Genomic DNA, 41233 nt, shown 5'->3' with positions numbered 1-41233 from the left:
AATACAAAGTGGATGGGATCTCAACTGGAAAAATATTGAACAAACCATAACAGAACGATCATTTCATACTCTATGTTTCCATTAGCTTGACGGCTATGGAGGCTCACCGCCCGCCCCGCGGAAAGCGAGCATCCTGCAGCGGAAATCAAACGCTATACAGTAAAAGCAACAATGTCTACGAAAAGAGCCTTTTATTTTCACTAAATTAGTCATTATAGGTTCACATTAGCATAAATTTTTTGAGACTATTTCATATTAGGACTTGTGTCCGTTCTACTTCCTATCTACTATTAAGGTATGGCAATTGTCATAACCATAAAGAATTGGAAGGGGAACATTAATGTACAATATTTTACTACAGTCTCATGCGGGGTCATGGGCGATTCTTGTTCTACTATTAGTTATCAGTTATTTTGCCCCTAATCAAAAAATCACGCCGATGATTCAGCGTTTATTCTACCTGATTATGATTATTACTGGGGTTAGTATGTTAGTGATGATCGGTTTCCCACTGCTCTATGTATTCAAGGGTATCCTAGCAATTGTCCTAATTGGATTTATGGAAGTCGTTGTAGGGAGAAGAAAGCGTTCAGAATCAACAAAAGTTTACTGGATCGCGGTTATTGTACTTCTTCTAATTATTCTTTCAATCGGATACGACATAATCTAGTAAGTAACAGGATATGAAAAAAACGAACAAAAGCGACGGCCGATTATGGCCGTCGCTTTTGTATCATCTAGCTGCAGTGCCCAGCCTCTCGACCGTTTCACCATACAAAATGAATACAAAAGGCGTGTTCTTTTTGTATGGTTCCAACGCTTGTCGAGGCTAAACGGGCACTTCCGCTTTTGTATCGTCTAGCTGCAGTGCCCAGCTTCTCGATCGTTTCACCATTTAAAATGAACACAAAGAGCGTGTTCTTTTTAAATGGCTCCAACGCTTGTCGAAGCTAAACGGGCACTTCCGCTTTTGTTATTCCCAGGGTTTTTGGGTGGTTAGGAGGCCGGCTAGTTCTTTACTTGCTTGACGGTGTTCACGGCGTTTTTGGGCACGGGCTGGTGCAGTTTCGTGAAGGTTCTTTTCTTCTTCTGTTTCAGGTATTACTTTTGGAACGCTAAGTGGGTTTTTATTTTCATCAAGGGAAACGAATGTAAGGAAAGCTGTAGCTCCAATCTTTCGTTCGCCAGATAAAAGATGCTCTGCGATTACTTTTACAAACACTTCCATCGAAGATTTACCGGTAAACGTAACATATGCTTCAAGACAAACAGAGTCGTCTGGAGTAATTGGATAGAGGAAATCAACTGAATCAGTTGAGGCCGTTACGACTTCACTCCGGCAATGACGCATGGCTGCTATTGATGCGATGTCATCGATGTCCCTCATGAGCTGGCCGCCGAAAAGAGTTTTGTGATTGTTCGTTGCTTCAGGGAATACGTGGCTTGTTTTGACAACACGTGATTCGCGAATATATTTGTTTTCCATGGTTGTCTCTCCTTTAAGTATGCATTTCTTGTAGTCTATCTTTACTATGCCCTTGAATTAGTATTGAAAAACCTTTCTCAGAATGAGTATGGAAAAAGAATTTATTTACCCTTCTCCATTAAATCTCATCTAGTTGTATAGAAAAAGCCTAAATTACCACAAACTCATTAAGCTTCTAATGATTGGGGATGTTAAGAAATGAAAGGAGTGTGAGTCGATGAGAATGTTCTTATGTGTCCTATTATTCATTACCTTACTTCCCAATCAAGTGTCAGCTGAAAGTACCAAAGGTGATAGAGAGCTTGCAATTGTGATTGATGACTTTGGGAATAACATGGGTGGTACGGATGAAATGCTAAAGCTTCCCGTTACTTTGACGGTTGCGATTATGCCATTTCTCGAAACCACTGAGCGTGATGCTAATCTTGCTCACAGTCTTGGGCATGAAGTGATTGTCCATGTTCCAATGGAGCCAATTAAAGGCAAGAAAAGCTGGCTTGGACCAGGGGCTATAACAACAAATTTATCTAATGGAGAGATTAGAAAGCGTATTAATGCTGCTATTGATGCTGTGCCACATGCAGTTGGAATGAATCATCATATGGGTTCAAAAGCAACAGCTGATGAGCGGGTTATGAGAATTGTACTAGAGGTTTGTCGTGAAAGAGGTCTTTATTACCTTGATAGTAGAACAACCGATAAAACCGTGATCCCAGAGTTATCAGAAGAAATCGGAGTTCCGTATCTTGAAAATGAACTGTTCTTTGATGACGTTTATACAATTCGACATATGAGTAGAAAGGCGCAGGAGCTCGCTGAACGCTTGAAAGATAATGATGCTCATATAGCCATTGGACACGTAGGTATCGCTGGCGAGAAGATGGTAGCTGTTCTAACCGAGTATATCCCGATCTATAAGGATGATGCTGTTATTGTGAGGTTATCCGAGATGATTCCTGGATTTGAGATGATTGATGAAAGCATGCCATAAAAAAACTTTCATGTCTTTTACTTTAATGTTAACTTATTAATTATATTGGTTAACATTAAAGGGGGGAGAAGAATGAGAAACACGAATAAGCTTCGAATGACGATAGTATGTGGAATCTTTGCAGCCATAACATCAATCCTTGCCCAAATTGAAATTCCACTACCTCTTGTTCCTATAAGCGGTCAGACACTAGCTGTAGGGTTAACGGCTACTATTCTTGGTAGCCGTTACGGTGCTATAACCATGATTTGTTATGCTGCACTTGGAGCAATTGGGCTACCTGTATTTGCACAAGCAAAGGGAGGACTAGGCGTCCTGTTTGGCCCAACAGGAGGATATATCTTTGCTTTTATTGTAGCAGCTTATATAACTGGACTAATTCTAGAAAAAACATCTTTTTCGTTTACGAACGCTCTCATAGCGAATACCGTTGCTATGGTCTTGATCTTATGTCTTGGAACAATTCAGTTAAAATTTGTTGCAGAATTATCTTGGAGTGATGCATTTGTTTTTGGGGTTTATCCTTTTATTATTGTGGGTTTAATCAAGGCATTTCTTGCTAGCTGGTTAGGAATAACGGTACGTAAACGACTTGTTCAAGCAAGGTTATTACAAAGTAATCGTCCATCTGCTCGGGTGTAAAGTGATCTAATTACGCTTCTCGCACGTTAGCTAAGAAACAATAAAATGGGGTGCTAGTAGTGGAATCAAAAATAGAATGGGGCTTACTAGGAGGAAGAATTACTCTTGGAATCATTATGTTAGCTCATGGTATACAGAAGCTTGGCGGAATGGAGAACACGATTGCGATGTTCGAAAAAATTGGTCAGCCTGCTTGGCTTGCTTACGCTACAGCGATCATTGAAGCTTTGGGAGGAGCATTTCTTATTCTAGGCATTTTCGTCGTTCCGTCTGCTATTCTCCTTGGACTTACGATGATGGGAGCCATCGTACTTGTAAAGTTTCGAATGGGTTTAATCGGTGGCTACGAATTCCCGCTTTCTCTTCTTGGCCTATCTTTCATTCTTGCGTTTACAGGGAGTAGAAAACTTGCTATTTCTGGGGTGCTACTAAATAAAAATAAAGAAATAGATCAGCACGGTTAATGTGCTGATTTTTTAGTGACAAGAATGAATTAAATAAACGTTTGTTTAATGAGTGCTGACTTATGATGTTCATAATAAAAGGCTCTTTTCTCAAAGATTGTTGCTTTTGAAAGAGTTTTTGTATAAAGAACCAAACTTAGCTGATTGGAGCGTAAGGTGCTCGACTCCTGCGGGACTAGCGGGACAGGTGAGACCCCACAGGAGCAATGTTTTTGTGCGCTGAGGAGGCTCAAGCGTCCCGCCCCGCGGAAAGCGAGCATCCTGGAGCGGAAATCAACAGCATTATTGAAACAATGTTTACGAAAACAGCCTATTAAAAAAGCTTCCTCCCTTGAGGGAAGAAGCTTTTGATCTTAATAGACAAATGTGTTTAAGGAATGTCATATCCCATTGAGCTTGTAAGAATCTCAAACCACTGATCGCGTGTTAATGAGTAATTTAGCGCATCAACCGCACTGTCAATTCGTTCAGGTTTTCCTGAACCTACAATTGGCATTATGTTTGCTGGGTGGTTTAAAAGCCATGCGTAAAGAACTTGATCCATGCCTTCTGCGCCAATTTCAGATGCCACTTTCTCAACTGTCTGGCGAAGACGGACTGCTTTCTCATCATTGGCAGTGAAAACTTTACCACCCGCAAGAGGAGACCATGCCATTGGCTTCATTCGCTTTTCCTGACAAAGGTCTAGTGTACCGTCCTCGAAGTTTTCCAGGTTATAAGCAGATAGTTCAATTTGATTCGTGATTAACGGCTGGTCAACATATGACTGTAGCATGTTAAATTGATGATGCTTAAAGTTTGAGACACCGAAATGACGAACTTTACCATCCTGTTTTAAAGTAGAAAAAGCTTCTCCAACTTGTTCAGGGTCCATAAATGGATCTGGACGATGAATCAATAGAACATCTATGTAATCAATGCCAAGCGACTTAAGAGATTGTTCAGCTGAAGCAATAATATGTTCTTTGCTCGTGTTGTAATGATGAGATTGATGTGTTGGACGATTAGGTGATTCAATCACGATACCGCATTTCGTTACAATTTCCATTTCATCTCGAAGGGAAGGCTTAAGCGCAAGGGCTTTACCAAAAAGCTCTTCACACGCGTAACTTCCATATAAGTCGGCATGGTCAAACGTTGTTATACCGCGCTCAAGGTTATGTTCAATTAAAGAGAGTGTTTCTTCGCTAGACTGATTCCAATCCGCAAGACGCCATAATCCATGAATGATGCGGGAAAATGATAAATCATTAGTAATATCAACACGTTGCATATTGTTACCTCCTGATTGCGTATAAGTACACCTTTCATAATAGTGTAATAAAACCGCTTGCACAACCAAAAGGTCTTTGCTTATAATGAAGCCTCAGCCTTAATGATAATGCTTCTCATTATCATTAAGCCGTGCTATAATGAGCAAAACTAATGAAATTAGGGGTGTAAAATGATTGAATTCGTACAAATCTCAATGTTCTTTTTGATCTTGGTTCTTTCATTCGGTGCGTTTGCAGTTGTACTTAGAGCTGAAGCTATTAAAAGTGGATATATCCGTAAGAAAGAAGTAAATCGCCCAGAAAAAGCATCCCAATTCATTTTCAGAAAATCGTATTGACTTTTTAATTGATAAAGATTATCATTATCAGCATAAAAGAAATAAACATGAATTGTGTTCCCCGACACGTTCAAATTGCATAGCTCAAACAAAGCGAAAGAAGTTCCCCCTTCTCCAATTGTTTGAAATTAATAGCTGCCATCGTAGGCAGCTATTTTTTTGGTTTGGTCTGAACCAAATAAAGGTGAGGGGACTTGTTCGCCTTGCGTTATCGTTATTTATGATAAGCTAGTGGGGAATACAACTACATAAATGGTAGTTTATAGCGAAGTAATGGAAAAAGGATGTGCTAATATGAACGAACGTTTAACTAAATTTACAGAGTGGCTTACTGAGCAGAATCAGGATTTTGCTTTCCTCCATTCACCATCAAATGTATTCTACTTAACAAACTTCCATTGTGAACCACATGAAAGGTTACTTGGTCTTTTTGTCGTTCCAAATCATGAGCCGTTTCTTGTTTGTCCAGGCATGGAAGAGTCTCAAGCACGCGATGCAGGTTGGCAGTACGACATTATTGGATATAGTGATTCAGAAGAACCGTTTGATTTTATACATGAAGCATTGAAAGCACGTGGTATACAAAATCCTAAATCTGCTTCAATTGAAAAATCTACACTAGCTTATGAACGAGTTGAAAAGCTTCAGAACCACTTCTCAGAGCTTGGGTTTCATTCAGCAGAACTTGGGCTTAATGAACTGCGCCTCATAAAAGATGAGAAGGAAATTGAGATTTTAAGAGAAGCAGCGTCGCTCGCTGACTTTGGCGTTCAAACTGGGGTAGAAGCTCTTCAAGAAGGCATTACTGAGATGGAAGTTCTGGCGACAATTGAATTTGAATTGAAGAAAAAAGGAATCCGAGAAATGTCGTTTTCCACAATGGTTTTATTTGGTGAAAAGTCGGGCCAACCTCATGGGAACCCAGGGCAGCGTAAACTGAAAACAGGCGATTTAGTGTTATTTGATCTTGGTGTCGTTTTGAATGGCTATTGTTCAGACATCACAAGAACTGTTGCTTTCGGTAATATTAATGAGAAACAAAAAGAAATTTATGAAACAGTGTTACGAGCGCAGAACGAGTCACTTTCGATCTCTAAGCCTGGCACACGTCTTGGTGATATTGATCTTGCTGCCCGCAATGTCATAAGTGAGGCTGGTTATGGAGATTTCTTCCCTCATCGAATCGGTCATGGCATTGGTATTGAAGTACATGAGTACCCGTCGATGAGTGAGAAAAATGATAGCCTTCTTCAAAAGGGAATGACTTATACGATTGAACCGGGTATCTATCTTCCTGAAGTCGGCGGAGTTCGTATTGAGGATGATGTACTTGTTACGGATAATGGTTACGAGACGCTAACAAAGTATCCGAAAGAGTTACAAATTATAAGGTAATAGTGAGCCGGCTCCCTACAAGAGTCGGCTTTTCAAAAAGCTGTTATCGTAGACACTATTGCTTTAGAGCGGTTGATTTCCTCTCCAGGATGCTCGCTTTCCTTGGTGCGGGCGGTGAGCCTCCTCGTCGCTTACGCTCCTGTGGGGTCTCACCTGTCCCGCTAATCCCGCAGGAGTCGAGCACCTTCCGCTCCAATCAACAAAGTGAGGTTCTCTATAGAAAAATCTTTAAAAATCAGCAATCTTTTAGAAAAGAGCCTCAAACTGGTACCATTATATACGTTCTTACAAGACTTTAACGTTATCGTATTAGAAAAGAGCCTTAAAAAAGTAGTGGGATTGTCACGATTAATCTATTTATCATGGTTTTTGGTGTGTATAATGGGGTTATCATTTTCAGTGTGAAAGAAGTGAAGTTAACGAATGGATAAAGAGAAAAAAATAGAGTATCTGCTCTTTAGTGCCTGGGCGGTATCCGTTTTTGCGCTTGCAGGAAGCTTATATTTCTCAGAAGTACTTAAATATGAACCGTGTGAATTATGCTGGTACCAGCGAATTCTCATGTACCCACTCGTTCTACTATTAGGTATTGCGATGGTGAAAAAAGATTCCAGACAGTGGGTATATGTTCTGCCACTTTCCATTATTGGAGGTAGTATTTCAATCTATCATTACCTCATTCAAAAAGCGGCATTTTTTGCTGATTCAGCACCTGCTTGTGGAAGAGTACCTTGTACAGGGGAATACATTAATTTACTTGGATTTATTACAATTCCTTTTCTTGCTTTACTAGCTTTTACGAGTATTTCTATTCTAATGATCGTCCTTTATAAACAAACGAAAAAGGAGAATAACATATGAAGAAAGCCATTATTTTTCTTGGAATTGTCATTGTAATATTTGGAGCACTAGCAGTTGTCACGAATATAAGTAATAGTGAGAAAGCTGAGGGTAATCCTTACGGGAAGGATTCGCTTGATCCTGCAACAGTTGATCAGTTAGAAGATCCACTCTATCAGAATCAGATTTTGCCTGATGAACTTGACGAGATGCTATCTGATGAAGAAGATGCATTTGTATATTTTTATAGTCCTACTTGTATTCACTGTAAAAATACGTCACCAGTCCTTGTCCCACTTGCAGAAGATATGGGGATTGACCTTAAGAAGTTCAACCTTCTTGAATTTGAAAATGGCTGGAACGATTATGCCATCGAATCGACTCCAACGCTAGTACGATTTAAAGATGGCAAAGAAGTCGATCGTATTGTTGGATCTCAGTCTGAAGAGACCTTCAAACAATGGATTGAAAAGAATAAGTAAGATAGAAGCACCTGATAAGGGTGCTTTTTTCAATGGAAAGAGAACATTCAAATGTTTAGTTACTGAACTCTCGGGAACTAGAGAGGTGAAGATAAAACGAAAGGTGGATATTCATGAGTCATATTACTGGAAAAGTCGTTATTATTACTGGAGCAAGTAGTGGAATTGGCGAATCTACAGCTAAAAAGCTCGCAGGTGATGGAGCGAAGGTTGTACTTGCAGCACGTCGTGAAGATCGCCTGGAAGAGTTGAAAAAAGAAATTACAAACAACGGTGGCGAAGCGATTATTCAAAAGACCGATGTCACTTCTAGAGAGCAAATGCAGGCTCTAGCTGATAAAACAATTGAAGAGTATGGCCAAATTGATGTTATTATCAATAATGCTGGTCTAATGCCACTTTCATTCTTAAATAAGCTCAAGATTGATGAATGGGACAAGATGGTAGACGTTAATATTAAAGGTGTCCTTTATGGTATTGCAGGCGTTCTTCCACATATGGAAGAAAGAAAATCAGGTCATATTATCAACGTATCTTCTGTAGCAGGTCATGAAATTATGCCAGCAGGAGCAGTTTATTGTGGTACGAAGTTTGCAGTACGTGCTATTACAGAAGGACTTCGTAAAGAGATGTCCCCTTCTACAAACATTCGCGCAACAATTATCTCTCCAGGAGCTGTTGCGACAGAATTAACAAACACCATTACAGATGAAGATGTGCAAGAGAAATTAAACAACCGTGGTCCAAAGGGTCTTGATCCACTTGATCCTGAGGCGATTGCAGATGCTATTTACTATGCAGTTGGTCAACCAGATAGTGTTTCTATTAATGAAGTACTAGTTCGTCCAACATCACAAGGTTAACAAACACCAAAAATCCGTGCTCTTAAAGAGAGCACGGATTTTTTAATGGTATTATAAGTTAAAGCATGGTTGCAACCATCTTAGCGAGTTGTGCACAGAGCACGGCTGCGTAGCTACCAACAACGTTACCTACTATTCCCATCAAAAGTCCCACTGGAGCTAGAGAAGGTTGGAATACGGACGCAACGATAGGAGCGGAGCTTGTGCCACCAATATTACCTTGAGAGCCTACGGCAACAAAGAATAAAGGTGCTCGTAGTAATCTTGCTGCGATAAAGATTACGAGAATGTGAATGCTGAGCCAGACAATTCCCATTAGAACATATTGTGGGGAATCAATGACGTACGTAAGGTCGGCTCTTGCACCAATGGTTGCGAGTAAAAGGTAAATGGCAGTGTAACCTACTTTACTAGCACCATAGCCTTCTAGTTTCTTCACTGGTGTGAATGAGAAAAGAATTCCGATGGCAGAAATAATCATAACTGTCCAAGTTGTCGTTGAGAGAACAGCTGACTGAGGAAGTTTCTCTGCAATTTTAAGAACAATATAAGATACACCAAAAGCTAATCCAAGCAGACCAAGTAGTTGTGGTACCTGAATAGGTCGCTCGTTTTTGCGTTGAATGTCGTTCATTTCTTTATTTACACTTTGAATGATCGAATCATCCGCTTTGTTCCATTTGTTGAATTTATCCTGAAACCCAGCTAGGAAAATCATGATTCCCATCCAACTGTAACCCACGACAGTATCTACTACAATAATTGGAGACAGAATCTCTTTAGGTGTTCCTACAGCTTCAATCATAGCGGCCATGTTCGCTGAACCGCCAATCCAACTCCCTGCTAATGCTGCTACGCCTTTCCATGCGTCCTCAGGTAACCATGGCTGGAAGATGGCAAGCGCAATGGGACCGCCAATAATGACCCCGAGTGTACCAGCGAGGAACATTAATAAAGCTTTAGGTCCAAGTCGTAACGTTGCAGGAACGTTAGCTGATAACAAGAGTAGCAGCAGTCCGACTGGAAGAATGTATGTGGCAACAAATCCATATAGGGACGACTCTTGCGGAATGATTGCAAAGGTCGTAGAAAGCATAGGGATAAAGTATGTCCAGATTAACGGCGGTGCATAGTGGAATAGTTTCTTAAGAACATGGTTCTTTGATTCCCCCAACATAAAGATAAGTCCTACTACTACCGTTAGGTAAACAAATACAGCCATAGGATCTTCTATTAATGGAGAAGCCTTTGACCAGGAAAGTGCAAATATCATGTTGATCACTCCTTGATGTTAACTCTAGTCACAAACATAAATTATACCACCTCTTATCTGTCTATTGCTTTCAATAAGAATTATAGGAAAATTAAAATGATTAAAAATCATAGCTTGTATAATTGGTGCATACATATTGTGGAGAGTAAGCATAAAGGGGTGAGTTCCCATCGGTATATTAAATGAATTTCGTCACTTTGCAATAAGAGGGAACGCAGCTGATATGGGAATTGGTATTGTGTTAGGCGCGGCGTTTAGTAATTTCATAAATTCACTCGTATCTGATATTATCCTTCCGCCGGTAGGACTAGTCTTAGCAAGAATTAACTTCTCGGATATGTTCATTAGCTTAAATGGTCATTACTATCCATCCTTGTCAGATGCTAAAGAAGCTGGTGCAGCTACGATTAATTATGGCTTATTTCTCACTACTTCTATTCGATTTATCATTGTTTTCTTTGCCGTATTTCTAGTCGTTCGTCAATTGAATCGCTGGAGGAAACCGGGACAGGATCCAATTAATGCAATGACTCGTAAGGAGTGTCCATACTGTTGCACGCCAATTCCATCTCGTGCTGTCATTTGTCCAAATTGCGCAACCTCCCTACAAAAGGAAGAGGAGAAAGCGAAGCTAGCACTTTATTTTAATAAATCATCTTCATCTAGAAAATAAATAGCTTCCTCTGTTTTGAGCAAATTGTCCATGCACTCCTAATGATTAACATCTTTTGTGAAGTGGTATTATAGAAATAAAACTACTGAACGAAAGGCGAGGAGAAGTATGGTCGGATGTATGCTCATACATGGTTTTACTGGTGCCCCATATGAAGTTGAACCATTAGCAGAGTATTTTAAAAGCCAGACCAATTGGATCCTATCTGTACCAACGCTTCCTGGACATGGAGAAGCAGACACTTTGCGTGGCGTTACTTATAATCAATGGATTGCTACAGCAGAAGCAAGCTTAAAAGAGTTAATGGAAAAATGCGATACGATTTATTTAATTGGTTTTTCCATGGGTGGTGTACTAGCGGGTTATTTAGCTACAAAATATCAAGTGGATAAGCTTGTGCTGTTGAGTGCAGCGATTCATTATATTCACCCTATACAAATGATTAAAGACATTGGTGGAATGATAACGGACTTGGGGAAGGGGAAGCTTCTTCATAACGAACTATTTAGTAGGTACAGTAAGAAACTGAAAACAACGCCTGTGCTTGCATCGATTGAATTTCGTAAGCTTGTTCAAAGACTCAAACCATCTTTTAAACGTGTATCCGTTCCTACAATTATTCTTCAAGGGAAGCTAGATGGAATGGTTCCATATAAGACTGCCCACACAATCTATCATCTCATTGATTCAGATCAGAAGCAGGTGTGTATAATGGAGAAATCAAAGCATTTGATTTGTCACGGTGAAGACCAGAATGACGTTATAGATAAGGTGTTTGCTTTTCTTACGAATTGATGTATCCGATATCAAATTGTTTATACGGACCGGAATCATATTTGCTCGCTCCTTCTTAGGGTCTCGTTACAAAGGAGAAAAAAACTATGTTAAATCCACTCATGACCCCATTAATGATTGAAAAATATGCAAAGAGGCTAGTTGATCGATTAAAAACATCAACTTTACGAGGGATTGTCTTGACCGGAAGCTTTGCGAGAGGGGAAGGCGGTCCATTTTCTGATCTAGATGTCTGGTGTTTCTACAATGATAAGAAAAAAAAAACGTCATCCCTTCCTGAATTAATGGGTATCACTCTTGATATGAGAGAAGTATGTCTTAAGGATTTCTTGATTGATGCTGATGGAACGAGAGAATATGTAGCTCCATACTTTGAGCAACTCTCTGTTTTTGGAGAGACGCCTTTTGTCTTACCATCTAGAAAGCAAATAAAGGAAGGCGTCTTAAAGCTTCTCATATCCACTGAGCAAAGATTAAAAGATGCTCTGCCCACGGTTGATCAATATGAAATCCTTAATGATGTCATGTATTTGCTCCGAATTGAACGATATCTCTTAACATCTCAATACCCATTAACATTATCAGAATTGTATTCGATTCAATTTGAGGAAAATAATCGTTTGCTTGTTGAGTATTATTCCTCTTACTTATATAGGGATAGAACTGTTAGTGAAGATGAAATTCGCAGTGTTATGGACGTTTTTCTAAATAAACGATTGTAGCAGAAGGTATCTACATATAGAAAGAGAATGAGTAAAAGAAAGTAGGTATCGAATTTAAGGTAAGGTGAAAAGAATGGCTACATTTGAAGACTTCATGAAGTTAGATATACGAGTTGGCGAAATTGTAGAAGCAAACGATTTTAAAAAAGCCCGAAAACCGGCCTATCAATTAAAAGTAGATCTCGGGCAAGAGATTGGCGTCAAAAAATCCAGCGCTCAGATAAAGGACCTGTATAGTAGTGAGGAGCTAATAGGGAAACAAGTTCTGGCTGTAGTTAACTTCCCACCTCGGCAAATTGCAGACTTCATGTCAGAGGTTTTGGTGCTTGGCGTATATGGCGATAATGGTGTGGTTCTGATTCAACCGGATCATAGAGTGAACAATGGAGATAAGTTGGGATAAAAGGGATGCTACGATGCATCCTTTTTTTTGTTGTAGATAATGTTAAAAATGGGATATGATGGTGTAATATCTATTTCTGTGAGAGAGGTGTTAGATGGTGAAACAAGAAGAAGCGGTAGACGTCATTACCTTATCGTTAATGAAAGACCCATGCGTGAAAGCTGTTTTTCTAAAAGGGTCAATGGGGCGAAATGAGCATGATGGGAATTCGGATGTCGATCTATATTGCCTGGTAGAAGAGGGTGACAAAGAAGCTTTTATGAAAAATAGAAAAGCACATGTGGAAGCTTATACAAGTCTTTTATTCTATGATGAAATTTTTATCATTGCACCGCAAATTATTGCGGTGTACGATAATATGCTCCACCTGGATCTATTTACAGTAACGAATGAGACACTTATTGAAAAGGACTACTTTACGATCTTATATGACCCAGAAAATCGCATGGCCAACTATAATCAGCATCTAACATTATCTCCTCAAGAGTTTATTAATGATGTCGATGATACGGCATTCTTCTTATTTCAATATGAGAAAGCGAAAAGAAGAGGGAATAAAGTATGGTCTGTTCAAATGCTAAACAACGTCATGGTTCACTTTGCAAGAGTTCTTTTACATCACTACCATCCAAATAGAGCACAACTCGGGCTGAAAACACTCGATTCAACGTTAGATGGTGAACAAATTGAAAAGCTAGAAATGGTTTTCCGTCACCTAACAATTGATCATTATGAAACAGCAGCAGAGCTGATTAGAAGCTGGTTGAAAGAAGAGAAAAAGTGGATCATGGAACAAATCGAAGAAACTGTATATACGCAGGGGTTTCTTAACAAGATGATTGAATGTGAGTAGGTTGCAATTCGTAGATCTATTTTGTAGAAAGAAGAGGTGCTGATGGCACCTCTTCTTTCTTGCATTATGAGTGATTAACAGGGATTGTCTCTGGTTCAAAGGCAATTTTCGCACCTTCATAAATCGCTCTTTTTGCATCAAGTTCTCCTGCAAGTCGAGCGCCGCCAATAATGGCAAGTTGTATACCCTTCTGTTCAAGCGCTCGATATTCTTTCGGGACGTTAGATTCTTGTCCTGCCGCTAGAATAATCGTATCTGCTTCAAGCACTTCCTGCTCCCCGGTCTTTGTATCAGTAATTCGAATTCCCTTATCCGTAATTTCTTCATACACAAGGTTAGTGCGGAAACGTACACCATTTTGTTTTAATTCCTGAAGCATAGCCCATTTCGTTGTTTTGCCAAGCCCATCACCCATTTTTCCGTTTCGTCTGAGTAAGAGGATATCGTTAATTCCTTTTTCAATTAGGAAATGGGAGACGTCGCACCCGATACCACCAGCGCCTATGATGACAACTTTGTTACCAACTGAAACTTTACTAGAAAGGACATCAGGGTAACGAATGGCATGTTCAATTCCAGGGATAACAGGCTCTCTTGGGATAACTCCAGTTGCTAGAACGACCATATCAGGTGAGTGTGAAAGGATGTCTTCAACACTTGGTTTATGGTTGAGAGCAACTTGAACACCTAAACGCTTTATTTCTGTTGTATAGAAGCGGATCGTTTCGTCAAATTCTTTCTTAATGGGTATTTTGCGTGCGAGATTGAACTGTCCACCAATTGAAGGTCCGGCTTCGTAAAGTGCTACCTGATGACCTAATTCAGCATGTGCACGTGCTGCCTCCATTCCAGCAACACCACCACCGATGACAACAACCTTCTTTGGGTTTTCAGTTTGTTTAATATGCCATTTATGTTCTCGACCAGCGCGTGGATTCACGAGGCATGAGACTGCTTTACCTTCGAATGCATGATCAAGACATGCTTGATTACATGCAATACACGTATTGATTTGATCAAGTGTCTCTTCATTTGCTTTTTTCAGTAAGTGAGGATCAGCGAGAAAAGGTCTTGCCATTGAAACCATATCCAATTTGTGTAGTAGCTCTTCTGCGAGTACAGGGTCATTAATACGATTACTTCCAACGACAGGAATGTTTACTGCCTGTTTAATTTGTAGGGAAGGTTCTATAAATCCAGCTCTAGGTACCATCATAGAAATAGTGGGGACAGTCGATTCATGCCAGCCAATACCAATGTTTAGAAGATCTGCTTCGTTTGCTTCTAGTCGTTTCGCGAGTTCAACTGTTTCGTCAGGTGTTGAGGAATTTGGTACAAGATCAAGCCCTGACATTCTAAAAATGATAGGATAATCATCTCCAACAGCTTTACGCACCGATTTTAGTACTTCAATAGCGAATCTCGTTCTTCTCTCAAAATCTCCGCCCCATTTATCTGTCCGTTTATTCGTTGAAGGAGAGAGGAACTGATTGATAAGATACCCTTCAGAACCCATAATTTCTACTGCATCGAATCCTACTTTTTTTGCTTTTCTCCCCGCTTCCGCATAAGATTCAAGCAAATTAAGAATATCAAGCTCAGTTAGTTCTACTGGTGTTTCTCTGTGTATCGGTGATTTAATTGGAGAAGGTGCTACTGATGGAACACCATTCATCTCTGAATAGGCATAACGTCCAGCATGAAAAAGCTGAGCAGCAATTCGTCCATTGGCTGTATGAACGCGGTTCGTTAATCGTTCCATTACATCTAAGTCTTCGTCACGGTAAAACCCAAGAAAGTGGTGACCACCATCTCCTTCAGGTGAAACCGAGATACCACCAGTCACAATAATTCCTGGACCATAAGCTCCTGACCGTTCAGTATAAAAAGAAATCAGTGCTTCTTCCTGTTCTTTGCTTCCTTCCATACCAAGGTGCATGGAACCCATCATAATTCTGTTAGGCAAGGTTAATCTTCGCAGTTGAATTGGTTCAAATAACTTTTTCCATTCCATTTCTATTCACCACACTTCTTCGTTTTGAACACAATTCGATGAATGGTCATTCATTTCCTGTTTTTTCTTTTACTTCATTAAAAAAAAACGCGCTTACGCACGTTTTTTTATTGGTTGTTTTTGAAGACAATGTTGCTATTTATTTCTTTTTAAATGCGACAAGGAGAGCTCCTTCACCTGCATATGTTCCAATAAGTGGTCCCATTGTAGATAGAATAACATCCTTGAATTTGTACCGTTCTTGAATTTGTGCGACTAGCGCTTTGGCTTTGTCTTCGCAATTGCTGTGTGCTACGGCAATTACTTTGTCCTCAAGGTTATGGCCATACTCTCCAATTTTCTTGATGAATTCACGCACTGCACGTTTGTTCCCTCGTACTTTATCAAGTACTTCGAGTGATCCGTCTTCATTGCTTGCTCTCATTAAAAGCTTAATATTTAGCGCTGAGGCAATTGTTCCTCTAACACGGTCAAGTCTTCCACCTTTAATAACGTTCTCAAGCGTATCGAGTAGGAACATAGTAAGCGTATCTTCTGTATATTCATGGGCTTGTTTAACGATTGACTCAAAACTCTCTCCGTCACGAGCCATTTCAGCAGCATGACAAACGATAATTCCAAGACCAGATGAGGCTGTTTTTGCATTAATCACTTCTACAATCCGATCAGGATGTTCCTCATGGAACATTTTCTTTGCTAATACAGCGTTATCATAAGTGCTACTTAACGATTCGGACAGGGCAATAACAAGAATATTATCTTCCGGGCTAGTTTCTTCATATTTTGTAAGAAAGTCCTGTGGTGAGGGGGCAGAGGACTTAGGGAGCTCTTTTGATTCATGTAATTTTTGATAAAACGTTGGTGAATCGAGATCAACTCCAGCTTTATATTCTTTGTCACCAAAGAGAAGATTAAGTGGGACCACCTTAACGTTTAATTCATTTAGCAGTTCTTCAGGGAAGTCAATACTGCTGTCCGTAATAATTTGAGTTGCCATACAATTACCCCTTTATTCAAATTACCCGCATCCAGGTATTATTTCTATTGTACCATGCTTCAACACGAAATAGATGTTGGATATAACTCATTGAAAGAAGCTTCATTGGACAGTCTAATAAAAGAATTTATGTGAGGTGAAATGCCAATGACAATTATTCGACTAGGCTATGTTGCAATGAGTATGGAGCTTGTAAACAGTTCACCTTCTCAAACAATGACATTTGCCCAATTTCAGAAGCTAGAAAATAGAAATGCAGCGATTCGTAAGCTTGAGAGAATTGCAAAATCAAATTTGCGTAATTGTCTCCGCCTTCTTAAGCATAATAAAGGCAATGACATTCATTTTTTCCGTTTCAGTTCAAGGTTGATTCCCCTCGCAAACCATGAAGCGTTGAATGACTGGAACTACCTACAACCATTAACAAGTGAGTTAAAAGAGCTAGGTGACTTTGCAAAGCAAGAAAAGATGCGTGTCGATTTTCATCCTGACCATTTTGTGTTATTAAATTCCCCCAAAAAAGAAATTCTGAAAGCCTCCACAGCCACGCTTGCTCTACATGTAAGACTTTTGGAAGGAATGGGATTAGACCCAACGCATCGCTGCGTATTGCACGTTGGTGGAGGATACAAAGATAAGGAAAAATCTCTTGAGCGTTTCATTCATAATTGGATGTATACCCCACAAAAAATACAGCAAACCATTATTCTCGAAAACGATGATACGACCTTTACGCTACTTGATACGCTCTATTTATGCGAGAAGTTGAATGTCCCAATGGTTTTCGATTATCACCACCATCTTGCCTGCCATGAAACAGAGGAGTGGGAATCGCACTGGGCGAGAGTAGTAGATACGTGGAATGAATCTCCTTTACCTGTGAAGATGCATATCTCCTCACCTAAAAGCGATAAGGAATTTCGTAGCCATGCTGATTACATAGATGTTGATCTGTTTTTTCAATTTCTAAATGAAGTGAAAGGGAGTACCCCACAGATTGACTGCATGATTGAAGCAAAGCAAAAAGACGCTGCCCTATTTCGACTAATGGATGAGATCAAGAAAAGGAATGACGTTGAAATCATCGATGGATCTACATTTAAATTAAATTAAAAACCGGGCACGATAGCCCGGTTTTATTCTGTGATTTTTTTGCTTCTTTGTTTTGTTGTAGGGTTTGTTTGGTTGGCTTGCTCAACAGCTTGGGCAAGTTCTTTCTTCATACCGCGTTTCTTCTCCTTTGCCAAAAAGACTCCCTCCTTTACTTGATGTTAGCGTGTCCGATGAGGCTGTCTTTATACGAAAGGAAGGTTTATCAATTTGGGGAGCATGGGAACGTTAGTTTATTAAATAAGTTGTAATGGCTTTTAAACAGCTTTCTTTATATGTTGCATGCTTCTTCTCATCACCTGTCATCAACCATTGGATCATATAGCCATCAATCATTGACCTAATGGATTTTCCATCATCATCATGGTTTCTATTATGGAAATGACCTTCGCTTTCACCACGAATTAAAATCAATTGGCTAATGGAAGAACAATTTTGATAGAAGCGGGCATTAATTTCACGATACCGTTCGTTTCTTGTGGCCTGGGCAAGAAAATCGAGATACACTTTAAAGAATTTTTTGTTCTCCCGAGGATTAATGAAAACAGCATCAATATATGCCTCAAGCATTTCTTGAAAAGAGGTTTTGTGCTCTACAGCAGCTTTTTCTTTTTGATAAATTCGCTCCGTGATTTCTTCAAGAAGGTGTGCTAGAACATCTTCCTTGTTTTGAAAGTAATAATTTGGAACTCCTTTACTAACATCAGCATAATTAGCTATATCCTGAAGGGTGACAGTCTCATACCCTTTATCTGCAACTGCTTGGTAAGCGGCCTTAATAATTTGTTTTCGTCGTAACTCTGTCTTTCGACTCATCCGATCACAACTCCTTACAAATTTATTATACACAACCTATAATTGATAGGAAAGAATTCAGATTAATTGACCGGTCAGAATAATTTCTGTTAAGGTAGTATCGAACTAACGTTAAAGGAGGATCTTGTAATGGAACCATTTAAAGCTTTAGTAGTAGATAAAATTGACGATGATACAAAGACTTCATTAAAAGGATTAACAAAAGAGGAACTACCTGAAGGTGACGTTCTAATTAAAGTTCATTATTCTAGCGTAAATTATAAGGATGGGTTAGCAACACATCCTAAAGGAAATATCGTTAAGGAATACCCACATGTTCCGGGCATTGACCTGGCTGGGGTTGTGACAGAATCCGATCACCCAAATTGGAAAGAGGGAGATCAAGTTATTGTCACAAGCTATGAACTTGGCGTTTCTCATTTTGGTGGGTTTAGTGAATACGCAAGAGTGAAATCAGAGTGGATCGTACCACTTCCAGAGGGCCTTTCTTTGAAAGAAGCTATGATTTATGGAACGGCAGGATTTACGGCCGCACTTTCGATCTATCAACTTGAACAAGCAGGTCTCACACCTGATAAAGGGCCAGTCCTTGTGACTGGTGCTACAGGTGGAGTTGGAAGTATGGCTATTGCGATGCTTGCTAAAAAAGGATACGAAGTTGCAGCAAGTACAGGCAAAGAATCAGAACATGGGTACTTGAAGGAACTGGGCGCAACGAGTATTCTAAGTCGAGACGAGGTTGCTCCTGAAGGATTTAAACCAATCGGAAAGCAAAAATGGGCAGGTGCAGTAGATCCTGTTGGTGGTTCTACTCTTGCTGCAGTATTAAGTAATACAATGTATGGAGGAGCTGTTGCTGTTAGCGGGCTGACCGGTGGTCCGAAAGTTCCGACTACTGTCTTTCCATTTATCCTGAGAGGCGTTAACCTTCTAGGGATTGACTCCGTCTATTGTCCTATGGAAAAAAGAAAAGAAATTTGGAATAAAGCTGCAAATGAATATAAGCCTACAGAACACCTTGAGTCAATTCACAATGAGGTGACGATTGAGGAACTTCCAGAAGTATTAAATTCAATATTAAGTGGAAAAGTCCGTGGTAGAACAATCGTAAAATACTAGAAAGAAGAGAGAGCGTCGCTCTCTCTTCTTTATTTTTCATTTATGTTCTGAAATTGTATGTTATTAGGCTTTTACTCTTCCGACCGTTAGACCGTCGCAAAGTGGAAGCATAATCGATTCGATGCGATCATCGTTTGCCATTTTATTGTTAAACGTTCGGATGGCTTCTACATTTTCGTCGTTAACCTTGTCATCAAAGACTCGGTCTCCCTGAAGGGTATTATCGGCTACGATTACAGCACCTGGGGAGGCCAGTTTTAAAGCCATATCTAGATAATTTGGGTAGTTTACTTTATCTGCATCAATAAAGAAGAAATCATATTGCTGACCCGCACTAAGCAGAGATTCCATGTTTTGTAGCGCTGGTCCAATAACGTATTTCACCTTATCTCCAAGACCAGCTTCTGTTAAGTTATCTTTGGCGACAGTAGCGTAGGATTCTTCTAATTCTAGCGACGTTAGAGAACCATCATTCTCTAGTGCACCAGCAAGCATAATTCCGCTATAGCCACCTAGTGCCCCTATTTCCATAATATATCTAGGTTTTTTAATGCTTACAAGTAGGGAAAGGAAGCGTCCAACTTCTGGCTGAACTGAAATGGCAGGCATACCGTTTTTTCGAATGCTTTCATTAACGGTTTGTAGTGCTGTGTCTTCATTACCAAAAAGATTGCGAATATACTCATCGTGATTACGAGCCAAGCAGATCTCACCCTTCCTAATAAATTGTCGATTCGTTTTTATTGTTATGCAGTGGATATGGACTGTCAAGACTTAAGCAATGTAAAATAGATAAAGGAAGAATAAATATGGTGAATAAATCGCTAAATTAACAAAGTAAACACAAAAATGTAAATTAGTTCTAATTCCGCAAGGGTGTTCGGGACTTAAGTCCTTGTTCTGTGATGGGGACTTGGGAAAGTAGGAAACAAAAGATGCTATTAATCCTACGAAAGATATTGTTATTTCCCAATACCCCCTTGGTCAATTGTTTGTTAAACTAGTACTAACAGCAAGGATCGGTTATAAAAGTCCATCCTTTTTCCTACTTGCCTGAATGGGAGAAGGCAGCTGAATATGAAAGGGGAGTTTAGAATGCAGCTTGAGCAAGGGAACAAAGCACTAAAGTCTGATGAATATGATTCTTCTATCACTGCCTATACCACTAAGCAGGTCAATGTGCCCAAACTACCGATTGCAAGTGATGAAGGTTTTTCTAATGTTGTCAGAGATTCGAATCAGAATTATTGGTTCACTAAACAACTGTCATCGAATCATGTTGAAGTTTATGTTTTTGTTCACAGTCTTGCTCAGCTGAGAACCTTTCAGGTAAACGGGAAACCGAGCTTCTATGAGTATCCTGATTCAGTTTGTATTGCATGTGAAGGTGAAGAATGGAATGGGTGGATTTATGAGTTCGCAAAGAGCGATCCGCGTATGACACATCAATGGCATGTAAAAGGGATTTTCTGTGATCTAAAGCGCAAAGGAAACCAGCTGATTGTATCGTCATATCATGTTGAAGGGGACGAAGCGCTTTTAACCACTTTTGGTGATACTGGTAAAAAAGTGACTCCTCTTGAAGAAGGCTATTCACCTGTTAACATGATGATTGCTGATGAGGGTTTATATGTAGCAGCGCTATCAATCTCTTCTGCTCGACAGGATCAGATTCTTCTCCTTGACGATGATTTACAATTGAAAAATTCGTTTAAGCTTGATTTCTCTCCCCGTACTATTCACTCATGGAATGGATTATTAATTGTCCATGGCATAAACGGTAGAACAGGGAAAAGTGATCAGCTCGTATACATCTGCCCTAAAACCGGTCAGCAGGAAAAATTCCCGATTCCAAGTAGCGAGCTATTAAAATGTACGGATCAACACATTACGTTCTATAATGCTGAATCTAAAATTTTGGCGATTTGGGATCATGAAGATAAAGAAATCATTAGCATGAGAGAAGCAGAACGGCCCTATGCTTCGAATCATTTTTGATAAAGGCAATGTTAAGACAAATAGAGAAATCAACAATGTAATTTAACAAATCCTTAATAAAAGAAAACAATGAACCTGAGCAGAATATGCTCAGGTTTTTTGGTTGTTAAAAAGAATATGAGGTTAGAGAAAGAAAGGTAAAAGTACAGGAGTTTTTAATGAAGTGTGAAGATAGAAGGCGAACTGCAACAATGCTATACTAATTGGAAGACCAAGATTTAATTCACTAGAAATGTGAAAGAGAGGAAAAGAATGCGACCAGAACCTTCGAAGAAAATTGACCCAAAAGGGTTAAAAGTATGGCAAATTACAGGCGGGATTGTATCTTTTGTAAGCATGATCATTCTTGCTGGTCTATTTACATTCCACTTATTCGTTCGCGCCATACCTTATTGGGTTTTAGTAGTGAGCTGTATACTAGTCATTATATTTACCATTCTACAAGTCTGGGTTCTTCCTAAACTTAGGTGGAGAAAGTGGCGTTATGAAGTGAGCGAGCATGAAGTCGAGTTGAAATATGGTGTTATTATGGTGACCCGTACATTGATACCAATGGTTCGAGTTCAACATGTAGATACGAGGCAAGGACCGTTGCTACGTGCAAATCAGCTATCATCTGTTACCATTTCAACTGCAGCAACAACACATGAGATACCAGCTCTTTCTAATGAAATAGCAGACGAACTTAGGGATCGAATTTCAATTCTTGCGAGGATGGCAGAAGATGATGTTTGATCGCAAGCGTCTTCATCCTGTAGCAATGCTTCTATCATTCATTAGCTCTATCAAAGAGGCTGCACTCCCACTCATCTTTTTCATTTTTGTTGGACGTGGTGGCTATTCCTGGTGGCATTTTATCGCAATTGGAGGGCTGCTTGTTTTCACGCTTTTAAATGGTGTTATGGGCTGGCTTTTTTATACATATCAAGTACAAAATAATGAATTACGAATTCATCAAGGTTTTATCTTTCGCAAAAAGCGTTTTATTCCTAGAGAGAGGATTCAATCTATCGATTTCTCTCAGGGTGTTATTCAACGTCTTTTTGGACTAGTTAAAGTTCAAATTGAGACGGCTGGTGGAGGGGGCGAACCTGAGGTCGTTATGCCGGCGTTAAGTCGTCTTGATGCGGAGCGATTAAAAGAAGAATTGTATAACAAGAAAAGTACAAATGAAGAAAATAATGAAGAAGTTGCTCCTGTTCTACAGTATAAATTAACTTGGCGTCAGCTTCTTATAGCAGCATCAACTTCAGGCGGAATAGGCGTCGTTCTCTCTTTTTTAGCCGCGATTGGTTCACAACTTGATAACCTTATCCCTGATGAATTCTATACGAAAGCAACAGAAACGGTTTTGGATGCCACAATCCCACTTATTCTGTTCAGCGTGGCTTTTATTCTTATTTTGTCTTGGCTATTCTCAGTTGTAGGAACGGTATTGAAATATGGAGGCTTCGTTTTTTCTCGTCAAGAGAGTGATTTAATTATTCATCGAGGTGTTCTAGAAAAGCGACAATTAACAATACCTGTCCAAAGAATTCAGGCGATTAGAGTTGTTGAAGGTCTTCTACGCCAGCCTTTTGGTTATGCTGCTATTTACGTAGAAAGTGGTGGGGGCGGTGGGAAAGATGAGCAATTCTCAACGGTTATGTACCCTCTAATGAAGCGCAAACGCATTAAGTCGTTTATTGAAGAGGTGCTACCGGAAATTCCTATTCATAACGAGGTGAAACCTCTTTCGACGCGTGCAAGACGGCGTTATATGATTCGATTTACTCTACCTACCCTTATACCAGTAGGTGCACTTAGCTATTTCATTCCATATGGGTACCTATCAGTTCTATTGATTCCACTTGCCTGTCTAATTGGTTATTTTCATTATCGTGATGCGGGGTGGAGTGTAAAGAACGGGATTGCACTCTTGCAGTTCAGGCAAATTGGCAGAACGAGAGTCTATGTAGCGCGTAAGAGGATTCAGGCCATGGAAATGCAAACCACTTATTTTCAAAAAAGACGATTATTAACGACATTCCAACTATCAATTCTTTCAAGCTTTGCAGGTAAACAATTTCGAGTAAGAGAAATTGATCAGCTTGATGGACAATCACTTCTGGATTGGTATTCATATGAGTCAAGTGAGCGTACTAGTGAATTGAAACAGGGCGAATAGATACTTTTAAAGAACATATAATACAAGCCTTCAAAGAAGGAGAGGTGAAAGAATGACAATTGATATACAACGATTAACAGAAGACTTCCTTGAAGGCGATCAGGATAGAGCGTGGGAAAGAATTGAAGAACAAGAGAATTTGATGGAAAATAGTCATCTAACTTATGAAGTATTAACGAAAGCAATGCAGCGAGTAGGAAAGCTATGGGAAGAAAATGAAATTTCTGTAGCAGATGAGCACCTTGCAACGACAACCTGTGATTATGTGCTTTCTCGATATGCCTATTCTAAAAAAATAACGAATGAAAAAGCTGATGGTCCACGTGCTATATTTCTATGTATTGAACAAGAGCAACATTATTTAGGGTTGAAAATGATTTCGTTACTTTTTCAAGAGTACGGTTGGCAAACAAAGTTATTTGGAGCAAATCTACCGCTTGAGCACGTCATAGATACGGTTGAGAAATGGGATGCTTCCGTCGTAGGCATTTCTGTCTCAATTATGTCTCATGTTGAGCGACTTAACCACTATGTGACAGAGCTTGAAGGGTTAGAAAAGACTCCTGAGGTGTTAGTTGGTGGTAGACTTGCTGCACAATATGATTTATCAAAGTATTGCTCTAAGCATACGATATTAGTTCCAGATCTCGAGCAGATACGTTTATGGTTAGAAGATCGGAAGGGTGGGGAGCACAATCATGTTTGATATTAAGAATCATCCACTCCCTGCATTTATCATAAATGACAATCTAGAAATTATTGAGAGGTCACAACTAGCGACCGAATCCTTTTCTTCCTCCACTTCTTTTCTACAGCTTGTCGACCAGGACAGCAGGACAAAGGCGAAAAAGTATCTGACACCTCTTCAAAAGGAAGTAGAGATTGAGTTGGTATTGAACACGATACTTTTTCCTTATTCTCTATATAATGTGTATGTAAAATGGTCAAATGAAGGATTAGCACAGCTTGTTTGTGTTAAACAGGATAAAAGAATTGCAAAGCTTGGTGAGTCGATTCAAAAGCAGAGAGAAAGGTTATCAGAAACCAATTTTGACTTACTTGATAAAAAGGAAGAGTTGGAAGCAGCACTCACAAGAATTAAAAAGTTATCCAGTCCTTTCCTGCCAATCTCTTCAACTATTGGGGTCATTCCTTTATTCGGAACGCTTGAACAGGTGTTATTTGAATTGAATCAGAATGAGTTGCTTTATTCAATTCGCAATGGTGATTATAATCACGTTATTATTGATTTTAGTGGGGTTGGAGAAGTAGAGGAGAGCGGTGCTCAAGCCTTACACTCATTCTGCAAAATGGTTAATGTGATCGGTGTGACACCCGTGTTATGCGGTTTAAAGCCATCACATGTGTTTAACCTAGTAGACCTTGATTTCGAATTAAACCAGAATTTCGATATAATGGGCAGGTTAAAAGATGCTATTCAATATTATATGATTGCTCCTTTGGAATAAAGAAACCGGTGATTGTGTATTCAAATCACCGGTTCTTCTTATTTTTAGAAATAGCGTGCGAGAAAACCAAGAGCAACGAGAACAACGAAAACTCCCCAGATGATTTTGCCACCTGTGCCAGAACCTGAACGAATTCTACGCTTCTGCCATCTGTTAGGTTTAAAGCGGATATCCCCACTAGTATCTGGTGCGCGCCGAACGCGAATCATACCACGGTTAATAAATGGCTTTGCTCCTATGAGAAGAATAGGTGCTAATGCTGCACCTGCAAGGAAGCCGAATAAATGACCGAGAATGTTAATATTAGGGCTAATGAACGTCATGACAAGACCAATCCCAAGAATCATTAAAATGAGCTGAGAATTTGCCTGGTCGATTAGCTCTTTTCGATAGAAGGCCATATAGAAATAGATGCCGAATAAGCCGAAGATCGCACCGGATGCACCAACATGACTGAATGTACTATCCTGTAAGTAAAAAGTAGCGATGTTCGCAATGATACCAGCACCGAAGTAACCAATTAAAAACTTTGTTTTACCGAGCATTTGCTCTAGTGCTGGACCAAAAAGGTAGAGTGAGAAAGAGTTGAACAACACGTGAGCGAAACCGCCGTGTAGAAAGATTGGTGTGACAAGTCTCCAGTACTGCCCTGCCTCAATCGCTCGATTGGAGCCTACTCCTAAATTGAAAATGGAAAACATCCCAAAAAGGTTTACCATAATAAAGAGGAGGATATGTATACCAATAAGTATGGAAATGATAGGATAATAGCGGATAAATGAGCGAAAATCTTCATTTCGCACAAACATATATTAACCACCTTTTCTAAAGATTTAATTTTTTGTTTGGCTCTTTACGTAGACGTTGTTGCTATAGCGGGTTAATTTCCGCTCCACTCACTAAGTACGGCTTGTTCAATAATTGTTTCAAAGCAACAATCTTTTAGAAAAGAGCCTTTTATGAAGTGAACGGCATTTAAATAAAACGAACTATCTATTTATTTGTTACTAGTTTAGCATAGCTTTCAACCTGAGCACTATTGATAACTTTATGCTAAATCTTAATGAGATAGTACTAAGGAGGTTTTTCATGATTATAGGAATTGGAATCGATTTGATTGAACTCGATCGGATTCAGAAAGCTGTTGAAAGGAACCCTTCTTTTCCAGAACGAATTCTGACGAGTAGTGAGCAAGAGGAGTATTGCAAACTTAGTGGACGGAGAAGTGTGGAATTTCTTGCTGGTCGGTTTGCGGCCAAAGAAGCTTATGCGAAAGCGAGAGGGACAGGAATCGGGAAACTGAGCTTTCAGGATATCACAATCCAAAAGTCCCCAGAAGGAGCACCCTATATTGAAACAATAGGCGAAGGTGAACGCATACATATTTCAATTTCACACACGAGGCAACATGCAGTGTCGCAAATCATTATCGAAAGCTCGTCAAGCTAGTCTGCATAACTTTGGGACTTGGCTCATATATTTTACCACGGTCAGGAGGGACCTGTTGTGAGAATCGTATCCGGAGAAGAAATGTATGAAGCGGACCGGTTTACCATGGAGGAGATTGGTCTAAGTGGCGTACTACTTATGGAAAATGCAGGTAAAGCGCTTTTTGAAGCAATGAAGGGCAGGATACACAAAAATGAACGGGTGGCTGTGCTAATTGGTTCAGGGAATAACGGAGGAGACGGCTTTGTTCTTGCAAGATACTTAAAAGAGAAGGGTTACAATGTTGATGTATGGGTGATTCCCCCACATTCAAAACTAAAGGGGGATGCGGGTACTCATTTTGGCATTTATACCAACTTGTCTTATGAATGGAATGCTTATAAAGATGGAGAAGCATTTCAACAAAATCTTGCGAGTTATACCGTTATAATCGATTGTCTGTTAGGGCTTGGCATATCAGGAGTGATTCGTTCGCCATATGATGAAGTTGTTCAGAAAGTAAATCGGTCTTCTGCTACGGTCATTTCTGTCGACTTGCCAAGTGGCTTACATGCTAATGGAGGGTTCGAAGGAGAGTGTCAGCCTATTCGTGCTGACAGAACTTATACACTTCAGTGCCCGAAGTTAGGCGCCTTCCTTTACCCTGATGCTGATTATTATGGAGAACTAGAAGTGATTGATATTGGACTGCCTCGAAACGCATTTTCAAAAGCTTTACAAAGAAAACTCTGGCTCGAGTCAGATGTTAAGCGTACACTTACCGATCGAACGTCATCCTCCCATAAAGGAAGCCATGGAAAAGGTCTGGTGATTGGCGGATCAAGGGGAATGGCTGGAGCACCTGTAATGTCAACAAAAGCTGCCTATCGAAGTGGAGCGGGTTTATTACAGGTCGCTGTGCCGGATAATATCCTTTCAATAGTAACAAGTACTATGTTAGAAGCGATGTTTCAAGGGTGGTCTTCAGATAATGGATATTTCTCTGGAGAGGTGTCAGGTGATCTTTCTGAATTCGATGGTATCGCGGTTGGGCCGGGTCTTGGAAGGGAAGTGGGGTGTAGCAAGGTTGTAAAAGCTATGCTTGCAACGAACGTACCTCTCGTTCTGGACGCCGATGCACTTTATCATTTGAATGAACTGAAAGATGAATTGAAAGCAAGAAAGTCACCGACTATTTTGACTCCGCATCCGGGAGAAATGGCAAGACTGACTGGGCTTTCTATTCAAGATATTCAAAGTAGACGATTCGAAATCTCTCGGTCGTTTGCACGTGAGTTTGGTGTATATCTTGTCTTAAAAGGTCCATATACAGTTGTGACCACACCTGATGGAAGTCAGTTTGTCAACACAACAGGTAATCCAGCTTTAGCAAAAGGTGGATCTGGTGATGTGCTGACAGGAATGGTACTCGCTTTTGTCATGCATAGTCAGTCCATTCAAGAAGGGATAAGCAATGCCGTTCTTGTTCACGGTAAAGCGGCTGATACCCTGGTTCAAACAGCTCATTCAACCCTGGACGTATTGGCAACCGATGTTATTGCAACTATACCAGCTGTTCTGCATTCATTTCTTGAGCAAAACCACGGATAGGTTTTTCACCACACAGGAACCTCCTTTGTCGTTTTAAATGAGGCAAAGGAGTTGGATACAGTGAAAAGGTTCGGTTCTGTTTTACTTATCGGAATACTGATGCTTGTTGCCCTTTCTGGATGCGGACAAAAAAGTCAGCAGGACGTAGTGGATGCTTTGGATAAAAAGTTAAATGAAATGGACAGCTATAAAGTAAATGCAAAGATGACACTTGAAACAGGGGAAGAGCCTCAACGTTATGATGTAGAAATTTGGTATCAGAAGCCATCTTATTATCGAGTAGAATTGAAAAATGCAACGAAAGAGCAAAGCCAAATTATTTTAAGAAATGATGAAGGGGTGTTTGTGCTTACCCCAGCTCTTAATAAAAGTTTCAGATTCCAAAGTAATTGGCCAGAGAACGGTAGTCAGGCTTATCTCTATAACACACTCGTGTCTGATATTCTAAACGACTCAAGCGCGGGGTTTGAAGCAAAAGATAATGACTATGTCTTCACGACTAAAACAAACTATCAAAACAAAAACTTATCTAAGCAATCAATTAAGCTAAATAAGAAGGATCTTGCTCCAGAGAAAGTAACAATTATGAATCAGGATATGAAACCGTTAGTGAACATTGAATTCTCCAATATGAAATTTAATGCTTCGTTCGACAAAGGTGCTTTTGATATGGAGCGAAATATGACAGCAGCTCAGCTTGAAGTGCCAGTCATTGCAGCTACCAATGAGCCTTTTGAAGTCGTCTACCCAATGTATGAGCCTCAAGGGACTGGCCTTACAGACGAGAAAGAAGTAGCGACCGATAAAGTGATATTAACCTTTACTGGTGAAAAATCATTCACATTGATTGAGGAGAAGAGTGAAGCTGCACTTGAGACAAGTGCACCTGTATCAGTTGGTGAAGGAGAACCTGTCGACCTTGGTTTCACAATGGGAATTATGACCGAGTCGACAGTTACCTGGAACCATAACGGGGTTGACTTCTTCCTTGCTTCAGATGATCTATCAATCGAAGAAATGGTCTCTGTTGCAAGGTCAGTGTACGGAACAACAGAAATTAAATAACACTCCAAGAAGGTTCAGCTGTCACGGCTGAACCTTCTTTAGAAGTTATGTGGATCATAAAATCGAGGCTAGTGTTATTCACATACTTTAGATAGTTGCGCTTGCGATTTTCTTAAAAACTCCTAAAATAGAAAGCAGAGTGATTTGTTTCAGGAGGAAATAAAGTATGGAGAATCAACCTTTTTATAGAGAAACATGGGCAGAAATTAATCTCGATGCCATTAAACAAAATATACATGCTTATAAAAACCATGTTCCATCAGATGTTTCAATAATGGCAGTCGTAAAAGCGAATGGTTACGGACATGGTGCATTAGCGACAGCTAAGACGGCAATAAAGTCAGGTGCATCTTATCTAGCAGTGGCGATTCTCGACGAGGCACTTGCGCTCCGTGAAGAAGGAATTACTACACCAATTCTAGTACTAGGTTGGGTTCCACCAGTTCATGCCAAATTGGCAGCGGAACAGGACATCACGCTGACAGTTTTTCAATTGGAATGGCTTAAGCAAGCTGAAGCTATATTAAATGGCTTATCTCTTGTTATTCATTTAAAAGTCGACACCGGAATGGGACGACTAGGTATAAAGGAAGAAAAGGAAGCTAAACTGATAGTAGAGTGTTTAAAAAAGAATTCTTCATTTAAAGTGGAGGGACTGTATACACACTTTGCAACGGCGGATGAACCAGATAATCCATTTATTGAAACGCAGCGTAACAGGTTTGAAGAAATGGCATCTTATCTAAAGTCGGAAGGCATAAACCCTGTCTGGATTCATCTTGGCAATAGCGCAGGGGCTGTCAGAATGCCTGAACGAATTGGGAATATCATCCGTGTTGGTATTTCCATGTATGGTCTCAGTCCTTCTCAAGAAATGAAATCAGTTCAACCTTTTAATCTTAATCCTGCTTTCAGTCTTCATAGTCAACTTGTTCATGTGAAGCAAATGAAAGAAGGGGAGCCGATTAGTTATGGATCGACTTATCATACGACTGAAGGCGAATGGATTGGAACAGTTCCAATAGGCTATGCAGATGGTTGGATCCGCAAGTTACGAGATGGATATGTACTAATAAATGGTGAACAAGCACCAATTGTAGGTCGAATTTGTATGGATCAGTTTATGGTTCGACTCCCTGCATCGACTAAAGTTGGGACGCGTGTCACGCTAATAGGTCGACAGGGTTCAGAAGAAATTACAATAGATGACATCGCTAAGCGACTTGAGACGATAAACTATGAAATTCCTTGTATGATCGGACCGCGCGTTCCGCGAATTTTTCGAGAGAATGAAGAAAAAAAGGGCGTAATGAATACAATTTTAAAAAAATAGTAAAATAAAAGAAGGATTTTGCAAGAATATGATGAAATAGTCTTGTGGAAAGTTGTTTTGCAATGCGTCGTCTGCAATGGTAAGATTAATGGTGGAATACAATATGAGTAGCAGTGCTTCGGAGGTGTATGTTTGTGTCAGAGGCAAACAAAAAATCGATTGTTGTAACTCTCCCACAACATATTTTAAATGAGGTGGATGGTATCATTCAACAGGAACAGCTCGATCGTAACGAGTTCATATCACAGGCCACGACAATGTATATTCGCGAGCGCAAGAAGCGACAAATTCGTGACGCCATGCGCCAGGGGTACATGGAGATGGCTAAGATTAACTTGAACCTTGCAGCAGAAGCCTTTCTTGTTGAGGAGGAAGCAGAGCACACCGTGGACCGCTTAGTAAGCGGGGTGTAATGACTTGATTGTCAAACGAGGTGATGTGTATTTTGCTGACCTTTCTCCTGTTGTAGGTTCTGAACAAGGTGGCGTAAGGCCTGTATTGATTATTCAGAACGACATTGGGAATCGTTTTAGTCCTACTGTCATTGTTGCCGCAATTACTGCTCAAATTCAAAAAGCAAAGCTTCCCACTCATGTGGAAATTGATGCCAAGCGCTATGGATTTGAACGGGATTCGGTTATATTGCTAGAACAAATTCGTACCATTGATAAACAGCGTCTAACTGATAAGATCACTCACCTTGATGAGGGTATGATGCAACGGGTGCAAGAAGCCCTGCAGATCAGCCTTGGACTTATTGATTTTTGAAAACGCATAGAATAGTACCCAAGCGAAGCTGCTCTTATGAGCAGTTTTTTTGTATCCTAAATGAAATCTTTTAAGGCTTTTCGTATGGGGTATGGCAGGTAATATTCTAGTTGTGTCGAAAAGTGTGTTAAGATAAAAATGATGTGATGCGCTTAAATTGGGAAAGCATAATGATTGCGAGGATTTCCTGGCAATGAGAAGATAAATGAACGCAGTAAGATCGTAGGGAGGAGCAAGATGGACAAGTTAGTCATACAATTATTGAATGAAAGCCGTGAACGTATTTATACCAGATGGATGGACGAGATGGAAAGAGTACGGGACGAACACCGGCTACAGTCAATAACCGATAAAGCTTACGAGGAAACAAACCAAGAATTGTTTGAAATTATTTATACGCATATTGAACAAAATGTTCATAAGCCAACAGATCGGATGACCGAGTTCGCTGAACATTTAATGAAGATAGGGTGGAGACTTAGCTATATTACGCAAGGGTTGCAAAATTTCCGCCGAATTATTTTGGCAGTGATTCTAGATGCCAACCAGTCAAATGAAAAAGTATTTGCTATGTACGATGAAATTGATCGCTGGATTGACCCAATTGTTAATCAGCTAATCAATGAGAGTGCTAAGAATTGGGAGAATACAGTATCCATTCAGAAAGTTGCTCTTCAAGAATTATCTGCACCTCTTATTCCGGTTTTTGAGAATATCAGTGTAATGCCACTTATCGGAACCATTGATACAGAACGCGCGAAACTTATAATGGAAAATCTGTTGACTGGTGTTATTAAACATAGATCTCAAGTTGTTCTCATTGACATTACTGGTGTTCCTGTAGTGGATACAATGGTTGCTCACCATATTATTCAGGCTGCTGAAGCAGTTCGCCTTGTTGGAGCACAATGTATTCTAGTTGGCATTAGACCTGAGATTGCTCAAACGATCGTCAATCTGGGGATCGACCTCGGCCAATTCCCAACCAAGAGTACGTTATTTAAAGGTATGAAAACAGCATTAGAAATGACTAAACGAAAAATGATTGAGCTTGAGTAAGGGGGGAAGACCATGCGAATTCCTATATTGAAACTAAATCAATATTTGTTAATTACTATTCAGGTAGACCTTGACGACAAAACAGCACTTCAATTTCAGGAGGATTTGCTCGAAAAGATTCATGAGACAGGAGCAAAAGGCGTTGTAATTGATCTGACATCTGTCGATATGATTGATTCATTTATCGCCAAAGTACTAGGTGATGTTGTACGCATGTCGAATTTAATGGGGGCAAAAGTGGTGCTTACAGGAATTCAACCTGCTGTTGCTATAACGTTGATTGATCTAGGCATCATGATGAAGAATGTCCCAACTGCATTAGATTTAGAACAGGGGTTAGAGAAATTACAACAGGAATTGGGGGGATAAGCTATGAATATCCAATCCTGTGTGGAAGTTAGAAATGAATGGGATATTGTTAAAGCGAGGCAGTCGGGTAGAAACATTGCTAAAGAACTTGGGTTTGGCACAGTTGACCAAGCTCGAATAACTACAGCAATCTCCGAGCTCGCACGTAACATATACCTTTATGCTGGAAATGGCGAAGTTGCCATTGAGCGTGTGGAAAACGGTGGTAAATTAGGGCTTAAAATCGAAGCGTCTGACTCGGGACCTGGAATTAAAGATATACGAAAAGTAATGGAAGATGGTTTTACCACTTCTGGTGGTCTTGGAGCAGGTCTTCCAGGAGTTAAACGCTTAATGGACGAGTTTACGATTGATTCAAAAGAAAATGAAGGAACAATTATAACTTCTATTAAATGGCTCCGTTAAGGAGGATAGGCCACTATGGATGACCGAGATCTTCAATATCAAAAATACAAATCTATATTAGAGAATTATTTACAAGAGCAGTCGGAGCAAACGCTTTACAAAGGACAGCAGTTTAGCAGGAAAATGATTGAGCAAAAAATTTCCCCTGAAGAAGCTGTTAGCCTTCATGTGAGCGTACTTGAAGAACTATTTCCTGATATTCCTCAGCCGCTTAAAAACTCTTATGATTTCTTGCTAGAGATGATGATTGGTTATGGATTTGCTTACAGGGAACATCAGAGTCTTCGAAGCCGTCAACAACAGCTTGAATCAGAAATTGAAATTGCTGCTAATATGCAGCAAACGTTGTTGGCGGGTGATAAGCCTGATGTCAGGGGTCTTGATATTGGTGCTATTAGTAAACCTGCTCAGAAAATGAGTGGGGATTACTACCATTTTGTTCAGGATGAGAATAATTGCATGAGTGTAGCAATTGCTGATGTAATTGGAAAAGGTATACCTGCAGCATTATGTATGAGCATGATTAAATACACAATGGATAGTGCTCCTGAACAGCGTATGCAACCAGGGGCAGTTCTTGAGAATCTTAACCGAGTGGTAGAGCAGAATGTAGATCCTAATATGTTTATTACAATGTTTTACGGATTGTACGATCCTAGGGTCAATTCATTTTATTATGCTGGCGCCGGTCATGAGCCGGGCTTTTTTTACGATGCAGGGAAAGATGAATTTGAAGAGTTGTTTACAAAAGGATTAGTTCTTGGTGTTTCTAAGAAAACGTCATATCAGGAATATCAGCGTGTCTTACATGGGAATGATATGGTTATTATGTTATCTGATGGCGTAACAGAGTGTCGTTCTAGTAACGGATTTATTGAGCGAGATGAAATTGTTGCAATGATTCGTAAATATATTCACCTTTCAGCTCAGGAAATCGTTGATGAAGTGTATAGAGAACTTGAGCGGTTGCAAGAGTTTGAACTTCGTGATGACTTCACACTCGTGATTTTACGACGAGAGGTTTAACTTCTCTCAGCTAGTGGAATAAGGGAATAATGATATTATTTATTATTTGAAGCAACCTACAGGGGGTAATGTTATGAATTTACAGATCAAACAAGAAGATCATGAGAATACACATCATTTACATATAGCAGGGGAAATAGATGCTTATACAGCACCACAGCTACGTGAAGCTTTACTTCCGCTAACCGGAAAAGAAGGTCATGAAACACTAGTTCATCTTGGTGATGTTAACTATATGGACAGCACCGGATTAGGTGTGTTCGTAGGTGCACTTAAATCATCTAAAGAGCACGGTAGCTCGATTAAATTGACTGGTATGACTTCACGCGTTCAGCGTCTCTTTGAAATCACTGGCCTTGATGAAGTGATCGATATCGAAGACGTAAAGGGGGGATCCAAGTGATAAACATTTCAGATTTTGTTGAAATGAAAATCCCTGCTCAGGCAGAGTTTGTTGGAGTTACAAGATTAACCGTTTCTGGTATCGCAAACCGTATGGGTTATTCTTATGATGAAATTGAAGATATTAAAATTGCCCTTTCAGAAGCTTGTACGAATGCAGTGAATCATGCTTATAAAGAAGATGAAAAAGGACAAATTACAATTGGTTTTGGTATTTACGAAGACCGTCTTGAAATGATGGTACTTGACCGTGGTCAAAGCTTTGATTACACAAAGGTTTCGGAGAAGTTAGGTCCGGTTGATAGTGATAAGTCTGTGGAACAACTCAGTGAGGGAGGACTAGGTCTCTTTCTGATTGAATCGCTGATGGACAAAGTGGAAATCAGTGGAGAGGACGGAGTAGTAGTTATGATGACGAAGTTCCTCCATAGAGATGGGGTGGAAGTAGATGCCGACACAATCTCCTCATCCCCGCAATAATAACAACAATGAAGTTTATGAGTGGATTGAACAATATCAAAATGATCCTACTGATGAAGTTGTTCAACTGAAACTGGTTGAAAGGTATCAGGATCTTGTTCAATCACTTGCTCGTAAGTTTTCCAAAGGGAAAAGCATACATGATGATCTTGCACAAGTTGGGATGATCGGATTGCTAGCCGCCCTGCGTCGCTATGACCCAGAGTTTGGTAGAAGCTTTGAATCGTTTGCTGTTCCAACAATTGTTGGTGAAATTAAACGTTTTATTCGCGATAAAACGTGGAGTGTTCATGTACCAAGAAGGATTAAAGAGCTCGGTCCACGTATTAAGAAGGCAGTTGAAGAACTAACAAATGAATTGCAACGTTCTCCTAAGGTTGATGAACTTGCAGAGTATTTGAACGTTTCTGAAGAAGAAGTCCTTGAGACGATGGAGATGGGCAAGAGCTACCAGGCGCTTTCAGTAGATAGTTCTATTGAAGCTGATCAGGAAGGCAGTACAGTAACTCTCTTGGATCTTGTTGGCGATCAAGAACAAGGCTTTGATTTAGTGGATCAACAAATGCTTCTTAAGAAAGCTTTCGCTGTACTAACAGAGCGAGAACAGGAAATTCTAAATTGCACTTATTTCGAGAACATGAGCCAGAAAGAAACTGGAGAGAAACTAGGCATTTCACAGATGCATGTTTCACGTTTGCAGCGTAGAGCGCTTGAGAAACTTAGACAAGCCATTCGAATAGAACCAACGGAGGCATTTTAGCTATGATTCACCATCATGATTTTAAACGGCTTACTGTAGCTGCTTACCAGAAACCGAAAGCTGGCAATCAGATGTGTGGAGACAGCTATTATGTAACGGAAACTTCGGAATATTTTATTTGTGCAGTAGCTGATGGTCTTGGAAGTGGTGATATGGCAAAAGATTCATCTCTCGCTGCAATTAATGTAGTAAAAGAGCATCAAGATGAAGATGTTGAATCCTTAATGAAGCGTGCGAATGAAGAGATGAGAGGAAAACGAGGTTGTGTTCTGTCTGTTTTTAAGCTTGATCTTGAAACTAGAAAGATGGAGTTTAGCGGCATAGGTAATATTAACTTAATTATCTATCAACCCGACGGACGCATCAATCGCCCGATCTCATACTCTGGCTATTTATCTGGAAAGTCTCAAAAAGTAAAAGTTCAAACAATTGATTACCCATCAGGATCTTCATTTGTCACCTATTCTGACGGTGTCCAAATTAGCTCCAAAAATTATGCAATGATTGCTCGTTTTGATTCAGTACAAGAGTCCTTTCAACATTTAACAGATTCGCTTCCGTCAACAAATGATGACATTACCCTGCTTGTAGGTAAAACCGTTTAAAAAGCTCTTCCGTATCCATAAGGAAGAGCTTTTTTTATTTTGTTCATAGACGAAATTTATTTCATTGTGAGGATTAGATGTATTGTACGAGGTATCAATATGTTTGGCTGAGCCGGTAATGGAAATCATTTCTATACTAATGGCTCTTTTCTAAAAGAATGTTGCTTTATAAAAAATTGGACTAGCGGGACAGGTGAGGCCCCACAGGAGCGTTAGCCAAGAAGAGGCTCACCGCCCTGCGGAAAGCGAGCATCCTGAAGCGGAAATCACCTCCACTCTTCTAGCAACGATGTTTACGAAAAGAGTCATTTTGTAAAAGGGAGACTTTTAACGAGACCTTTTATTCGGTAAACTTATACTATTATTGAAATGGTTCTAAGGAGGAATGATTTTGGGAAATACGGCAGACAAACAACAGGCAGAACATTTTCATAAAGTAGCACAGAAATTGAATATTGCTGAACGCAGTGTGAGAGAAGTGATCACTCTTTTAGATGGTGGGAATACGGTCCCCTTTATAGCGAGGTATCGTAAGGAACTTACTGGTGGTCTAGATGAAGTGCAGCTTAGGGATATCCAGGAAGCATGGACTTATTTGCAAAACCTGGAGAACCGTAAAGAAGAAGTGATTCGTCTTATACATGACCAAGATAAATTAACAGATGAACTGAAGGCTCAACTTCTGAAAGCAACAAAGCTCCAAGAGGTAGAAGATCTATATCGTCCTTATAAACAAAAAAAGCGGACAAAAGCGACAATCGCAAAGGAAAAGGGATTAGAGCCCCTGGCGAATTGGATTATGACGGTAGCAGACCGTGAGCCATCTGAAGAAGCGGTTAACTTTCTATCTGAAGAGAATGATGTAATTTCCGTTGAAGACGCTCTTCAGGGAGCGAGAGATATTATTGCAGAATGGATTTCAGATGATGCTGAAGCGAGAAAGTGGATTCGTACAAAGACGTTTCAATATGGTCTTCTTCAAACCGCTGTGAAATCAGAGGAAGATGATCCTAAGCAAATCTTTGAAATGTATTATGCGTATGAGGAGGGAATTTCCAAAATTGTTCCTCACCGTATTCTAGCAATCAATAGAGGTGAAAAAGAGGGAATTTTAAGGGCATCTATTACACCGCCCGTAGATTCAATCCATGATTATTTAAGAAGAAAAACGATTAACACTCTTCAGAAGACTTGCGTTGATCTTCTGGAGGAAGCAATGGTCGACAGTTATAAGCGTCTCATTCAGCCATCTGTTGAAAGAGAGATACGCAAAGAGTTAACAGAAAAAGCTGAAGATCAGGCTATTCATATTTTTTCTGAGAATTTAAAGCACCTTTTACTTCAACCTCCACTAAAAGGAAAACGAGTACTTGGCGTTGACCCGGCCTATCGTACTGGGTGTAAGTTAGCTGTTGTAGATGATACTGGGAAAATGTTGACCGTTTCAGTCATTTATCCTACACCTCCAAGATCAGAGGTGGATAAATCGATGGCAATCGTAAAGAAGATGATTGAGGACTATGATATCGAAATGATTGCGATTGGAAATGGTACAGCATCTCGCGAAACAGAGCAATTTATTGCTAACGTTATTAAAGAAGTCGATGTAGATTTAGCTTATTTAATCGTTAATGAAGCTGGAGCAAGTGTTTATTCCGCTTCGGACCTAGCAAGAGAAGAATTCCCATCTCTACAGGTTGAAGAACGTTCTGCGGTTTCAATTGCGAGAAGAATTCAGGATCCACTTGCTGAACTCGTGAAGATCGATCCCAAATCAGTTGGTGTTGGACAATATCAACACGATGTATCTCAGAAGAAGCTAAATGATCAGCTTACTTTTGTGGTCGAGACGGCGGTTAACCAAGTAGGGGTTAATGTAAACACCGCATCTGTATCACTTCTTCAATATGTAGCGGGTCTATCTCGAGCGGTTGCAACAAATATCGTCAAAAAAAGAGATGAAGAAGGAAAGTTTACAAGTCGTGTTCAATTGAAGAAGGTCCCGAGGCTTGGCGCTAAAACATATGAACAATGTATTGGATTTATGAGAATTATGGGAGGTAAGCAACCTCTTGATCAAACAGAAATACATCCTGAGAGTTATGAAGTTACCAAAGCGCTCCTAGCACAATTGAATTGTAAGCATGAGGATATTGGATCTGAAAAACTCATCCAGTCACTTGCCACCCTCTCAATTAAAGACACTGCAGCAGAGCTTGAAATTGGAGAATTGACGCTTGAAGATATTATTGCTTCCCTTCGCAAACCAGGAAGAGACCCAAGGGATGAACTTTCACAGCCTATTTTAAAGACAGATGTTCTTAAGATGGAAGACTTAGAGCAGGGAATGGAGCTCGAAGGGACAGTGCGTAATGTAGTGGACTTTGGAGCCTTTGTAGATATAGGTGTAAAACAAGACGGGCTTGTTCACATATCGAAATTAACGAATAAATTTGTGAAAAACCCAATGGAAGTCGTCCATGTAGGACAGGTTGTAACGGTATGGGTAGATAGCGTTGATTTAAAAAGAGAGCGAATTGCCCTTACGATGCTCAATCCTTCATAAGCACTGCCCTCAGGGGCGGTGTTTTCTTTTATAAAAAAACCAGCATTGGTTTAATAGTTTGATTTGACGACGGTCTTTATCGAGGTATGCTTGCTTTAGCTGTCTTTTAAACCAGACAGGCATCAGAATCTCCTCCTTTAGAAGATGACACTTTCGTAATGATGTTGTAAATTAGTTTATGAAGTGCTGCTTGTATGTGTTCAATAAGTTAAGAGGTGAGAATGTGAAGGAAGAGGATTTGCAAAAACTAGTGGAAGCAATCTCAGAAGAATGGTTTGGGCTGTCCTTTAATCATTCTGCAACTTTCAATTCAAGGTTAAGAACAACAGGCGGACGTTACTTACTGCGCTCTCATAATCTTGAGTTTAATAAAAAGCATTACGATCAATTTGGTATGGAAGAACTTATTGGGATTATTAAGCATGAGCTCTGCCATTATCATTTACATCTTCAACGTAAAGGATATAAGCATCAGGATCAGGATTTTAAAAAACTACTGAATCAAGTTGGGGGCTCACGTTACTGTCAGGTAGTTCCTGGTCAAAGGCGTATCGAGGAATGGAAACACCTCTATGAATGTCGAAACTGTAAGACAAGGTATATGAGAAAGAGGAGGATGAATACATCGAAATACGTATGCGGCAGGTGCAGGGGCAGGTTACGCAAAATTTCTTGAAACTTGTCATTGACGCTCCTTAAGGTATGTGGTAAATTAATAAAGTCTCTTCGGAGAGCGCGTCCCAATCACTTACATAACAGATTAAGAAATTTATTAAAAACTGTTGACTTTGATTGCTGGATGCGATATTATATTAAATGTCGCCGATAACGGAGACAACAAAACACATATTATTCCACAGTAGCTCAGTGGTAGAGCTATCGGCTGTTAACCGATCGGTCGTAGGTTCGAATCCTACCTGTGGAGCCAAACGGAGAAGTACCCAAGTGGCTGAAGGGGCGCCCCTGCTAAGGGTGTAGGTCGCGCAAGCGGCGCGAGGGTTCAAATCCCTCCTTCTCCGCCATTTTTATGGCCCGTTGGTCAAGTGGTTAAGACACCGCCCTTTCACGGCGGTATCACGGGTTCGAATCCCGTACGGGTCACCAACTTATTTTTGAATATTTGTTTCATCAACATGATATGTAATCAGTTATAGAGGTCTCGTGGTGTAGCGGTTAACATGCCTGCCTGTCACGCAGGAGATCGCGGGTTCGATTCCCGTCGAGACCGCCATTAACTTTAAAAAGCAATCCTGATTATATAAATTGTTGGGCTATAGCCAAGCGGTAAGGCAACGGATTTTGATTCCGTCATGCGCTGGTTCGAATCCAGCTAGCCCAGCCATGTTGAGCCATTAGCTCAGTTGGTAGAGCATCTGACTTTTAATCAGAGGGTCGAAGGTTCGAGTCCTTCATGGCTCACCACTTATTTGCGGGTGTGGCGGAATTGGCAGACGCGCTAGACTTAGGATCTAGTGTCTTACGACGTGGGGGTTCAAGTCCCTTCACCCGCACCAATTCTTTTTATAATAGTTTACATCAAGTAACGATGTGCGGTTGTGGCGGAATGGCAGACGCGCTAGCTTGAGGGGCTAGTGGGGGAAACCCCGTGGAGGTTCGAGTCCTCTCAACCGCACCAAATATAATATGCGCCCGTAGCTCAATTGGATAGAGCGTCTGACTACGGATCAGAAGGTTAGGGATTCGACTTCTCTCGGGCGCACCATTTCTTATTTAAATAAATGTCGGGAAGTAGCTCAGCTTGGTAGAGCACTTGGTTTGGGACCAAGGGGTCGCAGGTTCAAATCCTGTCTTCCCGACCATTGATTTCGCGGGTGTAGTTTAGTGGTAAAACCTCAGCCTTCCAAGCTGATGTCGTGGGTTCGATCCCCATCACCCGCTCCAATTAAGATGGGCCTGTAGCTCAGCTGGTTAGAGCGCACGCCTGATAAGCGTGAGGTCGGTGGTTCGAGTCCACTCAGGCCCACCATCTTTTCTGAAAAAAAGTTGTTGACAAGCACTAAACATAAATGATACGATTGTTTGGTCGCTAAAAACAGTAATGAAAGAAAAATTGATCTTTGAAAACTGAACGAAACGCCATGTAAGTAGTTGTTTCTACGGAAGCAAATTGTTTTAAAAGCTAGATTAAGCTTTCTATCGGAGAGTTTGATC

The 41233-nt window shown here is 40.2% G+C and carries 46 protein-coding genes and 12 tRNA genes; 49 read left to right on the top strand and 9 right to left on the bottom strand.

Going from position 1 to position 41233, the window contains the following annotated elements; translation table 11 throughout:
* Positions 1-340: 340 nt before the first annotated feature.
* Positions 341-670 (top strand): DUF1516 family protein, encoded by a 330-nt coding sequence (locus JI666_RS19155; RefSeq protein ID WP_136948731.1) that lies wholly within the window; start codon positions 341-343, stop codon positions 668-670.
* 303 nt (positions 671-973) lie between these two features.
* Here the strand turns inward: JI666_RS19155 and JI666_RS19150 are convergent, their stop codons facing one another.
* Entirely contained in the window at positions 974-1486 is a 513-nt protein-coding gene (locus JI666_RS19150) for an acyl-CoA thioesterase (RefSeq protein WP_136948730.1), read from the bottom strand.
* Between the two features lie 217 nt (positions 1487-1703).
* Between JI666_RS19150 and JI666_RS19145 the strand changes: the two genes are divergently transcribed.
* The 3 genes from JI666_RS19145 (at position 1704) to JI666_RS19135 (ending at position 3583) form a co-directional block, all read left to right on the top strand.
* A complete protein-coding gene (locus tag JI666_RS19145) occupies positions 1704-2477 on the top strand; it encodes a divergent polysaccharide deacetylase family protein (RefSeq protein WP_206894631.1) in 774 nt (257 codons plus the stop codon).
* 72 nt (positions 2478-2549) lie between these two features.
* Positions 2550-3119 carry a biotin transporter BioY gene (locus tag JI666_RS19140; RefSeq protein WP_136948728.1) on the top strand — a complete coding sequence of 190 codons (570 nt, stop codon included), beginning with the start codon at positions 2550-2552 and terminating at the stop codon, positions 3117-3119.
* 59 nt (positions 3120-3178) lie between these two features.
* A complete protein-coding gene (locus JI666_RS19135) occupies positions 3179-3583 on the top strand; it encodes a DoxX family protein (RefSeq protein ID WP_136948727.1) in 405 nt (134 codons plus the stop codon).
* Between the two features lie 370 nt (positions 3584-3953).
* Here JI666_RS19135 and JI666_RS19130 read toward each other — a convergent pair whose 3' ends face one another.
* Complete coding sequence (locus JI666_RS19130) at positions 3954-4856, bottom strand: aldo/keto reductase (protein WP_136948726.1); 903 nt, start codon at positions 4854-4856, stop codon at positions 3954-3956.
* A gap of 171 nt (positions 4857-5027) precedes the next feature.
* Here JI666_RS19130 and JI666_RS19125 point away from each other — a divergent pair, with 171 nt between their 5' ends.
* From JI666_RS19125 to JI666_RS19105, 5 genes are all read left to right on the top strand, one after another.
* Positions 5028-5195: a hypothetical protein gene (locus JI666_RS19125; protein ID WP_169525644.1), complete on the top strand. Its 168-nt coding sequence runs from the start codon at positions 5028-5030 to the stop codon at positions 5193-5195.
* 294 nt (positions 5196-5489) lie between these two features.
* The gene (locus tag JI666_RS19120) at positions 5490-6590 is read left to right on the top strand and encodes a M24 family metallopeptidase (protein ID WP_206894629.1); all 1101 of its coding nucleotides are present in this window, start codon (positions 5490-5492) and stop codon (positions 6588-6590) included.
* Positions 6591-7013: 423 nt separating this feature from the next.
* Positions 7014-7451: a disulfide oxidoreductase gene (locus tag JI666_RS19115; RefSeq protein ID WP_136948724.1), complete on the top strand. Its 438-nt coding sequence runs from the start codon at positions 7014-7016 to the stop codon at positions 7449-7451.
* Complete coding sequence (locus JI666_RS19110) at positions 7448-7912, top strand: thioredoxin family protein (RefSeq protein ID WP_206894627.1); 465 nt, start codon at positions 7448-7450, stop codon at positions 7910-7912. The genes JI666_RS19115 and JI666_RS19110 overlap by 4 nt, the downstream gene beginning before the upstream one ends.
* Positions 7913-8025: 113 nt before the next feature.
* On the top strand, positions 8026-8775 hold the full coding sequence (locus JI666_RS19105; protein WP_136948722.1) for an SDR family oxidoreductase: 750 nt from the start codon (positions 8026-8028) through the stop codon (positions 8773-8775).
* Between the two features lie 58 nt (positions 8776-8833).
* Here JI666_RS19105 and JI666_RS19100 read toward each other — a convergent pair whose 3' ends face one another.
* Positions 8834-10048 carry a DUF819 family protein gene (locus JI666_RS19100; protein ID WP_206894625.1) on the bottom strand — a complete coding sequence of 405 codons (1215 nt, stop codon included), beginning with the start codon at positions 10046-10048 and terminating at the stop codon, positions 8834-8836.
* Between the two features lie 169 nt (positions 10049-10217).
* Here JI666_RS19100 and mscL point away from each other — a divergent pair, with 169 nt between their 5' ends.
* The 5 genes from mscL (at position 10218) to JI666_RS19075 (ending at position 13494) form a co-directional block, all read left to right on the top strand.
* Positions 10218-10721, top strand: a complete 504-nt coding sequence (gene mscL, locus JI666_RS19095) for a large conductance mechanosensitive channel protein MscL (protein WP_206894636.1) — start codon at positions 10218-10220, stop codon at positions 10719-10721.
* A 108-nt stretch (positions 10722-10829) separates the two neighbouring features.
* Positions 10830-11516, top strand: coding sequence for an alpha/beta hydrolase (locus JI666_RS19090; RefSeq protein ID WP_206894623.1), 687 nt, complete (start codon positions 10830-10832; stop codon positions 11514-11516).
* 86 nt (positions 11517-11602) lie between these two features.
* On the top strand, positions 11603-12238 hold the full coding sequence (locus JI666_RS19085) for a nucleotidyltransferase domain-containing protein (protein WP_206894622.1): 636 nt from the start codon (positions 11603-11605) through the stop codon (positions 12236-12238).
* A 73-nt stretch (positions 12239-12311) separates the two neighbouring features.
* Positions 12312-12641, top strand: coding sequence for a tRNA-binding protein (locus JI666_RS19080; RefSeq protein ID WP_206894620.1), 330 nt, complete (start codon positions 12312-12314; stop codon positions 12639-12641).
* Between the two features lie 94 nt (positions 12642-12735).
* On the top strand, positions 12736-13494 hold the full coding sequence (locus JI666_RS19075; protein ID WP_206894618.1) for a nucleotidyltransferase domain-containing protein: 759 nt from the start codon (positions 12736-12738) through the stop codon (positions 13492-13494).
* A 64-nt stretch (positions 13495-13558) separates the two neighbouring features.
* Here JI666_RS19075 and JI666_RS19070 read toward each other — a convergent pair whose 3' ends face one another.
* Positions 13559-15508: an oxidoreductase gene (locus JI666_RS19070; protein WP_206894617.1), complete on the bottom strand. Its 1950-nt coding sequence runs from the start codon at positions 15506-15508 to the stop codon at positions 13559-13561.
* 139 nt (positions 15509-15647) lie between these two features.
* On the bottom strand, positions 15648-16505 hold the full coding sequence (locus tag JI666_RS19065; RefSeq protein WP_206894615.1) for a DegV family protein: 858 nt from the start codon (positions 16503-16505) through the stop codon (positions 15648-15650).
* A 147-nt stretch (positions 16506-16652) separates the two neighbouring features.
* Here JI666_RS19065 and uvsE point away from each other — a divergent pair, with 147 nt between their 5' ends.
* The gene (gene uvsE, locus JI666_RS19060; RefSeq protein WP_206894613.1) at positions 16653-17618 is read left to right on the top strand and encodes a UV DNA damage repair endonuclease UvsE; all 966 of its coding nucleotides are present in this window, start codon (positions 16653-16655) and stop codon (positions 17616-17618) included.
* Positions 17619-17843: 225 nt separating this feature from the next.
* Here uvsE and JI666_RS19055 read toward each other — a convergent pair whose 3' ends face one another.
* Positions 17844-18431, bottom strand: coding sequence for a TetR/AcrR family transcriptional regulator (locus JI666_RS19055; RefSeq protein ID WP_206894611.1), 588 nt, complete (start codon positions 18429-18431; stop codon positions 17844-17846).
* A 129-nt stretch (positions 18432-18560) separates the two neighbouring features.
* Here JI666_RS19055 and JI666_RS19050 point away from each other — a divergent pair, with 129 nt between their 5' ends.
* Positions 18561-19550 carry an NADPH:quinone oxidoreductase family protein gene (locus JI666_RS19050; RefSeq protein ID WP_206894610.1) on the top strand — a complete coding sequence of 330 codons (990 nt, stop codon included), beginning with the start codon at positions 18561-18563 and terminating at the stop codon, positions 19548-19550.
* A gap of 63 nt (positions 19551-19613) precedes the next feature.
* Here the strand turns inward: JI666_RS19050 and JI666_RS19045 are convergent, their stop codons facing one another.
* The gene (locus JI666_RS19045; protein ID WP_286170957.1) at positions 19614-20252 is read right to left on the bottom strand and encodes an O-methyltransferase; all 639 of its coding nucleotides are present in this window, start codon (positions 20250-20252) and stop codon (positions 19614-19616) included.
* 393 nt (positions 20253-20645) lie between these two features.
* On the opposite strand from JI666_RS19045, the gene JI666_RS19040 reads away from it, so the two are divergent.
* The 5 genes from JI666_RS19040 to JI666_RS19020 all read left to right on the top strand — a co-directional run bounded on the left by JI666_RS19040 (position 20646) and on the right by JI666_RS19020 (position 25184).
* Positions 20646-21548, top strand: a complete 903-nt coding sequence (locus JI666_RS19040) for a hypothetical protein (protein WP_206894609.1) — start codon at positions 20646-20648, stop codon at positions 21546-21548.
* 252 nt (positions 21549-21800) lie between these two features.
* Positions 21801-22283, top strand: a complete 483-nt coding sequence (locus tag JI666_RS19035) for a PH domain-containing protein (RefSeq protein WP_206894608.1) — start codon at positions 21801-21803, stop codon at positions 22281-22283.
* Positions 22273-23715, top strand: coding sequence for a PH domain-containing protein (locus tag JI666_RS19030; RefSeq protein WP_206894607.1), 1443 nt, complete (start codon positions 22273-22275; stop codon positions 23713-23715). Before JI666_RS19035 ends, JI666_RS19030 begins: the two co-directional genes overlap by 11 nt.
* Positions 23716-23767: 52 nt before the next feature.
* Positions 23768-24421, top strand: coding sequence for a cobalamin B12-binding domain-containing protein (locus tag JI666_RS19025; RefSeq protein ID WP_206894606.1), 654 nt, complete (start codon positions 23768-23770; stop codon positions 24419-24421).
* A complete protein-coding gene (locus JI666_RS19020) occupies positions 24414-25184 on the top strand; it encodes an STAS domain-containing protein (RefSeq protein ID WP_206894605.1) in 771 nt (256 codons plus the stop codon). The genes JI666_RS19025 and JI666_RS19020 overlap by 8 nt, the downstream gene beginning before the upstream one ends.
* Before the next feature lie 44 nt (positions 25185-25228).
* Here the strand turns inward: JI666_RS19020 and JI666_RS19015 are convergent, their stop codons facing one another.
* Positions 25229-25993 carry a rhomboid family intramembrane serine protease gene (locus tag JI666_RS19015; RefSeq protein ID WP_206894603.1) on the bottom strand — a complete coding sequence of 255 codons (765 nt, stop codon included), beginning with the start codon at positions 25991-25993 and terminating at the stop codon, positions 25229-25231.
* Positions 25994-26273: 280 nt separating this feature from the next.
* Here JI666_RS19015 and acpS point away from each other — a divergent pair, with 280 nt between their 5' ends.
* The 15 genes from acpS (at position 26274) to JI666_RS18940 (ending at position 39061) form a co-directional block, all read left to right on the top strand.
* The gene (gene acpS / locus JI666_RS19010; protein WP_206894601.1) at positions 26274-26633 is read left to right on the top strand and encodes a holo-ACP synthase; all 360 of its coding nucleotides are present in this window, start codon (positions 26274-26276) and stop codon (positions 26631-26633) included.
* Positions 26634-26690: 57 nt separating this feature from the next.
* Positions 26691-28223, top strand: coding sequence for an NAD(P)H-hydrate dehydratase (locus JI666_RS19005; protein WP_206894598.1), 1533 nt, complete (start codon positions 26691-26693; stop codon positions 28221-28223).
* Between the two features lie 60 nt (positions 28224-28283).
* Positions 28284-29288, top strand: coding sequence for a LolA family protein (locus JI666_RS19000; protein ID WP_349769363.1), 1005 nt, complete (start codon positions 28284-28286; stop codon positions 29286-29288).
* 166 nt (positions 29289-29454) lie between these two features.
* Positions 29455-30621 carry an alanine racemase gene (gene alr, locus JI666_RS18995; RefSeq protein ID WP_206894596.1) on the top strand — a complete coding sequence of 389 codons (1167 nt, stop codon included), beginning with the start codon at positions 29455-29457 and terminating at the stop codon, positions 30619-30621.
* A 128-nt stretch (positions 30622-30749) separates the two neighbouring features.
* Positions 30750-31034 carry a CopG family ribbon-helix-helix protein gene (locus JI666_RS18990; protein WP_048312993.1) on the top strand — a complete coding sequence of 95 codons (285 nt, stop codon included), beginning with the start codon at positions 30750-30752 and terminating at the stop codon, positions 31032-31034.
* Positions 31035-31038: 4 nt separating this feature from the next.
* Positions 31039-31389, top strand: a complete 351-nt coding sequence (gene ndoA / locus JI666_RS18985; RefSeq protein WP_048312992.1) for a type II toxin-antitoxin system endoribonuclease NdoA — start codon at positions 31039-31041, stop codon at positions 31387-31389.
* Positions 31390-31626: 237 nt separating this feature from the next.
* Entirely contained in the window at positions 31627-32448 is an 822-nt protein-coding gene (gene rsbRA / locus JI666_RS18980; protein WP_206894592.1) for an RsbT co-antagonist protein RsbRA, read from the top strand.
* A gap of 12 nt (positions 32449-32460) precedes the next feature.
* Entirely contained in the window at positions 32461-32817 is a 357-nt protein-coding gene (gene rsbS, locus JI666_RS18975; RefSeq protein ID WP_048312990.1) for an RsbT antagonist protein RsbS, read from the top strand.
* 3 nt (positions 32818-32820) lie between these two features.
* Positions 32821-33222, top strand: a complete 402-nt coding sequence (locus tag JI666_RS18970; RefSeq protein WP_136948701.1) for an anti-sigma regulatory factor — start codon at positions 32821-32823, stop codon at positions 33220-33222.
* A gap of 15 nt (positions 33223-33237) precedes the next feature.
* Positions 33238-34248: a PP2C family protein-serine/threonine phosphatase gene (locus JI666_RS18965; RefSeq protein WP_206894590.1), complete on the top strand. Its 1011-nt coding sequence runs from the start codon at positions 33238-33240 to the stop codon at positions 34246-34248.
* Between the two features lie 73 nt (positions 34249-34321).
* Positions 34322-34651, top strand: a complete 330-nt coding sequence (locus tag JI666_RS18960) for an STAS domain-containing protein (protein ID WP_048312987.1) — start codon at positions 34322-34324, stop codon at positions 34649-34651.
* Positions 34652-34674: 23 nt separating this feature from the next.
* Positions 34675-35130 carry an anti-sigma B factor RsbW gene (rsbW, locus tag JI666_RS18955; protein WP_048313049.1) on the top strand — a complete coding sequence of 152 codons (456 nt, stop codon included), beginning with the start codon at positions 34675-34677 and terminating at the stop codon, positions 35128-35130.
* Complete coding sequence (sigB, locus tag JI666_RS18950) at positions 35099-35890, top strand: RNA polymerase sigma factor SigB (RefSeq protein ID WP_048312986.1); 792 nt, start codon at positions 35099-35101, stop codon at positions 35888-35890. Before rsbW ends, sigB begins: the two co-directional genes overlap by 32 nt.
* Positions 35891-35892: 2 nt before the next feature.
* Positions 35893-36495, top strand: a complete 603-nt coding sequence (locus JI666_RS18945) for a PP2C family serine/threonine-protein phosphatase (protein WP_206894589.1) — start codon at positions 35893-35895, stop codon at positions 36493-36495.
* Between the two features lie 385 nt (positions 36496-36880).
* Positions 36881-39061, top strand: a complete 2181-nt coding sequence (locus JI666_RS18940; RefSeq protein ID WP_206894588.1) for a Tex family protein — start codon at positions 36881-36883, stop codon at positions 39059-39061.
* Positions 39062-39070: 9 nt separating this feature from the next.
* Here the strand turns inward: JI666_RS18940 and cmpA are convergent, their stop codons facing one another.
* Positions 39071-39184: a cortex morphogenetic protein CmpA gene (gene cmpA, locus JI666_RS18935; RefSeq protein WP_136948697.1), complete on the bottom strand. Its 114-nt coding sequence runs from the start codon at positions 39182-39184 to the stop codon at positions 39071-39073.
* A 100-nt stretch (positions 39185-39284) separates the two neighbouring features.
* Between cmpA and JI666_RS18930 the strand changes: the two genes are divergently transcribed.
* The 13 genes from JI666_RS18930 (at position 39285) to JI666_RS18870 (ending at position 41048) form a co-directional block, all read left to right on the top strand.
* Complete coding sequence (locus JI666_RS18930) at positions 39285-39737, top strand: SprT family protein (RefSeq protein ID WP_206894587.1); 453 nt, start codon at positions 39285-39287, stop codon at positions 39735-39737.
* Positions 39738-39914: 177 nt separating this feature from the next.
* Positions 39915-39989, top strand: a tRNA-Asn gene (locus JI666_RS18925).
* 3 nt (positions 39990-39992) lie between these two features.
* Positions 39993-40083: transfer RNA gene (locus tag JI666_RS18920), tRNA-Ser, on the top strand.
* A 7-nt stretch (positions 40084-40090) separates the two neighbouring features.
* Positions 40091-40165, top strand: a tRNA-Glu gene (locus JI666_RS18915).
* Between the two features lie 51 nt (positions 40166-40216).
* Positions 40217-40292, top strand: a tRNA-Asp gene (locus tag JI666_RS18910).
* Between the two features lie 36 nt (positions 40293-40328).
* Positions 40329-40403, top strand: a tRNA-Gln gene (locus JI666_RS18905).
* A 4-nt stretch (positions 40404-40407) separates the two neighbouring features.
* Positions 40408-40483, top strand: a tRNA-Lys gene (locus JI666_RS18900).
* A 7-nt stretch (positions 40484-40490) separates the two neighbouring features.
* Positions 40491-40575 (top strand) — tRNA-Leu (locus tag JI666_RS18895).
* 36 nt (positions 40576-40611) lie between these two features.
* Positions 40612-40697: transfer RNA gene (locus tag JI666_RS18890), tRNA-Leu, on the top strand.
* 10 nt (positions 40698-40707) lie between these two features.
* A tRNA-Arg gene (locus JI666_RS18885) sits at positions 40708-40784 on the top strand.
* Positions 40785-40804: 20 nt separating this feature from the next.
* Positions 40805-40881, top strand: a tRNA-Pro gene (locus JI666_RS18880).
* 8 nt (positions 40882-40889) lie between these two features.
* Positions 40890-40963, top strand: a tRNA-Gly gene (locus JI666_RS18875).
* An 8-nt stretch (positions 40964-40971) separates the two neighbouring features.
* A tRNA-Ile gene (locus tag JI666_RS18870) sits at positions 40972-41048 on the top strand.
* Positions 41049-41233: the final 185 nt, after the last annotated feature.

It is taken from the genome of Bacillus sp. NTK071, from assembly GCF_017303315.1.
Lineage (GTDB): Bacteria > Bacillota > Bacilli > Bacillales > Guptibacillaceae > Guptibacillus.
The sequence above is the reverse complement of the archived record's forward strand: the minus strand, read 5'-3'. Positions and strand labels throughout refer to the sequence as shown.

Coding starts and splice junctions, on each gene's coding strand:
- JI666_RS19070 (WP_206894617.1), bottom strand. CDS start 15,508: ATGGAATGGAAAAAGTTATTTGAACCAATTCAACTGCGAAGATTAACC.
- JI666_RS19130 (WP_136948726.1), bottom strand. CDS start 4,856: ATGCAACGTGTTGATATTACTAATGATTTATCATTTTCCCGCATCATT.
- JI666_RS18945 (WP_206894589.1), top strand. CDS start 35,893: ATGATTCACCATCATGATTTTAAACGGCTTACTGTAGCTGCTTACCAG.
- JI666_RS19035 (WP_206894608.1), top strand. CDS start 21,801: ATGCGACCAGAACCTTCGAAGAAAATTGACCCAAAAGGGTTAAAAGTA.
- alr (WP_206894596.1), top strand. CDS start 29,455: ATGGAGAATCAACCTTTTTATAGAGAAACATGGGCAGAAATTAATCTC.
- JI666_RS19120 (WP_206894629.1), top strand. CDS start 5,490: ATGAACGAACGTTTAACTAAATTTACAGAGTGGCTTACTGAGCAGAAT.
- JI666_RS19040 (WP_206894609.1), top strand. CDS start 20,646: ATGCAGCTTGAGCAAGGGAACAAAGCACTAAAGTCTGATGAATATGAT.
- JI666_RS19065 (WP_206894615.1), bottom strand. CDS start 16,505: ATGGCAACTCAAATTATTACGGACAGCAGTATTGACTTCCCTGAAGAA.
- JI666_RS19140 (WP_136948728.1), top strand. CDS start 2,550: ATGAGAAACACGAATAAGCTTCGAATGACGATAGTATGTGGAATCTTT.
- acpS (WP_206894601.1), top strand. CDS start 26,274: ATGATTATAGGAATTGGAATCGATTTGATTGAACTCGATCGGATTCAG.
- JI666_RS19090 (WP_206894623.1), top strand. CDS start 10,830: ATGGTCGGATGTATGCTCATACATGGTTTTACTGGTGCCCCATATGAA.
- JI666_RS19050 (WP_206894610.1), top strand. CDS start 18,561: ATGGAACCATTTAAAGCTTTAGTAGTAGATAAAATTGACGATGATACA.
- JI666_RS19150 (WP_136948730.1), bottom strand. CDS start 1,486: ATGGAAAACAAATATATTCGCGAATCACGTGTTGTCAAAACAAGCCAC.
- JI666_RS18970 (WP_136948701.1), top strand. CDS start 32,821: ATGAATATCCAATCCTGTGTGGAAGTTAGAAATGAATGGGATATTGTT.
- uvsE (WP_206894613.1), top strand. CDS start 16,653: ATGACAATTATTCGACTAGGCTATGTTGCAATGAGTATGGAGCTTGTA.
- rsbS (WP_048312990.1), top strand. CDS start 32,461: ATGCGAATTCCTATATTGAAACTAAATCAATATTTGTTAATTACTATT.
- JI666_RS19100 (WP_206894625.1), bottom strand. CDS start 10,048: ATGATATTTGCACTTTCCTGGTCAAAGGCTTCTCCATTAATAGAAGAT.
- sigB (WP_048312986.1), top strand. CDS start 35,099: ATGCCGACACAATCTCCTCATCCCCGCAATAATAACAACAATGAAGTT.
- JI666_RS19085 (WP_206894622.1), top strand. CDS start 11,603: ATGTTAAATCCACTCATGACCCCATTAATGATTGAAAAATATGCAAAG.
- JI666_RS19025 (WP_206894606.1), top strand. CDS start 23,768: ATGACAATTGATATACAACGATTAACAGAAGACTTCCTTGAAGGCGAT.
- JI666_RS19110 (WP_206894627.1), top strand. CDS start 7,448: ATGAAGAAAGCCATTATTTTTCTTGGAATTGTCATTGTAATATTTGGA.
- JI666_RS18965 (WP_206894590.1), top strand. CDS start 33,238: ATGGATGACCGAGATCTTCAATATCAAAAATACAAATCTATATTAGAG.
- rsbW (WP_048313049.1), top strand. CDS start 34,675: ATGAAAATCCCTGCTCAGGCAGAGTTTGTTGGAGTTACAAGATTAACC.
- JI666_RS18990 (WP_048312993.1), top strand. CDS start 30,750: ATGTTTGTGTCAGAGGCAAACAAAAAATCGATTGTTGTAACTCTCCCA.
- JI666_RS19015 (WP_206894603.1), bottom strand. CDS start 25,993: ATGTTTGTGCGAAATGAAGATTTTCGCTCATTTATCCGCTATTATCCT.
- JI666_RS19055 (WP_206894611.1), bottom strand. CDS start 18,431: ATGAGTCGAAAGACAGAGTTACGACGAAAACAAATTATTAAGGCCGCT.
- cmpA (WP_136948697.1), bottom strand. CDS start 39,184: ATGCCTGTCTGGTTTAAAAGACAGCTAAAGCAAGCATACCTCGATAAA.
- JI666_RS19080 (WP_206894620.1), top strand. CDS start 12,312: ATGGCTACATTTGAAGACTTCATGAAGTTAGATATACGAGTTGGCGAA.
- JI666_RS19105 (WP_136948722.1), top strand. CDS start 8,026: ATGAGTCATATTACTGGAAAAGTCGTTATTATTACTGGAGCAAGTAGT.
- JI666_RS19145 (WP_206894631.1), top strand. CDS start 1,704: ATGAGAATGTTCTTATGTGTCCTATTATTCATTACCTTACTTCCCAAT.
- JI666_RS18960 (WP_048312987.1), top strand. CDS start 34,322: ATGAATTTACAGATCAAACAAGAAGATCATGAGAATACACATCATTTA.
- rsbRA (WP_206894592.1), top strand. CDS start 31,627: ATGGACAAGTTAGTCATACAATTATTGAATGAAAGCCGTGAACGTATT.
- JI666_RS19020 (WP_206894605.1), top strand. CDS start 24,414: ATGTTTGATATTAAGAATCATCCACTCCCTGCATTTATCATAAATGAC.
- JI666_RS19125 (WP_169525644.1), top strand. CDS start 5,028: ATGATTGAATTCGTACAAATCTCAATGTTCTTTTTGATCTTGGTTCTT.
- JI666_RS19075 (WP_206894618.1), top strand. CDS start 12,736: ATGGTGAAACAAGAAGAAGCGGTAGACGTCATTACCTTATCGTTAATG.
- JI666_RS19115 (WP_136948724.1), top strand. CDS start 7,014: ATGGATAAAGAGAAAAAAATAGAGTATCTGCTCTTTAGTGCCTGGGCG.
- JI666_RS19155 (WP_136948731.1), top strand. CDS start 341: ATGTACAATATTTTACTACAGTCTCATGCGGGGTCATGGGCGATTCTT.
- JI666_RS18940 (WP_206894588.1), top strand. CDS start 36,881: ATGATTTTGGGAAATACGGCAGACAAACAACAGGCAGAACATTTTCAT.
- JI666_RS19030 (WP_206894607.1), top strand. CDS start 22,273: ATGATGTTTGATCGCAAGCGTCTTCATCCTGTAGCAATGCTTCTATCA.